Source organism: Halopenitus persicus, assembly GCF_900107205.1.
Classification (GTDB): Archaea; Halobacteriota; Halobacteria; order Halobacteriales; family Haloferacaceae; genus Halopenitus; species Halopenitus persicus.
The window spans coordinates 1-54,548 of record NZ_FNPC01000012.1; the positions used below are offsets into that span (position 1 = coordinate 1).

A 54,548-nucleotide genomic window follows, 5' to 3' on the forward strand; every position below is an offset into this window, starting at 1 on the left:
CCCACCAGCGATTTCGAACGTGACTGAGCCGTATCCGAAGATCGACCCCGTGATATCCTGCCCAAAGGAGCTGTTCTGGACGGTTTCGAGATTTGCCTGTGTGACAGACCGGGTCAAAACGCCGCGTTTCACGTAGAGTGCTTCGTCCGTTACAACGTACTGTACGCCTTGAAGAGCGAAATACTTCCAGAGCGGGATCGCCACTCCGAGTGGAACGACTGCGAGGAAGAGTGGGGTCTCTCCAGTAACACTGGCGACGATCCCAAAGCCGAGGAGGAGAACGCCGATCACAACTGCTGGAAGGATGGTAGTGATCCGCGGGCGGCCGGACCACGCTACCGATTCGGTGGCCCCAAGCGGAATAGCCGGGTCGATCGACTCCGTCATAGCTGGCTACCGTTCAGTATCCGACTCGTGGTCGGCAGTAGCGTTCTCAGCTCCCGAGTTGCCACTCACGAACTCATCATCGTTGGTGTCGTCCTCACCAGTCGATTGTTCCTGCGCCGCAGTGCCGGTTTTGGACGTCGTAGCTGACGTATTTCCTGCAATCTCCTGTTGTGCTTCGAGCGTAGAGCGGATCGCTGTGAGTTCGACGAGGATCTCGTCAAGTACGTCACGCTTGGTTTCACCTGATTCCGTCGTCGGTTCACCACGACTGCCCTTCACACGTTTGTTGATGAGTTCCTGAATCTCGCGCGGGTCGGGGACTGACCGGAACTGCATCTCGATACCGGAGCCTCCAGCGGTCGAGATATCGACGTTTCCGTAGCCGAATCGAGAGCCGAAGAATCCCTGGCTGTAGGAGGTATTCTGAACCTTTCCGAAATCGATGCGCTGGACGTCACGTGAAAGAACCCCCGTCTTTGTGTACAACCCATCGGTCGTCACAACGTACTGCGTATTCTCGCGTTGGAGATAGGACCCGGCGATGATGAATAACCCAATAAGGATGAAGGAAAGTGGCAGTCCGACGACAAGGGACGGGATTAAGCTACTCTTATGGGGTTTCCCAGACCAAACGATCTCTTCGTCCTCGTCGAGAGTTAACCAGTCTGCAGTTTCTGGGTTGATAGTAGATGACTCGGACATATGAGACAATTTGCCAGATAGCTGTATTAAACTCCCGACATAACGGTAGCGATGACACCGTTCAGGCAAGCCAGAAAAGTAGTGGCCGTTACGAGCTTCCTCGCGGTGTTCGCACTAAAACAGCGCGAGAGTCCCGCCGTTCACGCCGGGGAGGATGTCATAATTGAGTGCAACCGCACGGTCGACCCACACTCTGTATCTTATACGCCGCCGTTATCCGTTTCTGAGGATTTCAACAGATCCAGTCCCGGCCATCGCGGAGTGGCTCCAATCGGTCGGACAGGGAGCTGCCGTGAACGGAAGTACCTCACGTGTCCAGCGGGCCCAATAAGAGTTCGCAACGATTAGGCGATGCCCCCTCGAATGTGAGGACATTATGCCCTCCACGACGAACGGTATCGCCATTCAGGCGACCGATATCCGGAAAACCTATGGTTCCGAGGTCGCCCTTGATGGCGTTTCGCTCTCCATTCCGACGGGAACAGTCTATGGATTCCTCGGGCCGAACGGTGCGGGAAAAACCACCACGATGCGGCTGTTAACCGGGTTGTCCCGTCCGACGTCCGGAGAAGTCAGCATCCGTGGTGTCTCCGTTGACGATAGACGTGACATCGCGTCGCTCATCGGGTATCTTCCCGAAACCCCGCCGCTGTACGAGGAGTTCAGCGCCCGCGAACAGCTTGAGTACGTCGCTGACCTGCGGGATATTCCACGATCCACCGCCCGCGACCGCATCGACGAATACCTTGACCAGTTCGAGTTGGTCGACGATGCCGACCGACGCATCAGCGGCTACTCGAAAGGGATGAAGCAGAAAACGGCGTTCATCCAGAGCGTGATTCACGATCCGGACGTTCTGTTTCTGGACGAGCCGACGTCGGGGCTCGATCCGCGTGCAGCTCGCCGGATTCGTGACTCGATCACCGAGTTCGCAGACGCCGGAACGACCGTTTTCCTTTCGACGCACATCCTCCCGGTCGTCGAAGCAGTCGTCGATGAGGTCGGTGTCCTCTTCGATGGACACCTCGTCGCCGAGGGCACACCTGCAGAGTTACACTCTCGCGCAGAGACCGGCGAGAGCGGTACACTGGAAGATGCGTTCCTTGCAGTGACTAGCGAGAGTAACACGGAGACAAAATGAGCGTTCGACGCGATATTCGCCACGGAGTGCGTATCGGACGCGCCGAGTTCGTTCGGAGCGTTCGACGACAGATCAAGAACAAGCGTCGGCTTCTCGGGCTGAGCTTCGCAGTCCTCTTTTTCGGTGGTAATCTCATCTTTGTCCTTCCGACGGCGTACATTCTCGGGCAGACAGCACGATCCATCACTACAATTCCGTATCTCGCCCCCGCTGCAACGGTATTACCCGTTGGTATTCTCGTTCTCGCACTCTTTCGAACGTTGGAACGGATCGGCAGCAGTGACACGGAGGATCTATTGTTGACGACGGTACACCCTCGAGCAGTCGTCGTAGGACTCATCGCGGCAGAGGTCGGTCGCGTTACGGTGTGGTTCGGTCTCCCCCTGGGAGCAGTGTTCCTCACGTTCGCGCTCGGGCTCGGTTCTCCCTCGCTCCTTCTCGCGGTTGGCCTCCTTCTGCTCCCGATCGTTTGTTGGGCAGCCGCCTGGGGCTACGCCTGTGGACTGGCTCTTTTGCGCGTGTTCCGACGTCTCCCCACTATTCACCGTGTTTTGAAAGTGGGGGGTGTAGTCGCGATGCTTGGCCTGGTCATCGCATCCCAGTTCGTCGGACGATACGTCGTTGAGGAAGGCGTCTCGATACGCGCCATTCTCGAGCTACTCACGTTCGCGCCATTGACGGACTACGTTGCGCTGGCGTTCGTGGGGACACGACTCGAACAGCCGACATCGGTGGCAGCACTCGGCGTCCTTGGTATCCTGCTCGCGACGACGCCAATCGGCCTCGCAGTTGCAACGCGACAGGCGTCAACATTGTGGTTCACCGACAGGCCCCATTCCAGCGAGTCACCAGCAGAGACGACATCCACCGGCGGATTCCAGGCACCACGCCTGTTTGCGTGGCGAAAATCCGGGCGTATCGCGTGGGGAATCCTGCTTCGCGGTGTTCGGAATCCTGGAGAACTCGGCCATCTCGTGATGATTCTGTTTTTCATCGGACCGCTGGGCACGACGGTGGTCCAGTCGTCGGGCGACGCGCTCGGACCGCTCGTTGCCGGAACTGGTGTGGGGATCGGGACGTATCTCGCGGGTGCGACCTTCGGACTGAATCCGCTCGGCGACGGCCGTCCGCAGCTACCACTCCTCTTGCTCACTACGACCGAGACCCGGACGGTGGTGCGGGGACGCGTTGTCGCTGGTCTCGCCATCGGAATTCCGATTGCCGTGCTCGGTTCCCTCGCTTCGGGACTGCTCGGCACGTCGCCAATATATGCGATCGTGTTTGCTGTTGTCGGCGTTGGGATGTGTTTTGCAGCAGCTCTGTTTGCCGTCGGAATTGGTGCATTGTATCCGATCTACGAAGAACGCGAATTCTGGGGAACCGAGACAGTCGTCCCCTCGACGCTGGTAATGATGGGATATCTGTTCATCGTTGGTGGCGGAACAATCATCGGACTAATTGTGACGTGGTACACCCTCACCGGTCACATCTCAATAACACCTATACTGAGTGTCAGCGTGGGTGTGTACCTTCTGCTGACGATAGGGGTGTCATATGGCTCATATCGGTATGCTCTGCGTCAATATCGAGGGTACACCATCGATTAAGAGATCATAGGCTCTGCTGAAATCATTCTCAGGTGACATATTCTGATCCGGATGTAATCAATACAGATACCGCACGCCCTCGAATGGAACGAGTACAGTGACTACTCCCACGACTGAAGTCGTGGGCTTTCTCCTCGAATCTGTGTTAGTTCGATAAAGACAGCTCAGATAGTCTCGAGTTCAACTAAGTGTGGTAGGGAGCGTTCCAAGACCTTCGAGCCGACGTTAGTCGGTTCAGGTCGATGCCTACTGATCAAGCGGGTCCTCAAGTTCGCCCATCACCGCTTCGAGGGCATCTGTCGCGGTGAGGAGCCCCACGACGTCTCCATCTTCGAGGACGAGCGCGAGTTCCTGCTCCTCAGCCTGGAACTGATCGAATGCGTCGCTGACGTTCGTCTCCGCCGCGAGTGTCATCGGCGGTGCCGCAATTTCGGTGAAGGAGATGGTGTCCTCCACGAGGTCCTCGTAATGGTCAATAATCGAGGGTGCGTACACAATTCCGTGGAAGTCGGTCAGATCCTCCCCGACCAATGGAAATCGGGTGTGGGGCGTGTTTCGGATACGATCGAAGTTCTCGTCGACCGAACAGGTAGTTGAGAGCGCGATAATGTCGTCCGCCGGGACCATAATCTCACTGATCGAGAGCTCGTCGATGTCGAGTGCGCCGAGGACTTCGTCGCGGCGTTCCTCTGGAACATCGCCCTCCTCCAGAAGCGAGTGCAACCGGTTTCGGAGCTGGGCTCGTGATTCGAGAACCTCCTCTTCGGTTTCCAGCCACGCCCCGGTCATCTCGATGCCGAACAGCTTGAGCGTGCCTTTGGCGACCCAGTCGCCAAGCGTAATGAGCGGGGAGATGAGCCAGTTAAACCAGTACAGCGGCGTCGCCCCGTACCGGCACACCAGTCGAGATCGCTCGACGCCAAGGTAGGTCGGTGTCTGTTCGCCGTGCGTGAGATGAATGAGGTTGATGATCCCGAATGCGATTATTGCACCCGCTCCGATCGACGCGAGCGGTGTAGTAGCGAAATACGGCTCGAACAGCGCGGCTAGTGCCGGTTCAGCAACGATCCCGACAGCAATACTGGATGCGGTAATCCCGACCTGACACGTCGTAAGATAGATCTCTAGGTTGTTCGTCATCTCCCACGCCCGTTCGAGGGCCGGGGTGCCATCAATGAACTCTTGCTCGCTGAACTGTCGCGCCCGGGTCAGTGCGAACTCGATAGCGACGAAGAAGCCATTGGTCAGGATGAGAGTGAGCCCAGCGATCAGACGGAGCGTCAGCTCAAGCGGTGTCATCATACCACGTTATCAAGTCGCACAGTAAATAAGCACAGGAAGACTTACCAGAACGCCAACGCAGATGGCTACGACTGCTCGTGGATGGTGATAACCGGCATAGGAGCGGCTCGGATCGTCTTTTCGGCGACGCTCCCGAGGAGAATTCGATTGACTTCACGGCGGCCACTTGACCCCATCACGACAGCGTGGAACAGTCACAAAGCAGTTCCCACGGCACGCACCTTACCGGTGGCCGACAGACGTCACCTGCGTTCGGCAACAGAGCGGCGAGAATCGTATTACTCTGGTGGTCTCACCGTGGACCCATAACAGACGATTCGGGACCGAACGGACTGTACAACTCGCACTGGCGACGCCGACACCCCTCTAGCAGCTCCCAATAGAGCTGACAGCCTCTTTTGAGGTGTTCGTCGTACTCCCGTCCCGCCGTAGCGCGACAGAGCCAAGATCCTAACGGGCGTTGAAATGGGTTCTGTTATTTCTGCGCCGGCGATGGGTGTCGGCACACACGCGCCGGGGAGTATCGATGTCGCCACGGAGTCAACTCCGATTTATCCAACGAGTCGAACAGACCGGTAAGACAGATGGCAGCGCCGACCGCGTCGTACAGGTGTATCGCCATTCGGATGGGCACCCGGCAAGCGTCCTCCGGGATCTTGCAAATCTGAAGGACCTCCTCGAGGTGACCCGTGCCGAGAGAGGTCCAGCCTACACGGCAGCGGCGTTCGTGTCCCTCGACAAGCTGTCGACGATCGACCTGTATCTGGATGGTGACCTAAACCGAACGATCGACGCAGCGCAGCCAGCGTGATTTATCGAGCCGACCAATTTGGAGCACCTCGACCAGCCACTGTTTCTGCTTGGCCACGGCGCCGAGGATCCAGCTGACGGCAGTCACGGCGACGAGGAATACCTCTACGTCGTGGAACTCCCGATGGAGAGCCCGTTCGACGAGCCGCCAGAGTGGGACAGTCAGAGTGAGCGGTCACTCCGCATTCCCCCGCTGGGATGGTCCGACCGATGAAGCCTTCGAGCGGGCCAGCTGGCCATTCCACGGTCGCTAGAGACCGTACTCGCAGAGCTCGTTACCGAATGAAATTTTGTCAACCTGAATCCAGAAACGTATTTATACGAGTGGTGATTAAAGTATATACAGATGCTTTCAAAGGCCGGACTCGTCGTAATCGACGCGCTGAGTACCGGCCGCGAAGCGACGCCAGTCACCCTCGCAACTGAAACCGGCTATTCACAAGCACACATCTACGAGGTGCTTGATGAGTTACTGGACGCGGGGCTCTTGGTTGAACGCCGTGGGCCCAACAACCAACGGAAAGTCCGTGTCGCAGACCACCCGGTTATTGAAGCGTACCGGACGCTGCAGTCGGATCTCAGTCACGTTGAATGGGCTGACCTCCTCTCACCCGCTACCCTTCGAGTGTGCTGGTTTCTCGACGAGCCCCGTCGAGTCTCCGAGATTGCAGAGCAACTGGAGGTTACTCGACAAGGCGTTCACAAGGCGCTGTCGCCGCTCAAAAATCGGGCGATGCTGTCCCCGTCCGGCCCCGAATACGCGGTGAGTGACGACCTCGCGCCGCTCTTGTCGTTCGCTCGGGCCGTCGTGATCCACGAGCACCGAACGCGAGCCCGGGAGATAGCGCCGAGTGCAACTGTCGAGTGGTGCGACCCGAAACGAACACTCGTCCGCGTGCAGACCACCGAGGATACAGACGCGCTACTAGACGCACCTGATTGGCAGGTAACCGGTCTCGGTCGATTCGAGGAGTACGGGCTGCAGTTCTTTCTTGCAGGTGAGCCTGCGTTCTGGTATGCTCCCGACGAGGAACTCACGCCGTGCGAAGTAGTGTGTCACACGCTCGTCCTCGATAGCGGCTCTCGCCGGGTTAGCTATGCGATGCTGTTGATCGAGGCGTTGGACATCGATCAGGAGACGCTCACAAACACCGCAACGTGGTACGATCTGGAATCCACGGTCGCTGCGATGTACCAGGCACTGCAGGGAGGGGTAGAGGACTCGGACGAGATCCCTGTCGTCCTTCCAAGTGAATCAGAATATATGGCGCTTAAAGAGCAGTACGGTGTAGTATGACGGTATTCAAGGGCGGCGAGGCGATCAAAGAGTTCCTCGAGGAGTTCGATAGCTGGCTGTCGGAGTCCGTGACGGTGTATCTCCTCGGCGGATCTGCGATGACGGCCCGGGGGTTGAAAGACCAAACCGAAGATATCGATCTCGCGGTGGGTGTTGTTTCTGAGTTCGAACACGTCTACCAGACCCTCACATCACAAGGATTCACGGTTGTCGACGAACCAACGGAGTCGTTCGAGGGCGTCGGAAAAACTGTCGAATTGCATCACGACAAGCGCGGGTTTCGGATCGATATCTTCGAACAGCAAATCGTCGGGAAAGTCTGGATCACCGCCCGGATGCGCGATCGGGCCGAAGAATTCTGGACCGGGAGTTACGTAACAGCGTTCATCCTCTCGGATGAGGATATGTTCCTGCTTAAAGCGGTTTCCGGCGGTGACCTAGCGAGTGGCCGTCGACGCGACATCGAAGATATGCGGAAATACGCCCAGCGTGGGCTGGACTACGAGTCGATTCTCATCGAGATCGATGAACAGCGGCCGTTCAATACCGGCACGACTGAAGCACGGCAGATCCGTGATCGCTCGCATCCCCTGTTCACGATCGAGATGGCGGTGAATTCACTGTCGGGGCTTCCAAACAGGTTCACCGCTCGTATCGCAGAGTTCGCGACAGAGTTCGAGGTCGAATATACCGTTCTGGGTGCTGTTGACGATGGGATCGACAACGTCGAAGCACTTCGAGATAGAGTCCTTGCGAATGTGCGAGCGCTTTCGGACGACCAGGAAAACACCGTCGATGAAACGATTGACCGACTGGTTGCAAAGCAGATTCTCGAGCGCGACGGAGATACAGTTCGACACCGCTGAGGAAGTACTACGGATATGAGTGTGGATCGACTCGCTGGCCCATGCAGGACTGGCAGATCGGAGTGCGGCCTTAGATGATGCCGCCAATCACGAGGAGGCCGACAACGATCAGCAGCGTCGCGACCACGCTTCCCACAGCCAGCAGCTTATTCTCCATCGCCTTCTCGTGGAGGGGCATCTCGGCATACTCCTCGCGGAACGCGTCGAGATTCTTCTCGTCGTAGAAGTACTTCGTCTTCAGCGCGAACCGTTCGGTCACTGCACAGCCTGTACAGACCGGTTCCCCTTCGAGCCGTTCGGTCTTGATGTGGCTGTCGCAGGCGATCGCCCCGCAGTTCGGACAGTAGGTGTAGGTCTCGTCGATGCCGCTCGTCTCGCAGTGGACGCACTGATGAATCCCGTCCTCCAGAGTGACCCGTGAGGGGCCAGCAGCATAGTATTCGTACGGATACGAATACTCCTGTATCTCCGTTGTCTGCCGAACCTCAGGTAGATACACCGGCTCAATCGATTGCACTGATATGTCCGAGAGATTCGGTTCACACGTCTTGTTGTAGGTGACGTTATTGTCGCCGGTGTAGGTCACCGTCGTCGTGTGGTAGTCCTGAAGGCGGTCAACAGCCCACTCCTTGTACTCTGTTTGGGTCTGGCCGAACCGCCGTTCGTCGACGTCGTCGAATACTTCGGTAAACTGCCCGGTATCGAGGGGAACCGTCGCGTGGAAGTTCTTGGTGACTAGCGTCGCGACATCGTCGTCGGCCACCTTCGGATGGCCGCGTTCAGCGTGGACAACGAACTGTGTGCGGTCGTTGATCCGGTGGATGACGCCGACCGACGTTTCGAAGACGGCATTGGTATCAGCGGTGATCGCAACTACCGGGCGGAACGTCACCTGCGAGTATGGCGTCGGAACGTCACCTGCGTCGATGTTTTCGATGTCGCGGAACGCCTCCGCGACCGGGGCGTCGACGTCGGCCGCCGGGTCGTAGGGGCGTAGCGTTTCGTCGCAAAGGATCTCAATACGTCCGTTGTAAAGATCGAGACCGATCTCGTCGGCGATCTCCCGGAGGTCCTCGCCGTCGAGCAACTCGATGGGATGCGGGTCGTCGTTTTGCTGGAGCCGCTGGGCGTACTCCTGGGCAGGATTTGTAAATCGGCCAGTAGTAACGACCATACCTCGTTTTGGCCCGTCGAAGTCGAACGTTGCGATGGCCGAATGAAGCTTCTGGACAACCGGCCGACCGACCGTCCCAGTGTGTTTACACTCGACGATGATCGCTCGTCGCGTCCCGTCGACGACTTCCTCCATAATGACGTCGCGTCCTTCGTCAGCCGTGCGCGCGGCCTGTCGGACGTTCTCGTAGCCGAGGTTGCGGAACACGTCCTCCATCAGGTCCTCGAACTCGAACCCGGAGAGATCGTCCAGTACAGCCATCCGAATATCCGGGACATATCTTGCTAGAACCAAATGCGTTGCTGACTTCGGCAACAAAACCGCGATGACTGACCGCAGTTGTCAGTTCTCTACGCACCAATTCCGCGTCATATGGAGACCGTTAACGGACGATTGGCTGGTCGCAGCTGGGTTTGCACACCTCAAATCGATCCACCCGGGGAATCCGTGAGATTAGTGGTCGTTCTGGACTTCTCCCGATGGTCGTTGGCTCCGGGACGTAACGACGTCCAACCCGGGACTGTAGTAGTACACCGGATCCGCGTCTGGGCGAGCGAAGCCATCAGCCCGTGCCAGCGTATCAGTTTCAACGGTCGCATCGGCTGGATACAGGGTCCACGTATCGTGATCGACGTCAGTGAATCGGATGGAACCGTCGGGTGCTTCGGTATAGAAGCGATAACGCTCGACCAAGAACTCCGCCAGCGGGTCCTCAGGCGCTTCGAATGGTTCGCCAGTCGGCCAGTAGGTGGCTTCATATCGACCGGGTCGAGCACCGGGATGGCGTCGCCGGCTCTCAAACCGAACACGCCCGTCAGACATCGCTAGGGAGATCTGAGCGTAATAGTACGGGAGATGGTGGAACAAGCGGGCGCCGGTAACGCTTGCAAGTCCTTGCGCGTCAAGGCTGAAGAAGTAGACGCTCGGGACGCCATCCCGGATGACGTACGTCCGGACGTTTATCTCCGGGAGTCGAACGCCCAGCGATCGGGGGAAACCTTTCGGACGGACGGCAGTGTTCGTGAACGGGATTACCGAGAGCCACGCGTTCCCGTCGTGACGGTCCGAGCTAAGCGACTCGGGGAGATGGGCATCCATCACTTCCGGGTCGACTGGCCAACTCTCGAACAGCAGATGCCGCCAGCCCATCTCCAACGGGACGACCATACAAGATGATTATGTACCTCGACAAAAAATCTCCTCACTTCCAATTTGACGGTGGTAACAAAGTCAGTCGTTGGGATATTGAGACGATATCCGAGGATGAGAATTAGCACCTGTTTAACCAACATTCGGAGGAGTTCACCTTCATCTGTTGGTTAACACCGTGGAAGCACGGTTTTGTAGAGAAGGTATGGGGCAGTCAAGCGGTCTCACGGTGTGAATTTAGTGAGTATAGTCAGTTGTGGTCAATACAGCCAGAACACTTACCGATTCTGCGAAGTGACGATACCTTATGGATTGGCTCGGAAGTCCTGAACTCCAATTCGCTGCTTCCATCTTCGGCCTTGTAGTAGCAGGTATCGGCGGATACGGGTACTTTAGTGGTCGGATTTCGCGTTCGGGCCTCTCGTTCATATTGGTGGGGGTCGCCGCATTGCTCGCTTACGGTATTACGGGTACAGCAACGGTTCTCTCGCTCCCAAAATTCGTGTCAGACCTCTTTGCCGGGCTCGCTGGAATATCGTTCATCGGGTTGTTCCTATACTGGGCATACCGCCAAGAGGCAGAGACGGGCGATTAATTCGTACTCATTAGAACGGGAACCGTATGAGAATATATCCGAAAAATAGGATTTCAAGGCTCTGTCGAAATCCTATTCTTCAGGCAGATCTCAACTGAAACAGTCGGTCGCTGAGGAGTGCAAATCTATCTATCCGCCAGTTGCAAATCAGAGTCGCTGATAAAGTTTCCAGCCAACTGCGATGACGACACAGACGATCCCGATGACAAGCGGGAGAACTCCATTAGTCTCCCCAAATCGCCAGTCAAATACGACGTATCCAACGAGAGCAATGAGAGCAACAAGTGCGCCGATATACTGGAGTGGTTTTGCCTGTGAAGGCCGACCCGGCATATCACGTACTTCTCTCCCTTTTAGTAAGTAGTTTACCTGTACTGACCGGAGCTGGTTCAGAACGTATCTCCTACTGAGGATTTCAACAAAGCCAACTTCAACAGAGTCGGTCAAGAAACTGTTCCCCGATCGGAACATCCAGCACGATCTGATTCGCAACACTCTCACGAGCGAGTGACGGCACCTGTTTTGGCTCCGAAGAAACTGATGACCTCACCGTCCGGTAGGCTATCAAATGGAGATATCACTCGTGGTCGACGCTCCTAACGACGTTGAACGGTTCAACGAGTTCCACAAGCACTTCATCACGGTCAGCTGCCCGACGAAACACGGACACACCTGCGATCGGTGATATTTTTCTGCGCCGCGATGGGCGCGGCGCGTTCTGAACTGAAAGAATCGCCGTGATACGGTTTGGAGAACACGATGTCTACGACTAGTGACTCGTCGGTCTCCTTCAGCCAGACCGACACGCGATCCGACGAGATGCACAGTACTATCGAACAGTGGATCGACGAGCTCGTCGCCGGCGTCGACGACGCGCAGGCCAGCGAAGAGTTCCAGGAATGGCTTGATGTTCAAAGTCGCTTCCACGATTACTCGTATCGGAACACGCTCCTCATCAAGCGCCAATATCCAGAAGCGACGAAGGTAGCAGGCTACCGAACGTGGCAAGAGGAGTTCGATCGACACGTCCAGGAAGGCGAATCCGCCATCTGGATCTGGGCACCCATCATCACGAAACAGTGTCCAGAGTGTGGGAATTCGAGGAGCTACCACGAAAGCAGCGACTGCAATGACCAAACACCGCGTAAACTACCCTACTCTACTCCCTCGGCGCTTCGCGCCTCGGTCCTTGAGGGGAGGGCTTTGATGTGGACTCCCGGCAATCAGTCGTCAGCAATAGGCTGGTGACTCTTGCCGTTCAACGTCACCAGAACGCAAAGCGTTCTGGTTGGCTCACGAGAGCTCTGCTCTTGTGAACGTCCCACCATTCACACGCACGTCTACTAGTGCGTCTCCGCCCCCCGACGTGGGCGAGGAACGGAGTCTGTGTGTCCGTTTCCGGGCGTACCGTATCTCGATGTTCTTTGCGGCGTTGTAATCCGCGTTCACCTCATACCCGCACTTTTGGCACTCGAAGTGTTCCCCGTGGCGGTTGTCCTCGTGCGTGAACCCACAGTCTGTCCGTGAACACCGTTGTGACGTGTGGTTCGGCTCAACTTGCTTCACGGAGACGTCCTGTTCAGGGGCCTTGTAGGAAACGTACTCGTACAGGCGTCGGAACGCCCAAACGTGGTGCCATTTCGCCTGCGGAAGCCGCTCTCGAATGTCGGTCAAGTCCTCGAACGCGATCACATCGCAATCGTGTTCGACGGCTTCCGTGACGAGTTCGTTAGCAACGGTATGGATGTACTGTTTCCGCCATGCTTCTTCCCGTTTCCCGAGTCGAAGCAAGGCGTTGTGCGCGGCTTGTGTCCCTCGTTGTTGCATCTCACCACGCCGTTTCTCGAACTCACGACACCAATGGTCATACTCGTCACCCTGCCAGAACGTGCCGGTCGATGAGACGGCGAGATTGTTGACGCCGAGGTCGATACCGAGGACCGTTTGATCGGGGTGCCCGGTATCTGCAGGAACCTCTGCGTCGTCACCGCCAGTCCGCCGGGTCGAAATATTGAGGTAAAACTCGTCAGTCGCCTCATCGTACCGTAGAGTACTCTCGCGGAACTCGTAGTCCTCGGAGAGAACATACTGCTCATAGGGCGTCGGGCTGTCTCCCGGCAGAACGAACGAGGGTTCAACCCGCCCCTCAACAGTGGCCAGCGATACCCTGTTTCGGTAGATGGTTGCGCTCCGCGCGTCGTAGTCCATTGTTTCGGCGGTGAACGTGGGACATGAGACGCGCTGTCCCTTTTTCCATCGCTCGACAACGCCCTTGATGGCTTCGACGGCTCGACGAATCGCGGCTTGGACGAGTTGTGCCTGTAACTCCGTTTCCTCTCGGAGTTCGGAGTAGAGTGCGTCGCGGACCTGTCGCTTGTTAGTCTTGCACTCGGTGTATGTTGCTTCGGACCAACAGTAGTCAGCAGTTCGGTTCGCGCAGTGCAGGTATTGATCGGCGGTTCGGTGGAGTGCGTCGCGTTGCTCGTCGGAAACGGCGAGTTTCACGACGGCGGTTCGACGCACGTCCATACTTCAGAGAGTATCTTACGGTATTTATACGTTCGGGAGTCGGCTGGTCGCAGTCTGTCGGTTGTGTCGTCCCATATCGGATTCCTCCCCGACCTACTTGCTCACTGCGTTCGCTCCTTGAGGTCGGGGGCTCCACCTCGAATTTGCTGAAGAGTGGTCGACGGGACTTGTTGGATTCAAACCTGTCCCGGTATTCGACGTCTCACAAACTGAAGGGGAACCTCTTCCAGAACTCGATACGGAAGCAACCGGCGACATCGGCGATCTCGTCGTTCAACTATCGGCAGTCGCCGACAAGCTTGGAGTGACGGCTCAGATCGTTCCCGAGGAGGACTGGTCGTATGGCGAAGTCTTGGGCATTTGCGAACATACAGGCTTCGGCGATACCCGGGCCGTTGTCGAAGTTCGTGATCGGGAGAATGACGCCGACCTCGCGCAGACACTAATTCACGAGTATGCGCACGCTCTGCTCCACTCCGACGTCGACGACGAGATCGATCGGCCGAAACGGGAAGTCGAGGCTGAAGCCGTCGCGTACATCGTTGGTCGATACTGCGGGATCGATACGAGCGGCTCGTCGTTATACCTAGCCGCGTGGATATCAGACGATACAGAGGTAATTCGGGATCGGCTCAGTCGGATCAGTGATACGGCAGAAGAGATTATTAGCGTGTTCGAAGAAGATTCCTGAGCCGATAGCCACCGGTAGATTGTGGTCTCCAGACTGGCTGCTCCTATCTGTGATTATTCAGAGATGGGGGGAAAGATACAAAATAATAGCTGGTCAAAAACGACATATGAACAATTCTGCTAGTGTGGTGTCATAATGATGCTTGACCTAGATGACAGTGAGGAACATATGTTTCACCACGGTGCGACGGGGTACGGCGTGGAAGTGTACGGTGGAACTCCGAACCAGCGTGAAGCAGTATTCAGAAAGCAGTTTGATGAGCCGATCGTTGTCGTCGATGGTCGCAATGCAGACAGTTCAGAAGACATCGTGAAGGCCGCCCTGTTGGCGATGGGGACCGACGAAGAAGACATCGAGAAGATGTACAGCGTCGGTGGGAGAGAGTTACGCCGGGCACTTGACGAAACCGAGAGCAACTTTGTGATTCTAGAATTTGACTCATTGGCGAAGGACGTACAGACAAGCGTCGCACAGATGATGAAAGGAGTAGCTGAGCAACTCAGCTCCGATGATGTGATGTTAGGATATGCTTGCAACGAGGGGGGTGCTGTAGTTAACGCTGAATTTGATCTGTCTGCACGGGTGCGTAGTTGGGAGCTAGAGTGAATTATTTCGTCCCCGTGCGTGGAAGATTTAATTTCCGAGATCGGTCCTCATATCGGTCCGAAGGGAAGGAAAAGTCCGAGGACGGCCGTTAACCCAAGCGCCGCGACGAAGAGATCGATCACCCACCGAAGTAGCCAGTCGCGTGCTCGTGTCCCCTCAGGTCGAAGACCGAACCGGACCGAGAAGTGCCGAACGATCACGACCCAGGTGACGAGCACAAACCCAAATAGAAATGGCCACACGTCGATCCCAAGTCGGAACTGCACGACGTAGATCGGGAGCACACCGATCAAAACTGGTGTTACTACGATCCGAACTACTGTACGGAGTGATCGGTGTTGCGGCGTCGGACGGTCACCAGGTGCTAGTTCGGGAACCGACACGCCACAGGACCGAAAGCAGGCAGCGATTTCGCGAAGCTGTCCGCGCGGTATGAGTAGCCCTTCCGGCTTTGTGAGGGTGTATGAGCCGTAGCGGAGTCGAGCGGCAACGATCGGCCCGAGCGAAATCAATCGAAGGGAGTCTATCCCATCAAGGTCGATGGTCCGTTCGTCAGTACCGGTCGCCGCTGCGAACTGTTCAGTCTCGGGATCGTCGAACTCGGTTTCGATCGTCAGGGTGCAATCCGTGGAATCGAGCTGGTAGTGGTTTGTTTTGAACCCCGCGCTCGAAAACCATACCATCAACCATAGACACGCACAGACGATCACATACGCAACGGCTGCCCAAGAGCCAAAGACAGCTATCGAACCGAGGACCGCAAACGGGAACACGACGAATAAGCCGACCCAGGCCACCGGATGCATCGTGACGATGAACGCCATCATCCGGTGAGGAAGCCGACGAATGCCGTGTAGATTCGTCTCCCAGCTACGGCTGGAATCTGTTCGTACAGTGCTTGTGGAGGGCATATTGAATTACTTACGAGACGTAAGTTAGAACTGATGGTGCCCTACCCTGCTGTTCCAGAGTCACTTCGGCTGCGGATGATTCATAGATCCTTCCGAGATGGTCAAGCACTGTATGCGTACCAGAGTAGTATCAGCCCGAAAAGTCCGAACATCGCCCCTGCGTACAACGCGACAACCTGTCCATCCCCCGGCGGAACAATCAGCCAAAGAAGTGGGCCCACAGCGATCAGACCGAGTCCGAACAGTCCGACGATGAGTCGTTCCGTTCGATCAATCGTCGAGTGTTCTCGTTTCGAAGCGTCTGGAGCCGTCTCAATCAGATTCGACACGACATCTAAACAGCTGGATGGGAGGACGATAATACGGGGTGCAGTCGGAACGCCTCGCGTATATGAGAGCCAACAGAGTACAAACGTGTCTATGGAAACCACCCGAAATGCGCTGACTGCTTCAAGCGGTACCTCAGTATCGTCAATGACGAGCGTTCCCTCCGCCCGGTCAGCATACCCACTCGTCGGAAACGCTGCGGTGAGGACGACCGGCACCCAGCTGGCCATGAACACCGCGAACGGTGCCATAGGATGCAACTGCGTGCTTCCAAGAAGGACGAGTGCGCCAACGACGCTCCCGATGGCGAGCCCTCGCCACGAATAGCGGTTCCACAAGGAGTCAGTGACATTCGTATCGAGTAATGCCGGGAGATAGCGACGAGAAAGCAGCGCCAGTGCCGCGAAGGTGACGACCCCGACTGCACGAGCGAGGTCACCATCCAGCAACGCCGATCCGACTAACCAGAGTAACAACCCACCAGCCAGTATAGCGACACCACCGAAGATACTGGGACTCACATACGCGAGAGTCTGTAAGAGAAGAGAATCAGTCACGTCAAATTCCCATTTGATTGTGACGTCATCCGTGTCGGAAGTAGCCTGTACCATCATTTCACCGATGAGAATTCTGTTCGGGAATTATAGACACACTACCGATGAAAGACTTCGGATTAGCGACCAGCTGTTTCAGACGATATATACCTGAATCAGCGAATCCGGGCCGAACGACGTAGTCGAAGGATGGCATTCGTACGACTAAATCCGAAGGACATAGAGCACGATCTCGTGAAGTGCAACGGTCCATGCCATCGCGTGTGTGACCACCGTGACTAGGAGATTCTCCGTGCGTTCGTACGCATATCCCCACACTAATCCAGGGACTACGGTGTCAATTCCCCAGTAGAGACTGCCACCGAAGCTCACACCCTGGGTCATCAGTCCGACGAGGAAATGCATCACGCCGAACAGCAGCCCACCGAGGATCACGACACCGAGCGTATCGAATGCAGCGCGAAGCCGGCCCTGAACGAGTCCGCGGTAGACCAACTCCTCAGCCGGTGCAGCAAACAGATACATCCCGGTGAATGCGATCGGCCAAAGCAAGGGCCGTGTTTCTAACGCGAGTTCCTCCATTCCAGTTCCGGGTTGTGGATGCGGGAGTCCCACCGCAGCCAGTATCGGGGGAAGAACCATCCCCTGTGCTGCAAAGAGAAGCGGCAGCCCCACGATCCAGTCGATGTCTTCAAATGTGGGCCCTCGGATCTTGACATACCTGTTCCAATCACCCTGCCGGACCAAGTACGCGCCAGCGAACCCGACTTGAATGTAGTTCCCTTGGAGAACGCGAACGACTGGAGACTCGGTGAGATCAAACAGTGAGACGAGACCGCCCATCGAAATGACGCCGATCAATCCGGCGAGCAACGCACCAACAGTGATTCCGAGTCCAGCGAACGCCGCACGAACCTGTCGACCTCGTTCGGTCTGCAAAACAGCCGTGATCTCGGACGGAACACTCACACCGAATCACGCGCCGACACGACACTCAAGCAGGCTAGAAGTCGACACGAACGAGTTGATGCCAACGGCTCTCGGCGATCGTCCCTCACACTCGCTGACTCGGAGGGTGTCATAGAAGACTTCTCAACACCTACACAGGAATCGTTCAGTACACACTCTTCAGCGATCATCTATTTCGGACGGATCGTGTCTGAAGAATCGAATTTAGAGCCATATCTGGTGGTAATGTTACTAAGCGCTCATTTGAGACGGTTCAATTGGAGTTTTACTCTTCCTCAGCTTTACGATCCGAAAACGCCTAACAGACACTATGCCCGCGATTGATCGTCTGTCCCAACCCCAAATGACGCGATGGAAGTACGCCTTGATCGGTGGCCTGGCATCTCTCCCATTCACCGCTTTCAGTTACTGGCAAACAGGATCTCAACTATCGTTCGGAGCAGTGTTGTTTGGCGGGATTCTCGCCGGCTATCTGGTCAGGCGAGCAGGCGCTAAGAGTCACGGAGTAGGGATCCGAGTTGGGATGGTCGGCGGACTCCCGATACTCTGGATCCTCTTCGATATTCTCACAGCCACATCTGGATTGGCTGGCCCAGCGTGGTTCCTGACGGGCGCAACGCTGCTTACGATCGGCTTCACTATCGTCGTCGCAGGTCTTGGATTCGGCATTGCTGCGCTTGTCGGAGAAATAGGGGCGCGAGTCGGGAGTTGGCTGGCTGGTAAACAGCCTGAGCAATCACCCCCCATCGTCAATAGCTAAGGTATGACGCAGATTCGATTGCCATCCTTTTGCGCTCGCACGCTCCCGATGGTGAGTTCCACGATCTATGATACCCACCCAACAATCAGTTATTATATAGCGTGGTAGTATGGATGAATCATTTCGTGCTGTTCGCCGGCTTATTCACGGCGGTCACGACGACCGGGTCAGAGCAACGTGGCGACTACTGACTGGGTTACTCCTGACGTTCGGCGGTGGTTTCGGTGGATTGTTTCTTATTCAGCAGCTAGGCGTAGAAATTCCCAATTGGGCAGTGTTGCCGACCGTACAACTATTCGCTGTTTTCGGTGTGCTCCTTGCACTCGCGGTTTTGAGTCGCTACTTGGACCACCGGCAGTCGTCGGACTATGGCTTCGATCTCTCGCTACGATGGGGAACCGACGCAATCAGTGGAGTTATCTTTGGAATCGGACTTCAGGGACTTGGGTTCTTATTTGCGTATCAACAAGGGCTAGTGACGATCGTGGATGTGATGTCAGCAGGCACTGCTGATTCTCTTGGCGTTGTAATCGGAGTCGTCGTAATCGGATGGATACTCCTCGGATTCTGGGAAGAGACATTGTTTCGAGGGATCTTTTTGAAAAACGCTGCCGAGGGATTGGCTCAAAGAACGTCTCCGAAGACCGCAGTCTTGGGGGCGTGGTTTTGTAGTTCACTCGTCTTCGGGATCTTTCACGGACCCTTCGGTTCGAATCCTGGGCCACACTCTCTCATCTACACGCTCGTTATGACCGGTATCTTAGGTGGACTGTTTGGCTGGACGTATCTTCTTACGGAAGAGTTGGCGTTACCGATTGGACTCCATATGGGGTTCAATCTGGCAGGTGCAAACCTCTTTTTCGGTACCCCGAACGCAGCCGTGCCAACGTTTTTTCAGGTCGAACACAGCGTCTCCGGCGGACCAGTCCAGATCCAATCACTTGATCCGTACCTTACTATTCCGCTCTTTCTCGGTGGGTATTTGATCATCACCGGGTACTGCTACCTGCGGCACGGGTCTATCACGATTCGTCTCAGTATCGCATCCTACGAATTCACGTCTTAGCCAGGAGTCACCCCTCACAATGTCGTGTCCACGGAATCGGAACCGCGAGCCCTTTGTCGAGAAGCAGGCGACACAGGTGAGTAGAACGGGAAGGGGCGTGTGCGTACAGAGAGTACACTTAACGTAAACCGTGGACATATTTGCCTATGAGCGTTAGTCAGCCGATCGATAAAATTTGGAGAAATCCTATTGGGCGTCTTTTGTGTGTTCTTGGTGGTATGAGTCTCGCAGCTGGTATGCTGACGCTGTATCCGCAGCTTCTGCCTGTGGCCAAATGGAGTGTTCCGGTATGTCTCGTTCTTTGGGGTATCACTCGGTTCTACCTCTACGGAGTAGAGGATATGCTGACCTCGGCCGCAGGCTGTCTGCTAATACTCGGTGGCTTCAGCTATGCTTCATATCTATTCACTCCGATGAGCGAACTCAACGGAACGGTAGCTCAGCTTATCCCTGTTACCGGGATCTTCGTGGAACTGTTCGCTGCCCATTACCGCAACCAAGAATGACTACCGTAATTCGGTAGATACGCAAGCAGATTCTTATGGCTGACTCGGCTATGAATATCGTGGAATAAACACCGTGACAGCTCTTCTATGACACCCTGTGTAACCGGTTATTCACGATGATCGAAGAAGCTCCGAAGCCCTGATCTGTAGGTGAAACGTTCTGTGTGGATGTGAACGAGAGGTTACAGCAGAGATACCTTGTACATCACAATACTTCGTCCAAACAGTTATTTAATAGCCTGATAACTGCCTTACATCTTGATGGTGGAGCCTCTTCTTCTCGGTCACATCATAATTTTCGCGCCGCGTTTGCCGGCGTGACGACGATCCCACAAACACGGAGGATCTCTTGGGGTGCAGGACACGGCCCTGAAGCATACACCTCGACAGCGTTGAGATCACCGTGTCAAAGCTGTCGTCTGGGAACGCGAGGTTCTGTGGAAACATCTTCCGCAGCGTCCCCTCTCTCTCAAAGTCAAGGAGTTGCGCCTCAGCGGAGTCGATCCAGGTTACCTGCTGGTCGGAGTTTCCTCCCCACAGCGTCGAATCGGGTATCGTCACCGATCCACCTCTCCCATAATTGTGTCGAGGCTCCCGAGAGTGGCGACGAGATCGGCAACGTACTCACCCTCTGCCATCACCGGAAGTGCCGACAAATTCGAGAACGACGGTCCGCGGATCTTAAACCGTGCGGGGGTCTCGGTGCCGTCCGCACGAATGTAAATTCCGAGTTCACCCTTGGCACCCTCAACGGCCCTATAGCACTCGCCGGACGGCTTTAGCGTCCGCGGCACATTAGCCTGACAGGTTCGATCTGCTTCCGGCCAATCTTCAAGGAGATCGGCACACTGTTCGACGATGGCTGCCGATTCATTGATTTCTTGTAGCCGAACGAGCACACGAGCGAAGTTATCACAACCGTCCTCGGTAACGACATCCCATTGGAGGTGGTCATAGTAGCCGTATGGATCGTCCCGCCGGAGATCGTAGTCGATGCCGGAGCCGCGAGCAACTGGTCCCGTGGCCCCGTAGTGCTTTGCCTTCTCCGGCGGCAACTCACCGGTGTCAATACAACGCAGCTGGAGGATCTCGTTGCTTGTCAACAAATCGTGATACTCCTCGAGTTTCTGTGGCAGGTCGCTAGTGAAGGCGCGTACATCCTCGAAGAACTCATCGCGCAGCTCGGGAATATCCCAGACGACGCCGCCAACCCGAAAGTAGTTGAACATCATCCGCTGACCGGTCAGTTCCTCTAAGAGGTCTTGGACGATCTCCCGATCCCGGAATCCGTACATAAAGGTGGCATTGAATTCACCGCTGATATCCAGTGCGTACATCGCAATGAATAGCAAATGCGAGAGGATACGGGACAACTCGGCGCTCATCGTCCGGATGATCTGGGCGTACTCCGGAACCTCGATGTCGGCTAGGTCCTCAATGACGCGAGCATATGCCCATTCGTTGAGTAAGCCCGCTCCGCCCCAGTCCCATCGGTCGGGGTACGGCATAATCTGATGGCGATAGGTGCCCTGCTGGCACATTTTTTCCTCACACCGGTGGATATACCCGATATCCGGCTCAACCGCGGCGACTTGCTCGCCATCCAAGACCACTTCCAGGTGGAGCACGCCGTGGGTTGAGGGATGGTGTGGTCCGATGTTAATGAACATCGTATCACCCTGCCGACTGTCATTCTTGATTGGATTGGCGTGCTCATCTAGCGGCACGATCTGAGGTTGATTCTGATTATAGTTCGTCGACAGCGGATGCCCCTGCCAGGTCTCCGGCAAGAGAATCCGACGCAAGTCCGGGTGACCCTCGTACTTGATGCCAACGAGATCGTACGCCTCCCGTTCGTGCCACTCAGCCGTCCGATAGACCGGCGCGGCTGACTCAGTAACTGGATCATCCTTCGTTGTTGAGACAACAACCGACAGTTCTTGCGTCCGGTCGTCGTAGCTTGTGAGATGATATATCGTCTCGAAACGAGTTTCGTACTCTTGGGCGGTCACACACGAACAGTGGTCAAATCCTAACTCCAAGCGAAGCGTCGAGAGGACGCTCTGAACTCGGTCGGCTCGGATTACGATTGCGGGGGCGTTCTCGTGTGATTCATAGCTGACGACGGCGTCGTCGGGGAGGGCCGTAACCGCCTCATCTACAAACCGGTGGGCGGTCGAGCGTTGTTGCCGTTGCATCTTCCAGCAGGTGTCAGTTCACGTTGCAGTTCGGTAGGCACGCTGCCTCACTAGTGGTGGTGTATAAATAGAGGCATCCGTGGTGATTTAATCCAACACGCTCTACGTCGGTATATGCGCTATCTCACGGTATTGGTCAAACCAAGCGGAGATGGTGCGTTCCATCCGCTTGGAGGTGAGCTGACGGATGCCCCTTCCATCAAGCGGCGAGCCATTCACTACGTCGAGCTTCTCGCTGATGATACCGTGCTGTTGTTTGCCGAGGCAAGCGGCAGTCAGGAACGGTACAGACAGATTATGGAGAATTCTCCCCACGTCATTAGTTATCTAACTGCGGGAGAAGACCGTTGGATGGCTGTGAGCCAATTTGAACCGACGGAAGCGGTTCGTCGGGCGCTGGAACTGCAACGAGAATCACTGCTGGTAATCGACACGCCGATTCGTTTCACCGCTGATGATCATCTCAAAGTGACGTACTTGGGGACCGACGAGATATTCAAAAAACTGTATAAGTACGTCGAGAATGTTGAATATATTACATTCGAAATCCTTGAAACAGGTGATTACGAGGCTAACGGATCATCGTTCAGCAGGATGATTACCTCCCGGCAAGAAGAAATCCTTGAGACGGCAGTTGACTTGGGCTATTATAGCGAACCTCGGCAAGCATCACTTGAGGACATTAGCGAGGTAGTAGGAATCACTCCTGGAACGGTCGGTGAACACCTTCGAAAAGTCGAAGAACGTGTGTTTAACGAAATGGTTCATTGACGGAGCTTGAATACCATCCATTTCTGAGAATAAGCAATGTCGATCGATTCGCCACAAACTCTGTCAGCCGATTCGGGGTCAGATCTGTTTGTGTATTCAAAAGTAGCCCCATAGATGGGGCAATCATCGTATTCAGCTACGTAACGTATTTTCAGCCACACCAGGTTGCGGTTCTATGGTTGTAGCACAGATTCCGAACACGATTATCGCTTCAAGCCGCTACTAATGTCAGCTACAAAAATACTCCCGAATACAGATGCATCGTTGCTAGCCGATTACGATGTAGAATCCATCTATCGTACCGTTAACGACGTCCAGCTACATATCGTTACGGCCGGCGATCCTGATGCTCCACTCGTCATCCTACTGCACGGGCACCCTGACTTCTGGTACGGCTGGCGCGACCAAATCATTTCGCTGGTTGAAGCCGGTTTCCGTGTCATTGTTCCCGATCAGCGAGGCTGTAATCTGAGCGAAGCTCCCGACGGAGTTGAGGCCTACAGATTATCAGAACTATCAGCCGACGTTTGCGAATTGATCCACAGCGAGGGTCGGGAATCGGCACACGTTGTTGGACACGACTTTGGCGGATTCGTCGCTTGGAACGTAGCACTCCGTCAGCCATCCATCGTTGATCGGCTCGGGATTTTAAACGTTCCACATCCGACAGTGTATTGGGATACGTTGAAATCTAGCCCTCAGCAGATTGCCCGGAGCTGGTACGTCTGGTTGTATCAGTTACCGAAGCTACCCGAATGGATGCTGAGTCGGAACAATATGGACAATATGGTTGCATCGCTTGAGGTAACATCAAATCCTGGCACGTTCGACGAGGAAACTATTGAACGCTACCGTGCAGCTTGGCGGCATACTGGGGTTCACCCACGCATAAACTGGTATCGTGGGTTTCGTCGATCGGAAAACCCATCTCACGACACCGTTACCCAGCCGACATTGATTTGTTGGGGGAAAGATGATATAGCACTTCTTCCCTCAATGGCTAGAATGAGCGTCGATTACTGCGAAAACGGGCAGCTACGGATGTTTCCCAACGCATCACACTGGGTACATTTTGAACGTGAGGAAGTAACTGAAGAGCTCCTCCATCACCTTTCGAAAAGTAGTTCACCATATTGATTTGAGCCTCGGTAACAGAAACTACTATGTCAGAATAATAGCATACAGCACGACACACAAGCCGATAACAGTCACGAGACCCCGTACGAGCAAGACAATCCCGTTCCCTGCTCCAGTCATATCAGCGAGCATAACAGCCACATAAACACCCGCCGTTAACAGACCAATACCGACGGCAAGCGCCCGCATCTTCGCGGAGCCATTGCGTCTGTACCCACGATAGGCCAGCGTAGCGACAAACAGTCCAACGAGAGCAGTCACACTACGGGTTATCGAAACAACACTAAGCGGTTCCATTATCAGCAAACTGTCTGCTATCATCGCATCTCACCTCCGTACACGGTCCACAGGATCGTCCCCAGTCCGAATAGCTCACAGCCACTGACGAGTATCGACCGACCGACGGTCCCGATGTCGGTTGCCGTCGGTAACCCCACGCGAAGCAATTCTGGGACCGTTATCAAGAAGATGAGACCGACTGCGAGCCAAAGCATCCCGCGGTGAGCCGGTCCTTGACGGTAGCCACGAATCAGAACCACGGCGATAGTCAGTGAAAGCACTACCGAGACCACCGAGAGGACGAGCACGCCGATCGCTATGAACGGGGCTGTCCCAGTCGCATCCAGCTGTAAGAGAAACATTTCAGGACAACCCCTCGAACAGATCTGTGAACCGATCGGCAGGATCGGTAGCCGAACGTGTCACTGCTACTTCGTAGCCCCCATCAGCGAACGTAACAGTGACGGTCTCGACAATGGCTGCGTACCGCTTGTAGTGGTGACCGTCGGGATCAAGTTCCTGCTGTTCGGTCACGAGGTCTGCTTCCTGCAACCGGTTAAGACGGCGGTATGCCGTTGCATCGGACATCTCGCAGGCCGTACAGAGTTCATCAACTGACATCGGTTCAATTGTGAGGTGAGCGAGGATTTCTCGGGCGTACTCATCGTCGAGTACCGCCAGGACAGCATCCTCGTCCTCGTCCATATGTATGCCAGATTCGGGTACAAGTAAAAAACCCGCCACAGCTTCCGGGTCAGAAGCCGTGCCTGGGTTGCTACTTGTATCCGTCTTCTTGGGTCGTGTATGTCGTTACGATCGACGGTTAACCGCATACTACCGACCACTCTACGTCAAAGGCTCCTCCAACTTCTCTGGCCGATCTGGAACGCTGAACAACGCCGACTGCGTGCACCGTTCCGTGCGCTCCTGCCGACGGTACTGACCTTTATTTTCCTTGCAATTCTCCAGACCGCGATACGGGCCAGATTCGAGCATCCAGTACGAGAACTACTCGAACTGACTGGCATCGCCGTCATCCTCATCGGTGCAGTTCTTCTCAGTGCACGAGTCATCGACCGACGCCCCGTAAACGGATTCGGACTCTCGTTCGACCGAGAGTGGTGGCACTCGTTTGCTGTTGGAGGGCTTGTCGCCACGGCAATCAACGGTGGTGCACTCATTGTGTCCCTCGGTACTGGCTGGGCCACGTTCGTTGGCGTAATGCACGGCTCCGGCGATCTGCCGTTCGTGCCCGCGATGGGTATCGTGTTCGGGTATATCGCTTTCGCAGCCGCGTGGGAGGAGTTTATTCTGCGTGGTGCGATGGTGACGAATCTTGCGGAGGGCTCGAATGGGTTCGTTCCCCGGTGGATGGCTGTGGGACTCGCGGTGACGCTCAGTACGCTGGTGTTTGCGTTTCTACACGGCGGGAAAATAACGCATTTCAGCCAGTATGGGTACTACCTGATCGCTGGGCTGGTACTGAGTGGAGTATACGTTCTGACCGGGGAGCTCGCTCTCAGCATCGGATTTCACGTGTTCTATAATTTCACACAAAGCGCGATATTCGGACTGGGACATTCACAGCAGACGCCCGAGCTCTTCGCCGTTGACATCATTGGCCCATCGCGTTGGGTCGGAGAAGAGGGTCTCGTCTTCGTCGGCTTCGCCATCATCGGCGGGCTGGTACTAGTTGCGTATATTGGCTGGCGTGACGGGACACTCGAACTCGACGACCGCGTAACCAGCTACACTGGACGATAACTCACACCAATCAATACCGATGCCAACTGCATTCCCCTACCACACCCCTGTCGATCACACGCCCCGTCAACGAACGAACGTCGTCGTTGCCAACGAGCGGCAGACTGACGTGCTCCAAGCGGTCTCTTCGGACACTGCTCAGCAGATACTGGCGACGCTTGACGACGATCCAGCAACGGCCTCAGACATCGCAGAGGCTATCGACACGTCCATCCAGAATGCTAAGTATCACCTTGATCACCTCTGCGAAGCCGACCTCGTTGAGGTAGCAGACACGTGGTATTCCAGAAAAGGTGTCGAGATGACCGTCTACGCCCTCTCAGTAGAGGATTTAGTCATCCAATTCGGGGACTTCATCCCGGAAACATCACAGTGAGTCACTGGTACCGTATTTCCTTTTCCCCGAGCTCTATTGAAATCCGTTTTAGATAACTTCGATTGTGAAATAGCTAGTTGATGAAATATACATATCAGCCGGGAGAAAATGTTACAGAGGACGGCTCCGTTTCCGAAACCGTTGTAGGGCATACAGCCCAGCAATATAGTGGGTCATCGGATTCAGGAACAGGACGGAACCGATTACGGAAAAGACGGCCCCGCCACCGACCCAGAGCCACGGAGTCGGGTTCCAAGAGTGATCCAATTCCTGAACCGAGCGTGTTTCTTGATACAACGAGTAATAGAAGATTGGCGTAAGCAAAAGAAACGACCCGCCAAAAAGAACCCACACCGGTGCTGGACCTACCGTGATACGATCACCTGAAAGAACGCCAACGAGCGACCAGACAACGTTGAGTACGGCAACACCTACGAGAGCGTACCACCACCGAGTTCGTTCCATAGTAGTTTTCTTTCATCGCCCGACATAAAGCGTGTTAAAGAAACGTTATCCCGGTGTTCAGCAGATATTATTGACCGGCGACTCAGCAGCTTCGTGCTGTTTTTGAGTAAGATCGAACTCAGCGCCTCATATCCCTCATCCCACAAAATCGCGGCCCATAGCGCTCTACGAAGACCGTTCGAAAGCGTCGTAGATAGACCATCTTTACCTGTCGCCACCCTCATCGGTTAACCTCTCACCAAGCGGGAGCAACCTCTCTTGCGTCGATAACATTCGTCTTGAACGAGTGCGATGATCGTGAGTACAGTGAGCCAGATGACGACGGCTGATGCGGCACCCATAGACCACTCGGAATCGGTCGTTGGTCGGCTAATCTGACCGGGAAGTAGCTTTGAAGAGATGGTGGTCAATGTCCCACGCGAGGAGAAGACTGAGGAGTACAGCCAGGACGCCGAGTAAGGTGAGAAGTGAATGCTGTGTAAGCGAGAGTGGGATACCAACCGCGAATAGTACCCAGCGTATTGACGCTCGGACATCTCCGGATCGGTAGTGAGTCACAATCGATGGCACAAGCAGGATTCCACTGATGAAACCGGCTATGACGGGTGTTGGAACGGCTATTCCTTCTACCGACAGTACAGGGAATTGAGTGATAATCAAAGCTCCAGCTGCGATAAATACGATGAGGACTCCAGAACCGAAGATAGTGGACCGACTTGGGGACACGTACGGGCACCGGTCGAGCTTCCAACGACATAGAGGTTGCCTTGAGTCACCTCTACGTGCTAGAAAAGAATAGTCCTCCTCGTTAGCTCTTGTACAGAGGATCGGGCCTTGTTTAGACGCGGAACCAGCCTATTTATTTCGACAATGACACTGTGAATCACCTGCACAGTTAGTCTGCGAAGTGACCATCAGAAGGTTAATGTCTGGTTCAGGACCAGTTTAATCCGATGAATGTAACGTACCATTTCGGGTTGTTACTCCTCATTTTTGGTGGGTTCCTTGCCCTCAATAGTACAGGACTAATTGCGAGTGTAGGGATTGGAACATTATTTATTGGCACGTTCATCGGTGTACTTGGTCTGATTCAATCCGGTTTGTCCGAATCAGAATGATCTAACGAGATCAGATAAGTACGCCCCCTGTACTGAACAATCTACGGTCGGTGCTTCCGGTTTTGTACGGTTGAATCAACCGTAAAATCGCGCTTGTGTATTGAGCGGTTGCTGATCGAAAAATTGGCCCCAAAGACTATTTCTTGTTCCGGTAAACTACGCTACCCTACTCCCTCGGCGCTCTGCGCCTCGGTCCTTGAGGGTAGGGCTTTGATGTGGACTCCCGGCAATCAGTCCCCAGCAATAGGCTGGTAACCCTCGCCGTTCACTATCCCACCAGTTATACGCACGTCTACTAGTGCGTCTCCGCCCCCCGACTTGGGCGAGGAACGGAGTCTGTGTTTCCGCTGTCGGGCATAGCGGAGCCCGATATTCTTCGCTGCATTGTAGTCCGCGTTCACCTCGTAGCCGCATTTCTGGCACTCGAAGTGTTCTCCGTGACGGTTCGCTTCGTGCGTGAACCCACAATCCGTCCGAGAACAGCGCTGGGACGTGTGGTTCGGCTCAACCTCCTCCACGGAGACACCCTGTTCGGGCGCTTTGTACTCGACGTACTCGATAAGACGTCGGAACGCCCAAATATGGTGCCACTTCGCGTCCGGAAGCCGCTCTCGAATGTCGGTCAACTCCTCGAACACGATCACGTCGCAGTCGTGTTCGACGGCTTCCGTGACGATCTCGTTGGCAACCGTGTGGATGTACTGTTTCCGCCACGCTTCTTCACGCTTTCCGAGACGAAGCAGGGCGTTGTGTGCGGCTTGCGTGCCGCGCTGTTGCATCTCACCACGCCGCTTCTCGAACTCGCGGCACCAGTGGTCGTAGTCGTCTCCCTGCCAGAAGCGACCGGTTGAGGAAACGGCGAGGCTGTTGACGCCGAGGTCGATACCGAGGACTGTTTGGTGCTCGGTATCTGCTGAAACCTCGGACTCGTCGTCATCATACTTCCGGGTTGTAATGTGGAAGTAGAACTCGTCAGTCACCTCGTCGTATTGCAGCGTGCTCGCTCGGAACTCGTACTCCTCCGAAAGAACGTACTGTTCGTAGGGTGTTGGGCTGTCCGCCGGGAGTTCAAAGTCGCACTCAACACGCCCGTTGACGGTTGAGAGCGAGACGTTGTTCCGGTAGAACGTGGCGCTTCGCTTATCGTAGACCATGCTCCACGAGGTGAACTCCGGTTGGCTCACCCGCTTGCCCTGTTTCCACCGTTCGACGCACCCTTTCGTCGCGTGGACGGCGCGTCGGATGGCCTCTTGAACGAGGTTGGCAGTGAGATCAGTTTCGTCCCGCAGCTCCGCGTAGAGTGCGTCTCGCGCAGTCGAGTTCGCAGTGATGCAGTTCGTGTGGGAGTCGGCGTCCCAACAGAACTCGGCAGCACGATTCGCACAGTAGAGGAACTGTCGCGCAGATTCGTGGAGGTCGTCGCGCCGCTCATCGGGAACAACGAGTTTGACCGGCGCAGTTCGACGCACCTCCATATTTCAGATTATTACTCGACGGTTCTTATAGCTTCGGGAGTCGGGCAGCTATTGTCGTGCGGTTACGTCGTCCGTTGTCGGGTTCCTCTCCGACCGACTCGTTCGCGACACTCGCTCCGTGAGGTCGGAGGCTCCACCTCGAATTATGCTGAAGTCCGAATATGTTGCCCTCCCCTCCGATAACGCTTCGAACGGCTTGTAAACAATACGGCCCCGGCCGCCTCCCCAAAGCTGACCGACCCGACATTGGCGCCGGATATGCAGCTGCTTCGGCAGCGGTTTTCGCAACCGTGCTGTTTGGTATCGTGCTGAGCGTTTCCGCCGGACGGGGGACGAGCGGTGAATGGATCTCAAGCTTCTTGTTTCCCGCTCTCGCGCTCCCGATCGTCGTGCCTTCGGCATTTTTCCTCGGCGTCGTCGGCTGGCGGTTATCGCCAGCATCGTCCTCAATTACCGGAATCATCGCCGGTGGGGGAGGAGCAATAGCAACGTATCTCGTATCGCTCGTCCTCATCGGAGGAGTACTTACCGTCGGATCTGTATTTTCGGCGAGCGGTGCCACTCCCATAGAAGCTGTTGAGTTCTCGGTGAGTCTCGTCGCGCTCGCGTTTATTCTCACGTGGTGGATAACCATCCCGGTCGGCTGCCTCTCCGGAGTGGTGTATATGAACGTGACCGAGAAAGCTGTGAACGCCACTTGACCGAACGGTTCGTGTTAGTTCATAATTGCTCAACAATGGATTTGGATCTGAGTACGGGCTCAGCCCTCCGGGCAGTACTCGTCGGTCATCGACGCAGTCGGTTTCTGTGGGCACTCAAGGGTCTCCTTGCTCTCTCGGTCCTCATTGGAACGTTCGGTGCGTACGCGCTCGGGGTCTTCCGGGTGTCTGGTGGTGTGATTGTCTTGCCGGCAGCGGCGACGCTCGTCGGATTCGTCGTCGCCATCGGCGTCGGTGCTCGACGGAGTGGACTGCTCGTCGCGTGGCTCAACCTGTTTGCCGCCTACATTGGCTTTCGGGCCGACTGGGCGATTTTGGGCTTTTCGAGTCACTCGATCAGCGAGAAAATTATGTTCCTCTTCGATCCGGTCGGACTGGGGATACTCGGCGTCGCCACCCTCATCATCGGCACCTTCGGATTCACCGTCGGATATCTCAGTCGGTTGGGCATCAACCGACTCGGTAGGCGGACGGGGTTCAGAACCAATGACTGAACAAGCAGTAACTGCGATCGGAGCCGGTATTTTCATTGGTATTCTCGGTATCCTGATCAAGTACGTCGGCGTGATGGATCTGATCGCTGGATACGATCCTGAGACGGTTACGGACGAAGAGGGGCTGGCTGACTTCGTCGGCACCAACGCGCTCTATGTTGCCGCTTTGACGATCTGTGTCGGTATTCTGGAACTCCGGTCATCGGCAGCTGACAGCGAGTGGTACTGGCTCGTGTTTGTGGTCGCCATCGCAGCTATCGCCATCCGGATGGTACGCGGTGCCCGCCGTTTTGAATCGACTTCCGAACGGGACAAAACCAGCTGAGAACGAGGGTATCAGACGGCGGTTCTCAGATCTGTGTCGACTGCGCGATTCAGACGGAGCCGGATCCCGACGAGCGCGATCACGTCGCCTGTGACGGCTGCGGGCTAGTCGTCGACACGCTCGCGGCACTCACCCGGTTCCGGGTCGAACTGGGGCATTTGGAAGGCCCGTTGCAGTTGTGCGCCCGCTGTAGTCCGGGTGGCCTCGCGACGTACTGGACGCGCGACCTCGAGGAATATCTCGTCGCGACGCCGGCGGAGTGACCCCAACACTCTTTACTGATTCGCTGTAAACTGTAATCAAGACCGAATCGTGTCACGCACCTCAAACCGCGCCGACGGCGACATCGTCCAAGATTTCCTCTCGGTCGCTGACCTCCTCGAGGAGCCACAGCTCGCCCAGCTGTACGCGTATCTCGCTCGGGAGGGCGAGGCGACCGTCCAGGACGTGATGGACGACCTCGAGCTCGCCCAGGGCACTGCCTACAGCTACGTCAACCGGCTCGTCGACGCCGGCGTCGTCGACGTCACCGACGACGACCAGCCCCGCCGGTACGCCGCCCGAGAGATCGATCTGACCGTGACGACCGCCGCAGGCGACCGTGAGTACACGATCACGCCGGCGCTGATCGACGCCGTCGGCCGCCGCGAGACGGACGCCGACATCGACACCTACATCGACCGCCACGGCGTCGCCGGCCTCGCGACCGCGCTCACCTACGCCGTCGCCCGTGAACGCGGCGAGGTGACCCACCGGCTGATGGCGGAGGACCTCGACATCTCGCCGCTGGCTGCGGAGATGATCCTCCAGGCGCTCCGGCCCATCGTCCACGAGCACTACGACATCGAGGAGGCAGGGGCAGGACTCGACGAGTTGGACATCGACGGCGACGCGGCTGACGACGCGTGAGGCGGCTCCACATCGCCGACGCCGGTCTGTTTGTCGCGATGGGACAGCCGTCGAACAGTCGGTACCAGGCCGTTCGGCGGTTCGCTCGCCGGAACGACATCACCTTCGTCCTGCCCGAACGGGTGTACGAGGAGCTGACCGTCGACGATCCCGATGTCGAGGACGTGCCGGTCGACGCCGCGATCGACGAGGGCTGGGCGACGGTCGCGGCGCCGCTCGAGTTCTCCGAGCCTGTCGTCTCCCGGGCGATGGACGGCGTCCAGCGGTACATCGCGAACGCCGATGACCGCCCTGCCGACGAGGTCGAGCGGGCCGACGCCGCCCTCGCCGCCCTCGCTGCCCAGTATCTCAGCGCGGGGACGGCGACCGAGGTGTACATCTACACGACCGATATCGCGGCCGGTGAGGGGGCCGAAACCGTCCTCGCGAGCGAGGGCTACGGGGACTCGGTGACGTTCGTGAACGGCTTCCGGTTCATCGAGGACCTGGTCGCCGGCGACAGCTGACTGAGTGCTAGGCTGATTCGGTGGGAGAGGACACTCGAAAGCCTTCGACCGTTCACGGGCGGCGAAGCCGCCCGTTAGCTCGGGAGAGCGTTGCTCTCCCGTTGCTCGACGTCCCGCGACCGCGCGAGACTACGTCTCGCTGGCCCTCGTTCGCTTTGCTCACGAGAACGCCGCTGCGCGCCTCGTGCCTGCGGTGCTTGAGGGGTCGGGGAACGGCTGAGGCGTCCTCGCCCGTTCTGAGTCCGCCAGGACGGTGACTGGCTGGCCGAGCGACGTAGCCAGCTGGACAGGTGTGTCCGTGACGGCCCGCCCCGCTCGCCGCTGCCGCCCTCCGCGTCGCTCACAATCAATGAGCGCGTTTCCGAATCGTGCAGCTGTGACGCTAATTTCTAATAGATCCTGATGCAGCCGGATCGATTTCCCGGTGTGTGAATCCCGTACGTTCGGGGGTGACTCCTCGGGTTGCGCGCGCTCCGGCCGGCAGACCGTTCCTGCCGAGCCCGGGCTTTCGCGCTTCCGTTGCGTCTGGCGACGGACGGGGCACGGTCGCGGGGCCGGGTCGGGCCGAGTGCAGTCGCCCGATACCGGACTCACCCGCGAGCGGGCCTGCGAGCCCTCGGCCCGCGACCGGGTTTCGACCGGGGCCGGACGACTGCATCTTCACCGGCCGTTGCGTCGGCGCTCCCTCGATGCGGTCGCGCCGACGGACGGCGGTTCAGACGTGGCCGCCTGCGCGGTCCGGGTCGGGCTGCTCGCCGCTCGGGCTATCGCCCTCGTCCCGATTTACCACCGGGCTGCCGCGGCTAACGGGGGTTCGCCGTGCTCACCCCGTTATGCCGCGGGTCCGGGCGTTCCTCGGGACCGGCTGCGCGGCCTGCCGGGTATGCGCTCGAACTCGTTCGCGACGGGCTGCGCTGCCGCGGGCGTGCCGCACGGGGCGGGCGTGCCGCGCGAGGCGTTTCCGTTGCGTCTGACGACGGACGGGACAGGCTCGCGCGGGTCCGGCCCCGCACGGGTCCCGCGGTGCTCGCCCTCTGCGTCCCTCGATGTGGCCGTATGCGAGGCCGTTCACCACCGTATACCCCCCGGCCGTGCCGTCTCGGCGCCGCGCGTTGCGTCTGGCGACGGACGGCGCGGCGCCGACCCGCGGTGACCGGCTGGGTATACGGCGGTGACCGCGCGCTCACCTCGAGGTTCACCCCCGCACTCGTCTGTGTGGGGAGCCGTCGGTGCCGCGCCGCGCCGGACAGAGTCCGGCGTGAAGGCGCGGCGCGGACACCTCGGGGACGGCGTCAGTCGGTGACGAATGGTCGACGCCGTGGCTAGAAAGTGTGGGTTCGTGAGAAATCCCGCGGGTAGGGTCGCGGGAGCCGGCGCGTGAGCGCCTTCAGTGGTACCTTGGAGAAATACCAATGTCTAGTAACAACGCTAGCGGAAAGGTCGTTACGGTCGATGAACAGGCATTCGAGAAAGCGGGCGGTCAGGCGGTCGATGAAGACGGCTTCCCGGTCGTCGATGAGACGCCGGAGTTCGAGGCCACGGTCGAGCAGGAGACGCAGGCCAAGGTCGATGCGAACCACCCGGATGGAATCGCGGACACGAGCGAGGACCGGATTCACGGCGTCACCCTCGAACAGGAAGAGCGCATTCGGGCGCGGGAAGCCGAACTGGAGCGCATCAGTATCCAGGCCGAGCTGGGAACGCAGGAGGGGCGCGAGCAGCGCACGCGGGAGGTCGTCGCGCTAGGGAGCACGCAGCGCCAGCGGGAGTTCCAGAAGCGGGCCGCGAGCGTGGACCCGATGGCCGACCCCGAACGGGATGACCCCCGGGCGGAGCTCTCTCAAGATGAACTGGCGACGGTGAACACGGAGGGGGACCGACTCGCGACGCGGTTGGACGGCTGGTCGCGTGCGGCGGTCAGTCGACGCCTGACCGAAGCGGTCGTCGACGGCACAGACATAACAAGTGCGGTCGTGCGGGTGTTCGAGGAGTTACAGACGGCGCCGGGACAGGTAGTTCCAATCGGGAAGCTCGAGGACGTCGATCGCAAGGAAGTGAGCATCGACGGGCGTGTTGAGACCCTCTGGGATCCATCCCATCCAAGCATCGCTCAGGTCGGACTCATTGCCGACGACAGTGGCCAAACCCGGGTCACCATCTGGAAGGCCTCGGACGCGCCGTGGATCGCCGAGGGTGAACGCGTGCGCATTCACGGGGCCGCCCGGAACTGGTACGAGGGGCGTGTCTCCGTGGCCGTCACCGGCTGGACGACCATCCACTTCCCAGAGCGCGGCCGTTGGTGGGAAGCATAGCGAGCTGACGCAGTCTTCTTTTTTTGCTGGGTGCCGGACCGACCCAAGCCCCACCGCCCCACCCTCCGCTCCGTGCTCGCTCCCTGCGGTCGCTGCGCGCGCAGCCACAACCTCAAATTACCAGAGCGGATTCAGCTACACAAATGCGAATAGAGAATATGGAAAAAGTCAGATCTGGCAAGTCTGTCTATTCCATCCTAGGTCCTAGTCGTTAGACTTCACGGTACTCAGCGTTGATTCTAGCACCTACACGGAGTATGTCGAATATAATAGTGGAGACCTGTGTGAAATTGGCTTCCGAGTATTTGAGCTGTCCGTGCGCGACCTTGTTCCGAAGGTTGTGTCCAGAGGTGTTGGTATATCGATATTGTAGATACTTTCCGAAGTTGAGGTCGATGTCTTCCTCGATTAATCGAAAAGGCCTCCAAGCCCTTTCTGCTCGTAGACTGTACCTTGGTTCTTGGTTACGGCCTTTCCCACTTCTTGGTATAAATTTGCGGTGATGCTTTCTAATCGGGGTATGGCAATGTGAATTGATTCAGCGTATCTTCCCTCGAAAAGGTTGATCAGTGCGTCTGTAAGGAAGGCCTCGTCTTGGATTGATACGCCAGGAATGAGTGAGAGAACATTATAGAAATCTGCTTCGAATAACTTGTTCTCGTCAATCAACTGATGGAGAGCTACAGCTAATACATAGTTGGATACCTCCATACCGGGAATGTAACTTGACGGTGCTTTCTCTCCTTCTTGGCCGAATCCAGGTTCAGACCCAACAGAATCACCTTCTCCAGAAATCACATGCCTCGGAAACATATTGGCAGCAGGATGCTCTTCCGCTATTTCTAAGGCCTTCTCAAAATCTCCTTGCCCGACCGGCGAATAGAGCAGCATAGCGAGTGCCTCCCAAGAACTACTCTCTTTTTTTGCTTGTTTGAACTGATCGACGATCCTGAAGACGTCTTCGCTGATATCGATTTCTTCTTCTCTTCGAGGCATTTGCTTAATACCCTCTTTGTTCAGTTTACGGATCTTGAGCCGCCAACTGTTCTCTTTTTCATCAGGCAGGTAGGATTGGCAGGTTGCAACTGCTCTCTCCAGGATACTTGCTTTTATCGCACTTTTCGCAGATCTCTTCTGCTCGAACTCGTCTTCGTACGACTCAATCATCCGGGACTGTTCGGAGGAAATGTCCTCCTCCAACTGATTTTTAATTGTTATCTGGTATTCGAGAAAGTCCCGTTCTGAGGTGTAGTTCTTGTTTTTCCGTTGCTGGGTCGCCCAATCTTCAACGAGATCCAGAAGAGAACTAATACCATCGTTGTCCATCGCGTCCAAGTTCTCCAGCATTTTCTGTACATAAGTCCGGAATTCCCCGAGGAGAACATCGCTCTCACCGTAGAAACGGGTGTGAAGAAAATCAAGCACTTCGCCGAATTCAGTTGTAGGATCGAATCCGCTAAGATCTTCCCTATACTCTATAGATTTCAACAACGAATAACTGGCCACGCTATACCACTCGTTCTCCAGCGCCAGTTCGTGGAGATCATCAAGAGCAGTTAATGCGATCCGGATCCCATTTTCAAAGTCTTCGTGACCGGAACTCTCCCAGACATCAACCGCCTCTATCAAATCAAAGACCGGGTGATCACTGGGCAAGGCCTCTAACTCTTCCTCAACCATATCCGAACAATCCAAATCCGATTCTAAGCCTTCCAGTACTCGACGAATATCCCCCTTCAAATGATAATCCTTCTCAGGATCCACATCCGCCTGCCCCAACTTATCCGAGATCATTACTAGAAATTCAAAAAATAGATTGATAACATCTTGCCTATCCCAAGACCACTGAGTGAAGATGAGGACTTGGAGGAACACATCGATAGAGGAGATTAGGAAAACCCAGGCAGGTGCTAGGGAACATCGAACAGGTCGATTTAACACCGATTTCGAGGACTCGTTCAAAGCATATTCTCCCAGTATACCCTCCAAGAAAGCCATATATGTGACTTACAGGAGTTCATCTGAGAAGTCATAGAGTATGTTGGGATATGGTAAAACCAAACACAGATAAATGGGTAACAAAGATAACAGTTGATACATCATTACTCGATAGAAAGTTGATTTTGATACAGATTTTTCGGATTTCACCACGCAGGATAGCGATTCATAGATGTGCTGTTAACTGCTTTCTGAAGGCCTCTAACGAACCTTTCTGATTCGCTATCTCAATCTCCAGTCTATGGATTTTGTCGGCCCGTTCTCTGTGGCTCCTTATGTTTCTTCTCTTGTTTTCGGGGGCTCCAAAAATAGAGTGTTTATGCCTGTGAGAAGAGCAGTCCTGCGATGAAAAAGAGCAGGCCGAGAAAGAAGAGGATGATTCTGTCCCCTATCGGCACTGCGGGGATAAATATCGATGTTAGAATTGAGCCTGCTCCGATGGCTACTGAGGCTGCTGTTCCTGATACCAGTGGGTTTCCTGCCATTGTTCCAAGACAGTATTTGTTTGCGTCTGTATTGTATTCAGATTATTATGTATCCCCGAATCTATTCCTAGTTGCTCCGAATATTGGAGTAACAAGATTTGATTATGACAGGGGATAGTGACTCATATTCGCATCCTGCGAGGAAAGTGGATCTTGAAGAGTTGAAACAGGTAGCTGTTGAGAAGCATAGAAAGGTTCCAGCTGTCACTCGGCGGATGGTGGCTCCAGAGTTTCCAGAGGTAGACCCGGCTACTATTGGACAGAATCTAGATGATTTGGTAGATGCGGATGAGATTCGTCGTTTCAATGATGGTGATGTAAAACTGTGGTGGTATCCGAGGGAGAATGAGGAAGGTGGCAGTGTTTCTTATAACGAGTTGTTTGATGATTCGATAGATTTTGATGAGATTGAACCGGAAATGGTTCCGAGGGATTTAGCGAAGGAGATCGCTTACGAGAAGCTGCCTTATTATGACCCAGGAAGTCTGTGGCGTGATATCGCTAGAGCGACACAGTCCGGAATTATGTTTTCACTCGGTCTTATTATTGCGGCATTCGGTGGTGCGATATCCGGTTCATTTGGTTTGACAGAGGAGACCTACTTGCTTGTGCTGCAGTTGGGCGTTGTTGGCGCATTATTCACAACAGGGATCTACGTGGCGGCTGCGGTCCTGGATATCTTAGCCTCCAGAGAGCACATCAGTCGAGATCCCTTCCCACAGGTAAGACAGTTCTTCAGGTAAGTTACGTGTGGAACTCCGTTAGTCCTAGATAGAACTGTTCTAAACATCATCAAGGCCACTCCGCAGAGTTTCTATTCAGTGTGGTACAGCCATTTTGAGTAGTTTCTTTTTGCCCCTCAATGGGTGAGGGGCTCGCAGTACTGGCGAATTCCCTCAGAAACAACGATGGGAACTAGCGACAGCTACGACACGGACATCGACGACGGCCGAGTGGAGTCGATCGCGGACCAGTGTCCCGAGTGCGACGGCTGGGTCACCACGAACGCGGTCGAAACGGTCTGCGAGGACTGTGGCCTGGTCATCGACGAACAGCGTATCGATCACGGGCCGGAGTGGCGGGCGTACGACGACGAGGAGTGCGAACGAACGGGCGCTCCACTCACTGCGGCTCGCCACGACCGCGGCCTGTCGACGGAGATCGGTCGCGGCACCGATGCCAAGGGGAACGAGATCTCTGGGCAGAAGCGACGGCGACTCGCACGGATGCGTCGTGAGCAGACCCGTGGTCGCTGGCGCTCGAAAGCGAAACGGAATATCGCACACGGGTTGGGCGAAGTGCGTCGGTTGGCGAGTGCCCTCGAGCTCTCCGATTCGGTTCGCGACCAGGCGTGTCAGCTCTTCCGGAGCGCCCAGAACGAGGATCTGCTTCGAGGCAGATCCATCGAGGCCATCGCCGCGGCCAGCGTCTACGGTGCCTGCCGGTGTAACGGCCTGTCGTGGTTAGTGGATGACATCAGCGAGATGGCCCGCGTCGCGGAGTCACGGGTCACGAACGCGTACAAAACGCTGAACGAAGAGCTTAGCCTCCCCGCTGAGCCCGTCTCCCACAGTATGTTCGTGCCGCGACTCGCCTCAGACCTCGAGTGTCCGGACGAGATCCGACAGCGGGCCCGAACGCTCGCAGAGCAGGCCGAGAAGTGCGGCGTGACGACGGGCGTCCATCCGGCCGGGTTCGCCGCGGCCTGCCTCTACAAAGCGGGGCAAGAACAGAGACAGTGGGTGACGCAACTGATGTCGCGGAGAGCGGAAACGTCACGCCAACGACTGTCCGGACGCATCACGAGACGCTAGAGGAACAAGTAGTCTGACGATGCCCCTGTACAAATACTGCCGTTAGATATATTTCTCAGGAAATTATTTGTTTCTCGGCTGCGTAGGACCCAGTATGACCGAGACGTGGGACGACGTCAACGAGCAAGTCAAAGTAGACTGGAAAGAGGATACCACGCCATTCGAACGGGTGTACGAAATCGTCGAACAGACTCACGACGGGCAGTCGGCGGCCGAGATCGCTGACCGGGCCCTCGTGAGCGAGCCGACGGCACGTCGCCACTGCAAGACGCTCGTGAACACCGGGTTCGCCGAAACGGAACAGGACGGCCAAACAACGCTGTACAAGCGAAACAGCGACCGGATCTTGATGTCCCGGATCCGTGAGCTCCGTGAGGAGGCCACTCGGCCGGAGTTGCTCGACAGTATCCAAGACATGAAGGCCGAAATTCGGCGCTACGAGGACCGCTACGACGTGGTGTCTCCGGAGGAACTCGCCCAGCAACTTGACGCCGACGAGACGGACGGCTGGGACGACCTGTCGGCGTGGCGAACGACGCGGCAGAATCTCGCCGTCGCACAAGCCGCGCTCGCCTACGACGAGGCCAGCCACCAACTCGCCGTATGAACGGTACCGACCGCGCCGGCGAGTTCGGGCCGATCTATCTTCCGGCGCTCCAGCGGATTCGTGACCTGTGGCTCGAACTCGAACCGCTCGTCGACGCCACGGCGTACGATGACGTCGTCGCCCCCACGGAACTGCAGATCAGTCTCAGCGATGGGCTCGGCGACGCCAAGAGCGCCCGGCTCGATATCCAGTGGAGCGAACTCGGAATGTATTCGTTTCACTACGTCGATAGCGACGACGTCAACTGGCGCTTCGAACGCCACCCGAATACACACTCCCCCGAGATCCATTTCCACCCGCCGCCCGAGGCCGCGACGACGGCCGCCGAGCCGTCCTGTATCGACGTAACCGAGGTCTCACTCGTGACGCGTGCCGTCCACACAATGTGGCGGGCAGCGTACGAAGACGACAACGTCGACCAGCTGAATAGCGCATCAAACCCGCCGTGAGGCGGCATTAGCGCATCGTTCGGTCACCCACATCGATCCGCTGTTCGCGAACGGCTTCGACCCCGACCCTGCAAGTGAACTACCCCTGCCTACTCGTCGCCTTCGGCGGATCCTTGAGGCAGGGGCTTCCTGTTTCTACGACGCGCTTTGGAGACACATCATCGGTTGGTGCCTCAGTATCCCTAGGGAGCGCAGTCTCCGCAGGCGTTGATTCGGCTATGCCCTGACCTACTGTCATCGTATGTACTTCAACTCCAAGTTTCTCCAACCCGAGACGTTTGATTTCTAAGGCTGCGTTGTAGTCTCTGTCAGCTTCGAACCCACATGAGGGACACGAGTGTTCACGCACCCAAAGTGGTTTATCTGTCTCACACCCACATTGAGAGCAGCGTTTCGTCGTGCCTTCTGGTGGTACCTCGATGACGTAACACCCGTTTTTCTTCCCGTGGCGTTTGAATGCCTGAATCGTTTGCCGCCACGACATCGCCGCGACGTTCCGACTGTTCCTAGCATCTTCTGTCATCGCTTTCACGTCCAGGTCTTCAAGGAAGACTGCGTCGTACCTCGTTGTGTATTCGTGGGCGAGTTTCTCTCGGTAGTCTTCACGACGGTTGCGTAACCGTTCATATGCCTGAGCGAGTTTCTGCCGGGCTTGCTCCCAGTTGTTCGAGCCGTATGTTTTCCGGGAGAGATCACGGTGACGGCGTTCAATGCGGTCACGGTCACGCTGCTCGTCAAGTGATTCGAACGAGTGACCGTCTGAGTCGTGAATGAACTTCGTGATGCCGAGATCAATCCCGACTGTATCTGCCGGGTCAATATCCTTGACAGCCGGTTTGTCCGGGTATTCCGGGTCGTGCTCGACGACGATGCTGACAGTCCAGGCACCGGTTTTCTTTTTCTTCAGGATGACTTGTGTAATGTCTCCGTCTTCGGGAAGTGGGCGGTGGTAGTTGAGGTGGAAGTCACCGATTTTGGAGAAGTTCACGACCGCGTGCCCAGCCCGGTCCGTGTTATGATCCACGTCGAAACCGGACTGGTTGTACACGATGCTACGGAACTCTCGCGGGGGCTTCCACTTCAATCGGCCAACATCGTAGCTTCGGGCTTGGAGTGATTCAAGGACGCTTTCGCTTTGTTTGATGCGCCGGATAGCCATTTGTAGGCACTTGGAATACACGTCCTTCCACTCTGGCCACCGTTGTTTCCATCCGTTGGGGCCGGTGAGTTTATTCTGCATTTCTGTATAGGATGGTTTATCGTAGCCGGGTCGGGGACGGTATTCTTGGGTGAGAGCGTGGTTGTACACTTCCCGGCATATCTGAATATCGCTCCACGCAGCGGCGGCTGTCTGCTCGGAGTCCGGCGTTGCAGCGTACTTGAACGTCTCCTCAACCACTACTGGTTTGTGGGTTGTTCATCACTTGAACATTCGGAAAATCAGAGAGCGCACGGCTGTATCCCCGCCCTACTCGCTCCCGTTGGTCGCTCCTTGAGGACGGAGACTTAGCCTGTAAGAGTTAATCCGCCCGTCAAACGAGGACCGACACCAGCCCGACGAGCGCGATGGCGACGAGTATGCTGGTGAGGGTCCCGACGAGGAAGTACTCCGCAAAGGGCTGTTTCTTCAGTTCCTCGAAGCGGGCGATCGACTTCGCGGCCACGACGAGCCCCACCGCGCCCCACAGCCCGGCCACGCCGAGGAAGAGGATAATCCACCGTTCGAGGCTTCCGATGAGCGACCCCACCTCCAGTTCGTCCTCCGAGCCGGGGATCGGATCCGCATCCGGGAGCACGCCACGGACGATGGCGTTCCCGCCCTCGTGGGCGAACACGAACACCGCGAGGTACACCGCTCCCGTGGTCACCGTCGCCCAGGGGAGCTGCGTCACGCCACGAATCCCGGTCAGCAGCGGTGTGAGGCGCCAGACACCGGGAGCAAGCAACGCCCACCCAGCGAGGATGACCAGAAGATGGGCTAGCTGGTCACCGAGAAACAGAAGTGCTGATCCGCCGCTGCGCTCGCGGAGCTGTGCCGAGACGGCGTCGATTGGGAGATGAAGCAACCCGATTACGGCGACGACCACCACTGACTGGACGGTTAACAGCGGTGCGAATACGGCCGCGTGGACGAGACAGACGATACCCCAGTGGGTGAGTAGCGGCCGGAGGCGGTGTTTGGCCATCGCCAGAGCGTCGGTCTGGAACACGAAGTCACCGAGGACGTGGCCCAGCACGAGCAGCGCCAGTGCGGTCCCCGCCGGGCCAAGCCCGGTCAGCCACCCGCTCATACTCGTTCCTCGTCGAGCGCCGTCTGGAGCCGCTCCCCCAGCGAGGTCTCGGCGTTCCGTACCTCCTGGACGTGCCCCGCACTCAGAGATTCACTCACCGTGGATTTCGAGACGCCGAAGCGCTCAACGACGCGTTTCTGGGTGCCTTCCTCCTTGAGGGCTCGCGCGAACTCGGCCTGCCGATCCGTCCAATCTTCACGGACACATTGCACCAGGTCGAACATCGCGTTGACGTGCGTGATCAGCTCGCTCGACCAGCCATCGACGCGGACCCACGCCCCCGCGTCCTCGGCCGCTTCGATCGCCTCTCGTGCCCGGTGGAAACATGGTCCATCCATCCCGATCGCCTGCTTCGGGTTCAGCTGCGTCTCCAGCGCCCCGAGTCCGATGCCGAACCGGAGTCGAGCCGGGTGGAACTGATCGCTCACCGAGACCACCGCTTCGACGGCATCGGTCGCGTCTCTCAGGAGCACCTGGAACTCGTCGCCCGTCGTGACGGTGAACTGGGAGGCGATGGAGCTGTCCGGGAGCTCGTCGTTCAGGGAGTTGACCACCTGCTTGAACTCCCGCTGTGCTTCGTTCCGATTCGTGAGCTCCCGAGACCCCCGGATGTCCCCGATGACGGCCACGAACACGGCGTTGGCTTGATTCTTGGGCATTTATTCGCCTCCAGTACCGAACCAGGCGTTGGTTCGGCTTTCCCACCGAACTCGGATGAGTGTTGTGGTTCGTAATATGTTCGCCTATATGGGCGAACTAATCTCGAGTTCGTCGGGAATGGCGAACAAAAATGGTCCGGGGGGCAGGACAGAAATGCTCGGCTGCGACCGTCCCGATCGGTGTGTCAACGGGTCAACTATGTGTGCCAGGCTGAGTGGACGGATCATCGACGAGCCTGACCGATTCGTCACTACCGTGCCACTCGTCGACGAGATCGACCTGGTCGTGAGCATCCGTCACTGCCGAAGCTAGAAGGGGCTCGTCCTCAAGGTCGTTGGATTCACTCGATGAGTGCCTCGTGGCCGACTTCTTTCAGCGAGAGGCCGTGTTCGCTTGCGAACTTCCAGAAGCGTTCGTATTCGTCTTCGGTCAGTTCCGTTTGAACGTGCTTGATGTCGTTACTGCTCATAGGGACCCCCAGTTGCTACTCCCATCTACTTGCTTATGAAAATAAGATGTTTATATGGCGTAGTTTATCGCCCATACTCAAACGGGAGACGGAGCGAACTACTGGTCCTGACGTTGAAGTACGTATCCGGAACAAACCACGCACCAATCGATGCGTGATCGCTATCGAGATTTCGAGGACCTGCGGCCGACCGGCGAGGCGTCACACATTCCGGACGAGAAGCTCACCACAGGATGTGACAGTGACCTTCGGCGACACCGGGTTGCAACGAACACGGGAGGCTACCCCGACGAGCCAACCGCCGTCGGCGGCGAGTGCCGGTCCTGTGGGGCGTCAGTCCCAGACGTCCAGACTAAATGCCGGTTCTGTCTCAGCAATCATCTCGGAAGTGACGCCGCTAGCACGGACGAGTCAGCGTCGACGACGGTCCTCGGCATCGTCCACCTGGTCGTCGATTCGACCACGTTCTACGGTGCCGTCGCGAAGGGCGGCGCCGCGGCGACCCTCCTCTCTGCCAACCAGGCGGGGCCGGCCGTCAAGGACTCCACGCTCATCTACGATCTTGACGAGACGCCGGCGCGCCAGCTGACCGAGCAATGGCCCTCACTCCCCGACGCGGTACAGGTGGCGTCAGAGGAGGGAGAGCGGCTTCTCAGTGCCGCCCGTGACCGGGCTGGGTGGCACGGGCAGCGAGCGTCGGAGCGACAGGAGCAGGTTCCGACGCGATTTTACGACCAGCGTGGGGACGGCATCCGGGACGCGTCGCGTCTCGACGCGGTCCTCGACGACGCCGACGACGCGGTGTGGCTGCTTCCAGCGATGGCGCTGACCGAATCCGCTGACGAAGCTGCGGCTGATCGCCAGGTGCCGTCGGTACCGACGACGCAGGAACTCGACTGCCAAACCTGTGGACGGGCGACCGACCATCGGTTCAAGACCCAAGAGTCGGTCCCGGATGAGGCGTGGACGGGACAACCGATCTGGGAGTGCCGGGTGTGTGGCTCGGCTCGCTACGGCCCCAGTCTCGAGTAGCGCAGAGCTGGAAGCATCGATTAACCAACACAGCCAAGAAGTGACGAGTACGTTGGTTAATCGAAATCACTACTAGCGTCTCATCAGTCAGCTCTGTAAATGAGATTTGGCTCAGCAAACAGATTGATCTTGATCTTCTGTGGGCCGGAGATACGTCTTCCCCCACTCCTCGAGTGAGTCGATGACTGGCTCTAAGGACTGACCACGTTCAGTGAGCGAATACTCGACGGCGACGGGTTTTTCGCTCACGACCTCCCTGTCGACGAGTTCCTTCTCTTCTAAGTCCTTGAGGCTCTGTGAGAGCATTTTGTTCGTGATGCCACCGACTTCCTCGCTGAGCTCGTTGAACCGTAACGCTCCGTGTTGCAGGAGCCGGTGAACGATGACGGGGTGCCACTTCTTGCCGATGATGTCCATCGCACACGTGACTGCACACCAGTCATCGCCCGCGCACCAGACCGCCAGGCACTCGTCTTCTGGGACTCCGCCCGAATCACTCATAGACGTATCTCGAACGGCTGGATTGAAAGGAGTATCTCTTCGATATGTTGTATACAAACGAAACCACGGTTTCGCGTATGAAACGTCGTTTCGTAACATATACCTGATACTTATCTGCGGGGCGGCCGTTGGTCGAACTGCAATGACGGAAGTCAACATCGAATACTGCGTCCCGTGCGGGCTCCGTGATCACGCGGTGGAAACGCAGGAAACGCTACTTGACGAGTTCGGGCAGGATCTCGATGGCGTTCGACTGCAACCCGGACACGGCGGCGTGTTCAAAATCCAGGTCGACGACGACCTCGTCTGGGACAAAGACGAGCATAGGGGCGACATCGACCTCGAGGCCATCACTGAGACCATCCACGACCGAGTTCACGCCCACGCCTGAGCCCGCTGACTACATAGCCCTCCAGTCACGCAACCATGTTAGAACTCTACCAGGCAGAAGGGTGTGGATACTCAGCGAAGGTCCGCGAGGCGCTGACCGAACTCGGCGTCTCGCACGTCATCCACAACCCCCGCTCTGCCGCCGGCGAAACGCGCAACGAACAGACCCACGACCACCTCCGAGCGCTGGGCGGCGAGGATCAGATCCCGTTCCTCGTCGATCGCGAGCGCGACGTGACGATGTACGAATCCGACGACATCGTCGAATATCTCCAGGAGCACTACGCATGAGTGGTGCCGTCGAGGAAGACTGTCCGGTCTGTAACTCCTCGCAAAGCGCAAAAGAACAGTTTGCGACAGCGAAGGTCGCCGAGCATATCAAGGAGAAAGCGCGCCGGGACGACACCCACCGAGTATGGGTCAAGGAACACACCACGAACGGCACGCTCTCTGAAATCCGCGAGGCACTGACGGAACATAGTCGCCCCCAGAATTGACCGATGAGCCACGAGACTGAGGAAACTGACCTCGCCATCGGACAGCACCTTCGGCCACTCCTCCGGTACGGAATGGCGGGGCTCCTGCTGGCCCCCGGCGCGAGCAAGTTCCTCACCTACGGAACATCGGTCCGGTTTTTCGAGTCACTCGGCCTACCGGCACCATCCATCCTCATCCCGATCGTCGGCGCACTCGAACTCGGCGCGGCGGCGCTGTTCCTCATCGACAGATCCGCGCGAATTGCGGCGCTTGTCACGGTGCCGATCATGGTCGTCGCCGCTGGAACGGCCGGCCCGACGTGGCAGAATGTCGGCGTCCTCTCGGCCGCACTCGTCCTGATCGCCTTCGACACGCCGGAGGTACGCCGGTACACATAACCGCCCGCCGACCCCCTAACACATCTCTCGACGGGCACCGTTTGAGTCCGGTTACGAATCGATCGGGTTTCCTACCCATAGAGTGTTGCGTCACCACGGGATAACGTCGATGGCACCATTCTACGGACGACTTCAATCGCTTTCGGCCCTCGTCGAAGACTACCTCCTCGTGTGGATTCTGCTCTCGGTCGCCCTCGGGCTCACCGTCACGGACCTTGCCGTCGTGACCGGCTTCTCGACGGTCATTCTTGCGGTGATGATCGGGAGCATCTCGTTGACGCTCTCCGTTGAGCAGTTCAGCCAGATCGGCGGCCGGGCGGTCGCGCTCGTCCTGCTGGGTCACGCAGTGATGCCCGTTTTGGCGTTCGGCATCGCACGAGGCCTCGGGCTATCGCCCGAGCTGACTGTGGGGTTCGTCGTTCTCGGAGCCGTGACGCCGGAACTCGTGACGCCGGTGATGACCGAACTTGCAGGCGGCGATACAGCGCTCTCGACGACGGCCCTGGTTGTCATCGGCGTCGGGAGTCTCGGGTTCGTTCCCGCAGTCGTCACCGTGCTCGCTGGGGGCGTGACCGTTCCGACGCTGCCGATCGTCGAACAGCTCGTCGTAGCGGTCGTTGCGCCCATGTTACTTGCCGTCGGTCTGCGAGCACGGTGGCCCGAGCGCGTCGGCGCGTACGACGCTCATTACCCGGGCGTCTCCGCCACGATGGTGGTCCTGATCATCGGCGGTGTAACCGCCGCGAACGCCGCAGTCATCCGCTCGAACCTGGGACTCCTGGGAAGTGTCATTGCAGGCGTAGTGGTCCTGAATGGGCTCGGATACGGCGTGGGCTTTCTCGTGAGTCACCGTGCGGAGCGAGCCACTCGTATCGCGTCAGTTCTCTCCGTCGGGATGCGCGATTTCGCAGTTGCGGCCGCACTTGTGATCGCGGCCGGCCTCCCGACGATCGCGTCGCTTCCCGCGGTCGTCTTCGGCGTGGTCGAGATGACGACGAGTGCCGGGCTCGCCAAGTGGTTCGACCGAAGGGAGTGAGTCAGTCTGATTCGACGTCCAGCCGGTCGGCGAACCCGTCTTGGAACATCTCCGCCATCCCGTCGGGTCCAGTGACGGTCAGAACCGTTTCCTCGTACGGGGGCGAGACGGCGATTTCGTATTCGGCGAACGCACAGCACTGCAACTCGTTCGACGTGAACTTAGCGAGTGCTTCGAGTGACTCGTCCGTTCCGTCGAAGCGAACGACCACGCCGTTCTCGTGTTCCTCGTACCCGAGGTAGTGATCGACGAGGCGAGCCCGAACGTCCTCCCGCCGTTCCGCTTCTTGTTCCTCGGTGAGCGTGCACGCGACCTCGCGCTTGGAGTTGTTCTGACTCATAGTGCGTGCTTACTTTGAATGCGGAACTATTTATACTGTCAACTCCGAAGTATTGGATAAGGTCTGGTGAACGAAAGCTATGGCAGAAACCCCCGACTCAGCGACTGAAACGGCCGACTCGTCGTCTCCCGGACACGACTGCCTCTGTCCACTGGGTGGTGTGATGGACCTCCTCAGCCGCCGGTACGCGATGCAACTCGTCTGCGTGGTCGACGCGATCGGCCCGGCCCGCTACGGCGACATCGAAGCGACGTTCGAGGAGGTGAGCAGCTCCACGCTCTCGACGCGACTCGAGGAACTCGTCGACGCCGGCATCCTCTCCCGTGAGCAATACGACGAAATCCCGCCACGGGTCGAATACGAACTCACAGAGACCGGTGAAGAACTGGGAGAACGTCTGGAACCACTGCTCAGGTGGGCCGAAGAAATCGACGAGACGGAACTCGCTACTGGCCAGAGTAAGGAGAGGTAACGTTACAGCGGGATCGTCACGTCACGGATTATGAGCAGCCCCGCTGTGAAGGCGAAGAGGACCGCTGGCACCGCAGTTTTCGATAGTGGGTCGCCAGTACGGATGTGCGTGGCCACTGCGCCCACCATCACGCTACTCAGGAGAAGCCCACCCGCCACGGTGAACTCGGAGAGCCACACCAGGCCCGCGAGCAACGCGAGACCGGCGCCAATCTCGATAAGACCGGTGAGGATTCGGAACCACTGTGGATATCCGAATCGCTGGAAGTCTTCGATCTGATCCTCCTGATGGGTGACCTTCGCACCGCCGACGGCCACGCCCACGAGTCCGAGCACGGCCTGGGAGCCGACGAGCGCGATACTCTCCAGACTCATTGGGCACCCTCCGACGGAGCGGATGCCGTCAGTGCGGCGGCAATAGGGACGCCGGCGTCGAGGGGAATACCGACCGTGGTGGCCGCCACGTCTTCCGCCCAGCGCTCGTAGTCCTCGCGAGTGTAGAACGCCTTCACGTACGGACAGACAGCGCCGTAGACATCGGGCGCGGAAGGCGTCTCGTCAGCGGGTACGTCGCTCTCAGTGGTCACCCCGAAGGACATGACCGCGTCTGGCGGCGTGACGTCGACACCGTCCGCGGGTGACATCTGGATCTCGATCGGCTCCTCCGTGGGAGTTTCAGTCCGGATTTCGACGGGTTCATCCACGAGATGCGCGAGCGCGATCCCGTCGTAGAAACACCGGAAGTAGTAGGTTTCGTCCGCCGTCTTCGCGTAGTGCGGGGTCTCGCCGTCGACGTGACAGAGTTCGTCGATAGCAATCCCGTCCCCCTCGACCACTGTGCGGATCGCCGCGACCATGTCGTCGAACGTGTCGATCGAGGCGCCGAAGAACCGGCTTATGTTGTCTGCGACGGGGGTCGGGAATTCTGCGGTCTTCACCGGTCGTGCTTCGATCCAACTGTCCGTTGCGGGGGTCTGTGCGTCACTCTCGCCAACCGAAGGGTCGGTGCAATTGCAGTCTTGGTTAGACATACGCCTATACATCTACCCTCGAAGTAATTATACTGTCAAGTCCGAAGTGTTGAATTCGCTTCGACCAGTCGAAGTTAGTGGCCAGACTAGAACCGACAGGAACCTTGGGGCCCTACACGAACTGAGAAAGCGATCTATTATTGCTGTTAATAGACGCAACGTTGAGTCTTTCCGCGCCGGCGAGCGGTGAGGCGCTTCCGATGGAGCAAGAGGTCAAACAAGGGTACCGGATGCATCGTATACTCAGCAATCTCAATCAACTCGACGTCGACCGATTGGACGAGGCGGATCGAGAGCGAGTCGAGACCGCGAGAGACCTCCTGGAGGAGGTGAGCCTTCTCACGCGGCCGGGCGACGGAGCCGGGGCGGACGCCCACCGACGTCTCGAAGACGGCGCTTGAATCCTTAACCAACACACGGTTTCACACCCCCGATTTTGTTGGTTAAGTCTGCTTGTCGCCGCCTTCCGCGGTAGTCGCAAGGCTAAACTAGGCCCGTGTTTATATTCTATGCAAGAAACGCAGGTATGGATACCATAGAACAATCGGAAAGTATACGTCAAGGTCTCTCGACTCGAGAAAGTCGACTCCTTGCACGACTCGCTGGCGCGGGTCACCAAATCATCTCCGCCGACGACATCGAGACGACGCTAGAGGTCCCCCCAAACACCGCCCGCGAGATCGCCTCCCGGCTCACCGAGAAGGGCTGGCTCGACCGGCTCTTCCCGGGCACGTATCTCATCATTCCACTCACAGCCGGAGAAGAGGCCGTGTACACAACCCACGAGTACCTCATCGCTGCCCACGTCGCCGAGCCGATGTACATCGGCTACTACAGCGCCCTCAGCCACCACGGGCTGACTGAACAGGTCCCCCGGACGGTGTACGTCGTCACGCCGACCCGAGCGCAAAGCCGAGAGATCCACGGTGTCCCGTACCGCGTCACGACAGTCACCGAGCGGAAGTTCTTCGGCTTTGAGCCGACATCCATCGAGGGCACGACCGTTCAGGTCAGCGACCTGGAGAAGACGCTGGTCGACTGTGCGGACCACCCCGAGTTCTGTGGAGGCCTTCGGGAACTTGCGACCGCGATGCGTACTGCCGACGAACGGGGTTGCGACTGGCTCACTGTCGGCGAGTACCTCGAACGCCTCGACAACGGCGCTGCGACCAAGCGGATCGTCTACCTCGCCGACCAGCTCGGCATCGACCTCTCCGCCCGCGAAGAACTCGTCGCGTCGTTCACAAGTGGCTATTCCCCACTGGACCCGACGCGGCCCGATACCGGATCGACCGACAGTACGTATCGCCTCCGAATCAACGTCGAACCAGCCACGCTGGAGCCCACGGAGTCCTGATCTAGGTACGAAGTCGGCGTACCTTCTCTGCAGCGTCGAGAACGGTACTGTTCGACGACGAACTATGTGTTTGTGCCACCATCGACGGCGTCGAGATCGGGCTCGTCGAACTCGAGGGCTTCCGCGACGGCATCCGGAAGCTCCGGGCGAGGGGCCGATTCGTGGCGCTCGATTTTCTCGGTCTTGCGCGTGTTTTCGTAGAGGGCACGTGCGACCGGAAGCCCACGAAGATACTTGTAGTCGTGGAGGACCTCGACCCCCCGCTCTGTGAATCCGTAGAACTGGGCGGGGAGATCACGTTTCCCCTCACTTGGGTCGTACGTGTAGCGTGCGAGGAGCCCGGCGTCGATCAACGTCTCCAACTGGTCTTTGATGGCCGCCTGGCTCTTCCCGGTCATATACTCGAGTTCGGCGAGCGACATTAGATGAGCGGGATGGCCCAGCAGCTCCTGGATGATGAGATGGCGCGTATCCTGGGACAGCAGCTTGAACAGCCGCTGCTGTTCCGCGAACGGCCCTGCATCGGCCGCGCCCGTGTCGGTTTCGCTCATACGTGCTGGTACGAGATAGGACGCTATAACAGTTTGGGTCATACAAGTTGGTTAATCCAGAAAAAACCAAAGTGATTCAGAAGGGATAAGGTGGTGTGGTTTGAATCGGCAGCTAATGACCGACCCAAGCCCGCCGCCGGACGCTGGGGAGATTATGACCGTTGTTCACGAGGCCGTCGGGGGCATCGAACTTGAGCCTGCAGAGAAACGGGAAATCTGGCGGTTCACCCAGCGTGAATTGCCGTATCTCTGGAGTCAGCGGACATCGTATTTTATCTTGGGGAGCTATCGCGACCCCTATATCCGCCGGCTTCGCGCCGTCCAGAACGAACTCACGAAGCAGCTCGGTGCCTATCCGTTCATCATGGGTGATCTCCTCGAACTTCCGACTGACCGCCTCAATACGTTCGATATTATGTTTTCGTTGCTCGCGACGTACAGCGACTACATCGTTGGGGTCTTCGAGAAGGAGAGTGGTGGGGAGGCGCCTGAATTAGGCGAGATCGATGACCCGCCGTATTTCGACAAGTCGTACGTGTTCCCACGTGATTGCGCGTGGGTGACTGACGAGAACCTTGACTCGCCACAGCACGTCATTCAGGCCGCCCTTGAGATAGCGTTCACAGACGATTTGTCGGCGGATGACGTCCAAGCAAACGTTGAATCGCTCGTTGATCGCGCCCAAGAGAGCGGTCTCGACATCGACGAACAGGAGGTGTGGGATGTGATCGACGACCGGCCAGATGAGGACGAAGAGCCGGCAACGTACAGTTGGGTTCATCTCAACAAGTTCCGCAAATTCGAACTCCACGAACGGTGCTTCCCGTGGACGACAGAGGACGAACTTCGAACTCTGGTTGACGAACTCCCGTCCCCGACACCACGTCCGGAGTGGGAAGAGCGTGAGGACCAGTGAATTATCCTATCCTACTCACTTGGCGGTACACTCATCAGAGTGAGTCGGCTCGGTAGTTTACTCTCGGGTAAACTACTTTACTACGCCCGGTCGAATACATCGTTATGGAGGCTGGTTCGGGTGTCGGTGACGACACGACACCACGGGAAGTCATCCACTTCATTACACAGCAGACACGGTTTTCGCTTATCAGCGATATTCTCGCTCACCCCCAACAGCTCCCATCGATGTACGAACTCGAGGAGCTCAATCCCAGTGTGAGCGATGCGACCGTCTACAAGCACATCCAGAAGCTGATCGACGCCGGCATCGTCACGGAGGTCGCTTTGGACGACGACCAGCGCCGGCAGGGGTATCCCTGGAAGTTCTACGGCCTCACCGAAGACGGCCGCGAGTTCTTGGAGACGCACAATCTGCTCGCCGCGGAGGAGACACTTCAGCAGATCTACGACACCATCGCCGATAAGCCCGAGAAGATGGTCAAGTACGAGAACGCGCCCCGTCCAGATTAGGAGTGGTTGTCAGAGAATAGAGAGCGATAGTCTGCCGTTAGTCCCGGAGGTTAGCCTGACTGACCGACTTCACGGACGTAGCCGTTCCGCTCAAGATCAAATTCTTCGGCTACGAGTCGAGGCTCATCGAGGGCACCGCCGTGAACGTCGCAGATGTGGAAAAGACGACCGTTGACTGTACCGACCATCCCGAACTCTGTGGTGGCATCCGAGAATTCGTACAGGCGATAGTCGTCGCGGAGGATCGAGACTATTCGTGGGCGACGGTCGTTGAGTGCCTCCAGCGACCCGACAACGGCGCTGCGACCAAACGGATCGTCTACTCGCCGACCAGCTCGGCTTCGACCTCCCGGCCCGTGAGACGTTCCTCAAGTCATTCACGAGCGAGTGTCCGCTCCTCGACCTAATGCGATCCGAACAGGGAAGCTACGACAGTGAGTATCATCTCCGAATCAACGTCGACTGGGAGAGACTCGATTCGATGGAATCCCGATGCCAGGTCGGTCCGAAAGGTAGCGTGAATTAAGATGCTCCCCCAAGTACAGCGAATCAGGTAGATGGGTCACGTCTATTATCACCATCCGGGCGACAATCAGTTCTCTCTTGATTTTGTCCACGAGGCTCCATCAGAGATCGTTGGCAGGATTGTCGAGTACGACGATGACGTGGCGGTGAAGGTTCGCAAGTACGATCTTGACAGCGAGTTCTTCGGTATCTATACCTCCCGTGTCGGTGGTGGGGACGTCGGCGATCTCGAATTCGATCTTGGCGAGGCACTCTCAGAGATGGGTGCTGATAACGGTACCATCGTTGCTCGGCTCCTCGAGATCTATCAAGCGCTCATAGCCCAGAACGAGGAAGAAGAAGGAGTTCCCGTTAAAGCGTACAAGAACATCGACATCGATGCACTCCCAGACGCGCTCAACCGGGTGTCGTGGGAGGGCAACGCGACTGATGTTGCAGGCCGTCTCGCCTCAAATCTCATTCTCAAACACGCGCTTCCGAATGCGAACCATCGGACTGCTGTTGCCCTGATTCAGTTCTACCTTCGTCGGATTGCTCCCGATTTCTCGATGCCAGAGACCTCCGTAGAAATCGACTCAGAGACTTACGACTGGCGGGAGTGGGTGAACGAGTATATTAACGAGTCAAAGCGTCTCTTGACGGTTCGTCGGAAGAATGTGCTCCTCAAACATCTCTCTGACTTCGGAGCGACAACGCTTGAGCGGAAACACGAGGTCCAGATCGACCTGACGGTATACGAGCTGGATATGTATCCTGCAGAAGCGAAAACAGTCTACGCAACAGCGCACGAGGAACTCTGGATCGAATTCGTCGAAGAGGCAGTTGAGCGCACCGACAACCCCGAGCTGATGGAGGCCCCTGGGCTATCGAAGACGGAGTTCGCAGAGAAAATTCGGACCCTCGAGTAAGCGGCGTGCGCTAGTCTTGGAGCGTCGCGACCGTGCGGCCGGTTTCTTCGGCCTCTTCGCTCCGCGACATCCCGTATGTTGCGAGAGCCTCCTCAACCGCGTCGTCCAGACTCATTGGTCAGGCAGACCTTGCCTCTGCCGACGGATAAAGTCTCGCACGATTTGGGTTTAATGTTGCATCGGCTAACTCGCCAACCGTGCAGGACCGATCCCGCAAACAGTCGATAACCCGTAGCTCCGCCCCCTCTCATAGATTCCAATCTCTCCGATGTATTCATAACCATATCGGTGAGAGTGGAATACAGACTCTTGGCGCTCAAATCGAGTCGTCAAATAGTGGGACGGTTGTGCAACCGTATTTTGGAGAGGCAATTCGATCTGCGAGTCCGAACTACTCGGGAGGCGACGTGAACAGGCGCCGATACTCATCAAGCCACTCGATCTCGTGGTACGTCACGTCATTCTGAATGTCGTATTCGAGCGGGAGTGGATCCGAACGGTGGGCTGTAAACGTGAGGTTGATTTCGACACAG

At 57.1% G+C, this 54,548-nt stretch carries 63 protein-coding genes and 6 pseudogenes (1 of these 69 running past the window's edge); 41 read left to right on the forward strand and 28 right to left on the reverse strand.

The window, feature by feature from the left end:
- Both BLV25_RS14670 and BLV25_RS14675 read right to left on the reverse strand, forming a co-directional pair.
- On the reverse strand, positions 1-387 hold a 387-nt coding region (locus BLV25_RS14670), incomplete at its 3' end, for a PH domain-containing protein (protein WP_092734874.1).
- A gap of 6 nt (positions 388-393) precedes the next feature.
- The gene (locus BLV25_RS14675) at positions 394-1,089 is read right to left on the reverse strand and encodes a PH domain-containing protein (protein WP_092734679.1); all 696 of its coding nucleotides are present in this window, start codon (positions 1,087-1,089) and stop codon (positions 394-396) included.
- A 376-nt stretch (positions 1,090-1,465) separates the two neighbouring features.
- On the opposite strand from BLV25_RS14675, the gene BLV25_RS14680 reads away from it, so the two are divergent.
- On the forward strand, positions 1,466-2,230 hold the full coding sequence (locus tag BLV25_RS14680; RefSeq protein ID WP_092734682.1) for an ABC transporter ATP-binding protein: 765 nt from the start codon (positions 1,466-1,468) through the stop codon (positions 2,228-2,230).
- Positions 2,227-3,837 (forward strand): hypothetical protein, encoded by a 1,611-nt coding sequence (locus tag BLV25_RS14685; RefSeq protein WP_092734685.1) that lies wholly within the window; start codon positions 2,227-2,229, stop codon positions 3,835-3,837. The genes BLV25_RS14680 and BLV25_RS14685 overlap by 4 nt, the downstream gene beginning before the upstream one ends.
- A 246-nt stretch (positions 3,838-4,083) precedes the next feature.
- On the opposite strand, the gene BLV25_RS14690 is transcribed toward BLV25_RS14685, so the two are convergent.
- Together BLV25_RS14690 and BLV25_RS14695 are read right to left on the reverse strand one after the other, a co-directional pair.
- Complete coding sequence (locus BLV25_RS14690; RefSeq protein WP_092734877.1) at positions 4,084-5,136, reverse strand: CNNM domain-containing protein; 1,053 nt, start codon at positions 5,134-5,136, stop codon at positions 4,084-4,086.
- A 68-nt stretch (positions 5,137-5,204) separates the two neighbouring features.
- Positions 5,205-5,327 (reverse strand): annotated as a pseudogene (locus BLV25_RS14695) (universal stress protein); the annotation flags it as partial.
- 338 nt (positions 5,328-5,665) lie between these two features.
- On the opposite strand from BLV25_RS14695, the pseudogene BLV25_RS14700 reads away from it, so the two are divergent.
- The 3 genes and pseudogenes from BLV25_RS14700 (at position 5,666) to BLV25_RS14710 (ending at position 8,112) form a co-directional block, all read left to right on the forward strand.
- Positions 5,666-6,235, forward strand: a pseudogene (locus tag BLV25_RS14700) (hypothetical protein).
- Between the two features lie 60 nt (positions 6,236-6,295).
- Positions 6,296-7,246, forward strand: a complete 951-nt coding sequence (locus BLV25_RS14705) for a MarR family winged helix-turn-helix transcriptional regulator (RefSeq protein WP_092734691.1) — start codon at positions 6,296-6,298, stop codon at positions 7,244-7,246.
- Positions 7,243-8,112 carry a hypothetical protein gene (locus tag BLV25_RS14710; RefSeq protein WP_092734694.1) on the forward strand — a complete coding sequence of 290 codons (870 nt, stop codon included), beginning with the start codon at positions 7,243-7,245 and terminating at the stop codon, positions 8,110-8,112. The genes BLV25_RS14705 and BLV25_RS14710 overlap by 4 nt, the downstream gene beginning before the upstream one ends.
- A gap of 70 nt (positions 8,113-8,182) precedes the next feature.
- Here BLV25_RS14710 and BLV25_RS14715 read toward each other — a convergent pair whose 3' ends face one another.
- Both BLV25_RS14715 and BLV25_RS14720 read right to left on the reverse strand, forming a co-directional pair.
- Positions 8,183-9,547: a restriction endonuclease gene (locus tag BLV25_RS14715; RefSeq protein ID WP_092734697.1), complete on the reverse strand. Its 1,365-nt coding sequence runs from the start codon at positions 9,545-9,547 to the stop codon at positions 8,183-8,185.
- A 192-nt stretch (positions 9,548-9,739) separates the two neighbouring features.
- Entirely contained in the window at positions 9,740-10,453 is a 714-nt protein-coding gene (locus tag BLV25_RS14720; protein ID WP_092734700.1) for a YqjF family protein, read from the reverse strand.
- Between the two features lie 289 nt (positions 10,454-10,742).
- On the opposite strand from BLV25_RS14720, the gene BLV25_RS14725 reads away from it, so the two are divergent.
- Positions 10,743-11,030, forward strand: coding sequence for a hypothetical protein (locus BLV25_RS14725; RefSeq protein WP_092734703.1), 288 nt, complete (start codon positions 10,743-10,745; stop codon positions 11,028-11,030).
- Positions 11,031-11,177: 147 nt separating this feature from the next.
- On the opposite strand, the gene BLV25_RS16985 is transcribed toward BLV25_RS14725, so the two are convergent.
- Positions 11,178-11,477, reverse strand: coding sequence for a hypothetical protein (locus tag BLV25_RS16985; RefSeq protein ID WP_143114470.1), 300 nt, complete (start codon positions 11,475-11,477; stop codon positions 11,178-11,180).
- Positions 11,478-11,789: 312 nt separating this feature from the next.
- On the opposite strand from BLV25_RS16985, the pseudogene BLV25_RS14730 reads away from it, so the two are divergent.
- A pseudogene (locus tag BLV25_RS14730) lies at positions 11,790-12,173 on the forward strand (ArdC-like ssDNA-binding domain-containing protein); the annotation flags it as partial.
- Between the two features lie 150 nt (positions 12,174-12,323).
- On the opposite strand, the gene BLV25_RS14735 reads toward BLV25_RS14730, so the two are convergent.
- Positions 12,324-13,559, reverse strand: coding sequence for an RNA-guided endonuclease InsQ/TnpB family protein (locus BLV25_RS14735; protein ID WP_092734706.1), 1,236 nt, complete (start codon positions 13,557-13,559; stop codon positions 12,324-12,326).
- Between the two features lie 148 nt (positions 13,560-13,707).
- Between BLV25_RS14735 and BLV25_RS14740 the strand changes: the two are divergent.
- Positions 13,708-14,250 (forward strand): annotated as a pseudogene (locus tag BLV25_RS14740) (DUF955 domain-containing protein); the annotation flags it as partial.
- Between the two features lie 138 nt (positions 14,251-14,388).
- Positions 14,389-14,856, forward strand: coding sequence for a hypothetical protein (locus tag BLV25_RS14745; RefSeq protein WP_143114471.1), 468 nt, complete (start codon positions 14,389-14,391; stop codon positions 14,854-14,856).
- Between the two features lie 47 nt (positions 14,857-14,903).
- Here BLV25_RS14745 and BLV25_RS14750 read toward each other — a convergent pair whose 3' ends face one another.
- From BLV25_RS14750 to BLV25_RS14760, 3 genes are all read right to left on the reverse strand, one after another.
- Entirely contained in the window at positions 14,904-15,680 is a 777-nt protein-coding gene (locus tag BLV25_RS14750; RefSeq protein WP_256335748.1) for a hypothetical protein, read from the reverse strand.
- A 188-nt stretch (positions 15,681-15,868) separates the two neighbouring features.
- Positions 15,869-16,705, reverse strand: coding sequence for a hypothetical protein (locus BLV25_RS14755; RefSeq protein ID WP_143114472.1), 837 nt, complete (start codon positions 16,703-16,705; stop codon positions 15,869-15,871).
- Positions 16,706-16,852: 147 nt separating this feature from the next.
- Positions 16,853-17,617 carry a CPBP family intramembrane glutamic endopeptidase gene (locus tag BLV25_RS14760; RefSeq protein WP_143114473.1) on the reverse strand — a complete coding sequence of 255 codons (765 nt, stop codon included), beginning with the start codon at positions 17,615-17,617 and terminating at the stop codon, positions 16,853-16,855.
- 343 nt (positions 17,618-17,960) lie between these two features.
- Between BLV25_RS14760 and BLV25_RS14765 the strand changes: the two genes are divergently transcribed.
- From BLV25_RS14765 to BLV25_RS14775, 3 genes are all read left to right on the forward strand, one after another.
- A complete protein-coding gene (locus BLV25_RS14765) occupies positions 17,961-18,377 on the forward strand; it encodes a DUF5518 domain-containing protein (protein WP_256335754.1) in 417 nt (138 codons plus the stop codon).
- Positions 18,378-18,486: 109 nt separating this feature from the next.
- Positions 18,487-19,443, forward strand: a complete 957-nt coding sequence (locus BLV25_RS14770) for a CPBP family intramembrane glutamic endopeptidase (protein ID WP_092734725.1) — start codon at positions 18,487-18,489, stop codon at positions 19,441-19,443.
- 146 nt (positions 19,444-19,589) lie between these two features.
- Positions 19,590-19,949, forward strand: coding sequence for a hypothetical protein (locus BLV25_RS14775; RefSeq protein WP_092734728.1), 360 nt, complete (start codon positions 19,590-19,592; stop codon positions 19,947-19,949).
- A gap of 231 nt (positions 19,950-20,180) precedes the next feature.
- Here BLV25_RS14775 and BLV25_RS17690 read toward each other — a convergent pair whose 3' ends face one another.
- Together BLV25_RS17690 and BLV25_RS14785 are read right to left on the reverse strand one after the other, a co-directional pair.
- Complete coding sequence (locus BLV25_RS17690; RefSeq protein WP_092734731.1) at positions 20,181-20,510, reverse strand: hypothetical protein; 330 nt, start codon at positions 20,508-20,510, stop codon at positions 20,181-20,183.
- Positions 20,507-22,147 carry an NADH-quinone oxidoreductase subunit D gene (locus BLV25_RS14785; protein ID WP_092734733.1) on the reverse strand — a complete coding sequence of 547 codons (1,641 nt, stop codon included), beginning with the start codon at positions 22,145-22,147 and terminating at the stop codon, positions 20,507-20,509. Before BLV25_RS14785 ends, BLV25_RS17690 begins: the two co-directional genes overlap by 4 nt.
- Before the next feature lie 114 nt (positions 22,148-22,261).
- Here BLV25_RS14785 and BLV25_RS14790 point away from each other — a divergent pair, with 114 nt between their 5' ends.
- Entirely contained in the window at positions 22,262-22,918 is a 657-nt protein-coding gene (locus BLV25_RS14790; RefSeq protein ID WP_092734736.1) for a helix-turn-helix domain-containing protein, read from the forward strand.
- Between the two features lie 225 nt (positions 22,919-23,143).
- Positions 23,144-24,055 (forward strand): alpha/beta fold hydrolase, encoded by a 912-nt coding sequence (locus tag BLV25_RS14795; RefSeq protein ID WP_092734740.1) that lies wholly within the window; start codon positions 23,144-23,146, stop codon positions 24,053-24,055.
- 24 nt (positions 24,056-24,079) lie between these two features.
- Here BLV25_RS14795 and BLV25_RS18260 read toward each other — a convergent pair whose 3' ends face one another.
- The 3 genes from BLV25_RS18260 to BLV25_RS14810 are packed head-to-tail and all read right to left on the reverse strand — an operon-like array spanning position 24,080 to position 25,039.
- Positions 24,080-24,376 carry a DUF7521 family protein gene (locus tag BLV25_RS18260; protein WP_092734743.1) on the reverse strand — a complete coding sequence of 99 codons (297 nt, stop codon included), beginning with the start codon at positions 24,374-24,376 and terminating at the stop codon, positions 24,080-24,082.
- Positions 24,373-24,696, reverse strand: coding sequence for a hypothetical protein (locus BLV25_RS14805; protein WP_092734746.1), 324 nt, complete (start codon positions 24,694-24,696; stop codon positions 24,373-24,375). The genes BLV25_RS18260 and BLV25_RS14805 overlap by 4 nt, the downstream gene beginning before the upstream one ends.
- A 1-nt stretch (position 24,697) precedes the next feature.
- Complete coding sequence (locus tag BLV25_RS14810; protein WP_092734749.1) at positions 24,698-25,039, reverse strand: winged helix-turn-helix domain-containing protein; 342 nt, start codon at positions 25,037-25,039, stop codon at positions 24,698-24,700.
- A 99-nt stretch (positions 25,040-25,138) separates the two neighbouring features.
- Between BLV25_RS14810 and BLV25_RS14815 the strand changes: the two genes are divergently transcribed.
- Together BLV25_RS14815 and BLV25_RS14820 are read left to right on the forward strand one after the other, a co-directional pair.
- Complete coding sequence (locus BLV25_RS14815; protein WP_092734752.1) at positions 25,139-26,098, forward strand: CPBP family intramembrane glutamic endopeptidase; 960 nt, start codon at positions 25,139-25,141, stop codon at positions 26,096-26,098.
- A 19-nt stretch (positions 26,099-26,117) separates the two neighbouring features.
- The gene (locus BLV25_RS14820; RefSeq protein ID WP_092734755.1) at positions 26,118-26,474 is read left to right on the forward strand and encodes an ArsR/SmtB family transcription factor; all 357 of its coding nucleotides are present in this window, start codon (positions 26,118-26,120) and stop codon (positions 26,472-26,474) included.
- Between the two features lie 1,813 nt (positions 26,475-28,287).
- Here BLV25_RS14820 and BLV25_RS14825 read toward each other — a convergent pair.
- Positions 28,288-29,532 (reverse strand): RNA-guided endonuclease InsQ/TnpB family protein, encoded by a 1,245-nt coding sequence (locus BLV25_RS14825; protein WP_092734758.1) that lies wholly within the window; start codon positions 29,530-29,532, stop codon positions 28,288-28,290.
- Between the two features lie 161 nt (positions 29,533-29,693).
- Between BLV25_RS14825 and BLV25_RS14830 the strand changes: the two genes are divergently transcribed.
- The 7 genes and pseudogenes from BLV25_RS14830 (at position 29,694) to BLV25_RS14865 (ending at position 34,797) form a co-directional block, all read left to right on the forward strand.
- A complete protein-coding gene (locus BLV25_RS14830; RefSeq protein ID WP_092734761.1) occupies positions 29,694-30,233 on the forward strand; it encodes a hypothetical protein in 540 nt (179 codons plus the stop codon).
- Between the two features lie 41 nt (positions 30,234-30,274).
- Positions 30,275-30,745, forward strand: coding sequence for a hypothetical protein (locus tag BLV25_RS14835; RefSeq protein ID WP_143114474.1), 471 nt, complete (start codon positions 30,275-30,277; stop codon positions 30,743-30,745).
- Positions 30,738-31,070 (forward strand): DUF3784 domain-containing protein, encoded by a 333-nt coding sequence (locus BLV25_RS14840; RefSeq protein WP_092734767.1) that lies wholly within the window; start codon positions 30,738-30,740, stop codon positions 31,068-31,070. The genes BLV25_RS14835 and BLV25_RS14840 overlap by 8 nt, the downstream gene beginning before the upstream one ends.
- Before the next feature lie 29 nt (positions 31,071-31,099).
- Positions 31,100-31,333: pseudogene (locus BLV25_RS14845) on the forward strand (DUF7558 family protein); the annotation flags it as partial.
- A gap of 49 nt (positions 31,334-31,382) precedes the next feature.
- Positions 31,383-31,979, forward strand: a complete 597-nt coding sequence (locus tag BLV25_RS14850; protein ID WP_092734770.1) for a DUF7437 domain-containing protein — start codon at positions 31,383-31,385, stop codon at positions 31,977-31,979.
- On the forward strand, positions 31,976-32,485 hold the full coding sequence (locus tag BLV25_RS14855; protein ID WP_092734773.1) for a hypothetical protein: 510 nt from the start codon (positions 31,976-31,978) through the stop codon (positions 32,483-32,485). Before BLV25_RS14850 ends, BLV25_RS14855 begins: the two co-directional genes overlap by 4 nt.
- A 1,412-nt stretch (positions 32,486-33,897) precedes the next feature.
- Complete coding sequence (locus tag BLV25_RS14865) at positions 33,898-34,797, forward strand: DNA-binding protein (RefSeq protein WP_092734776.1); 900 nt, start codon at positions 33,898-33,900, stop codon at positions 34,795-34,797.
- 211 nt (positions 34,798-35,008) lie between these two features.
- On the opposite strand, the gene BLV25_RS18185 is transcribed toward BLV25_RS14865, so the two are convergent.
- Together BLV25_RS18185 and BLV25_RS18015 are read right to left on the reverse strand one after the other, a co-directional pair.
- Positions 35,009-35,311 (reverse strand): DUF4209 domain-containing protein, encoded by a 303-nt coding sequence (locus BLV25_RS18185; RefSeq protein ID WP_394327132.1) that lies wholly within the window; start codon positions 35,309-35,311, stop codon positions 35,009-35,011.
- On the reverse strand, positions 35,206-36,591 hold the full coding sequence (locus tag BLV25_RS18015; protein ID WP_256335749.1) for a hypothetical protein: 1,386 nt from the start codon (positions 36,589-36,591) through the stop codon (positions 35,206-35,208). Before BLV25_RS18015 ends, BLV25_RS18185 begins: the two co-directional genes overlap by 106 nt.
- Positions 36,592-37,140: 549 nt before the next feature.
- Between BLV25_RS18015 and BLV25_RS17000 the strand changes: the two genes are divergently transcribed.
- The 5 genes and pseudogenes from BLV25_RS17000 to BLV25_RS14890 all read left to right on the forward strand — a co-directional run bounded on the left by BLV25_RS17000 (position 37,141) and on the right by BLV25_RS14890 (position 40,150).
- A complete protein-coding gene (locus BLV25_RS17000) occupies positions 37,141-37,398 on the forward strand; it encodes a hypothetical protein (RefSeq protein WP_143114475.1) in 258 nt (85 codons plus the stop codon).
- Positions 37,385-38,023: a hypothetical protein gene (locus BLV25_RS14875; RefSeq protein WP_143114476.1), complete on the forward strand. Its 639-nt coding sequence runs from the start codon at positions 37,385-37,387 to the stop codon at positions 38,021-38,023. The genes BLV25_RS17000 and BLV25_RS14875 overlap by 14 nt, the downstream gene beginning before the upstream one ends.
- A gap of 165 nt (positions 38,024-38,188) precedes the next feature.
- Positions 38,189-39,111: pseudogene (locus BLV25_RS14880) on the forward strand (transcription initiation factor IIB).
- 77 nt (positions 39,112-39,188) lie between these two features.
- Positions 39,189-39,701, forward strand: coding sequence for a winged helix-turn-helix domain-containing protein (locus tag BLV25_RS14885; protein ID WP_092734786.1), 513 nt, complete (start codon positions 39,189-39,191; stop codon positions 39,699-39,701).
- Positions 39,698-40,150 (forward strand): hypothetical protein, encoded by a 453-nt coding sequence (locus BLV25_RS14890; RefSeq protein WP_092734789.1) that lies wholly within the window; start codon positions 39,698-39,700, stop codon positions 40,148-40,150. The genes BLV25_RS14885 and BLV25_RS14890 overlap by 4 nt, the downstream gene beginning before the upstream one ends.
- A 79-nt stretch (positions 40,151-40,229) precedes the next feature.
- On the opposite strand, the gene BLV25_RS14895 is transcribed toward BLV25_RS14890, so the two are convergent.
- The 4 genes from BLV25_RS14895 to BLV25_RS18020 form a co-directional block, all read right to left on the reverse strand.
- Positions 40,230-41,549 carry an RNA-guided endonuclease InsQ/TnpB family protein gene (locus tag BLV25_RS14895; RefSeq protein ID WP_092734792.1) on the reverse strand — a complete coding sequence of 440 codons (1,320 nt, stop codon included), beginning with the start codon at positions 41,547-41,549 and terminating at the stop codon, positions 40,230-40,232.
- Positions 41,550-41,682: 133 nt separating this feature from the next.
- On the reverse strand, positions 41,683-42,441 hold the full coding sequence (locus BLV25_RS14900) for a DUF3307 domain-containing protein (RefSeq protein ID WP_092734795.1): 759 nt from the start codon (positions 42,439-42,441) through the stop codon (positions 41,683-41,685).
- A complete protein-coding gene (locus tag BLV25_RS14905; protein ID WP_092734798.1) occupies positions 42,438-43,100 on the reverse strand; it encodes a SatD family protein in 663 nt (220 codons plus the stop codon). Before BLV25_RS14905 ends, BLV25_RS14900 begins: the two co-directional genes overlap by 4 nt.
- Before the next feature lie 341 nt (positions 43,101-43,441).
- Positions 43,442-43,570 carry a hypothetical protein gene (locus BLV25_RS18020; protein WP_256335750.1) on the reverse strand — a complete coding sequence of 43 codons (129 nt, stop codon included), beginning with the start codon at positions 43,568-43,570 and terminating at the stop codon, positions 43,442-43,444.
- Positions 43,571-43,720: 150 nt separating this feature from the next.
- Here BLV25_RS18020 and BLV25_RS14915 point away from each other — a divergent pair, with 150 nt between their 5' ends.
- Positions 43,721-44,602, forward strand: coding sequence for a biosurfactant protein 1 (locus BLV25_RS14915; RefSeq protein ID WP_092734801.1), 882 nt, complete (start codon positions 43,721-43,723; stop codon positions 44,600-44,602).
- 111 nt (positions 44,603-44,713) lie between these two features.
- On the opposite strand, the gene BLV25_RS14920 is transcribed toward BLV25_RS14915, so the two are convergent.
- Entirely contained in the window at positions 44,714-45,103 is a 390-nt protein-coding gene (locus BLV25_RS14920; protein WP_092734806.1) for a winged helix-turn-helix transcriptional regulator, read from the reverse strand.
- A gap of 142 nt (positions 45,104-45,245) precedes the next feature.
- Between BLV25_RS14920 and BLV25_RS14925 the strand changes: the two genes are divergently transcribed.
- The 5 genes from BLV25_RS14925 (at position 45,246) to BLV25_RS14940 (ending at position 47,404) form a co-directional block, all read left to right on the forward strand.
- Positions 45,246-45,494 (forward strand): SelT/SelW/SelH family protein, encoded by a 249-nt coding sequence (locus BLV25_RS14925; RefSeq protein WP_092734809.1) that lies wholly within the window; start codon positions 45,246-45,248, stop codon positions 45,492-45,494.
- A 35-nt stretch (positions 45,495-45,529) separates the two neighbouring features.
- Positions 45,530-45,784, forward strand: a complete 255-nt coding sequence (locus tag BLV25_RS14930) for a glutathione S-transferase N-terminal domain-containing protein (RefSeq protein ID WP_092734812.1) — start codon at positions 45,530-45,532, stop codon at positions 45,782-45,784.
- Positions 45,781-45,990, forward strand: coding sequence for a hypothetical protein (locus tag BLV25_RS17005; protein WP_143114477.1), 210 nt, complete (start codon positions 45,781-45,783; stop codon positions 45,988-45,990). The genes BLV25_RS14930 and BLV25_RS17005 overlap by 4 nt, the downstream gene beginning before the upstream one ends.
- A gap of 3 nt (positions 45,991-45,993) precedes the next feature.
- The gene (locus tag BLV25_RS14935; RefSeq protein ID WP_092734816.1) at positions 45,994-46,368 is read left to right on the forward strand and encodes a DoxX family protein; all 375 of its coding nucleotides are present in this window, start codon (positions 45,994-45,996) and stop codon (positions 46,366-46,368) included.
- Between the two features lie 109 nt (positions 46,369-46,477).
- A complete protein-coding gene (locus BLV25_RS14940; protein WP_092734819.1) occupies positions 46,478-47,404 on the forward strand; it encodes a bile acid:sodium symporter family protein in 927 nt (308 codons plus the stop codon).
- A gap of 1 nt (position 47,405) precedes the next feature.
- On the opposite strand, the gene BLV25_RS14945 is transcribed toward BLV25_RS14940, so the two are convergent.
- Positions 47,406-47,744: a Zn-dependent oxidoreductase gene (locus tag BLV25_RS14945; RefSeq protein ID WP_092734822.1), complete on the reverse strand. Its 339-nt coding sequence runs from the start codon at positions 47,742-47,744 to the stop codon at positions 47,406-47,408.
- 163 nt (positions 47,745-47,907) lie between these two features.
- On the opposite strand from BLV25_RS14945, the gene BLV25_RS14950 reads away from it, so the two are divergent.
- On the forward strand, positions 47,908-48,216 hold the full coding sequence (locus tag BLV25_RS14950; RefSeq protein ID WP_092734880.1) for a winged helix-turn-helix transcriptional regulator: 309 nt from the start codon (positions 47,908-47,910) through the stop codon (positions 48,214-48,216).
- A 2-nt stretch (positions 48,217-48,218) separates the two neighbouring features.
- On the opposite strand, the gene BLV25_RS14955 is transcribed toward BLV25_RS14950, so the two are convergent.
- Together BLV25_RS14955 and merB are read right to left on the reverse strand one after the other, a co-directional pair.
- Entirely contained in the window at positions 48,219-48,590 is a 372-nt protein-coding gene (locus BLV25_RS14955; RefSeq protein ID WP_092734825.1) for a DoxX family protein, read from the reverse strand.
- Positions 48,587-49,153 (reverse strand): organomercurial lyase, encoded by a 567-nt coding sequence (gene merB / locus BLV25_RS14960; RefSeq protein ID WP_176819509.1) that lies wholly within the window; start codon positions 49,151-49,153, stop codon positions 48,587-48,589. The genes BLV25_RS14955 and merB overlap by 4 nt, the downstream gene beginning before the upstream one ends.
- A gap of 293 nt (positions 49,154-49,446) precedes the next feature.
- Between merB and BLV25_RS14965 the strand changes: the two genes are divergently transcribed.
- Both BLV25_RS14965 and BLV25_RS14970 read left to right on the forward strand, forming a co-directional pair.
- A complete protein-coding gene (locus BLV25_RS14965; RefSeq protein WP_092734831.1) occupies positions 49,447-49,647 on the forward strand; it encodes a hypothetical protein in 201 nt (66 codons plus the stop codon).
- Between the two features lie 125 nt (positions 49,648-49,772).
- Positions 49,773-50,603 carry a type IV toxin-antitoxin system AbiEi family antitoxin domain-containing protein gene (locus BLV25_RS14970; RefSeq protein ID WP_092734834.1) on the forward strand — a complete coding sequence of 277 codons (831 nt, stop codon included), beginning with the start codon at positions 49,773-49,775 and terminating at the stop codon, positions 50,601-50,603.
- A 62-nt stretch (positions 50,604-50,665) separates the two neighbouring features.
- Here the strand turns inward: BLV25_RS14970 and BLV25_RS14975 are convergent, their stop codons facing one another.
- Positions 50,666-51,154, reverse strand: a complete 489-nt coding sequence (locus BLV25_RS14975) for a helix-turn-helix domain-containing protein (RefSeq protein ID WP_092734837.1) — start codon at positions 51,152-51,154, stop codon at positions 50,666-50,668.
- 115 nt (positions 51,155-51,269) lie between these two features.
- Between BLV25_RS14975 and BLV25_RS14980 the strand changes: the two genes are divergently transcribed.
- The 4 genes from BLV25_RS14980 to BLV25_RS17010 form a co-directional block, all read left to right on the forward strand.
- Positions 51,270-52,070, forward strand: a complete 801-nt coding sequence (locus BLV25_RS14980) for a hypothetical protein (protein WP_092734841.1) — start codon at positions 51,270-51,272, stop codon at positions 52,068-52,070.
- Positions 52,071-52,174: 104 nt separating this feature from the next.
- Positions 52,175-52,582 (forward strand): MarR family transcriptional regulator, encoded by a 408-nt coding sequence (locus tag BLV25_RS14985; RefSeq protein ID WP_089767424.1) that lies wholly within the window; start codon positions 52,175-52,177, stop codon positions 52,580-52,582.
- Positions 52,583-53,139: 557 nt separating this feature from the next.
- Complete coding sequence (locus BLV25_RS14995; protein WP_092734844.1) at positions 53,140-54,015, forward strand: hypothetical protein; 876 nt, start codon at positions 53,140-53,142, stop codon at positions 54,013-54,015.
- A 499-nt stretch (positions 54,016-54,514) separates the two neighbouring features.
- On the forward strand, positions 54,515-54,548 hold the beginning of the coding sequence (locus BLV25_RS17010) for a hypothetical protein (RefSeq protein ID WP_143114478.1). 398 nt of this gene lie beyond the right edge of the window; 34 of the gene's 432 nt are visible here — the first part of the coding sequence; its start codon is at positions 54,515-54,517; the stop codon falls past the right edge of the window.

Coding starts and splice junctions, on each gene's coding strand:
- BLV25_RS14770 (WP_092734725.1), top strand. CDS start 18,487: ATGGATGAATCATTTCGTGCTGTTCGCCGGCTTATTCACGGCGGTCAC.
- BLV25_RS14900 (WP_092734795.1), bottom strand. CDS start 42,441: ATGAGCGGGTGGCTGACCGGGCTTGGCCCGGCGGGGACCGCACTGGCG.
- BLV25_RS14680 (WP_092734682.1), top strand. CDS start 1,466: ATGCCCTCCACGACGAACGGTATCGCCATTCAGGCGACCGATATCCGG.
- BLV25_RS14805 (WP_092734746.1), bottom strand. CDS start 24,696: ATGTTTCTCTTACAGCTGGATGCGACTGGGACAGCCCCGTTCATAGCG.
- BLV25_RS14930 (WP_092734812.1), top strand. CDS start 45,530: ATGTTAGAACTCTACCAGGCAGAAGGGTGTGGATACTCAGCGAAGGTC.
- BLV25_RS14705 (WP_092734691.1), top strand. CDS start 6,296: ATGCTTTCAAAGGCCGGACTCGTCGTAATCGACGCGCTGAGTACCGGC.
- BLV25_RS14875 (WP_143114476.1), top strand. CDS start 37,385: ATGACAGGGGATAGTGACTCATATTCGCATCCTGCGAGGAAAGTGGAT.
- BLV25_RS14975 (WP_092734837.1), bottom strand. CDS start 51,154: ATGAGCGAAACCGACACGGGCGCGGCCGATGCAGGGCCGTTCGCGGAA.
- BLV25_RS14750 (WP_256335748.1), bottom strand. CDS start 15,680: ATGGCGTTCATCGTCACGATGCATCCGGTGGCCTGGGTCGGCTTATTC.
- BLV25_RS14710 (WP_092734694.1), top strand. CDS start 7,243: ATGACGGTATTCAAGGGCGGCGAGGCGATCAAAGAGTTCCTCGAGGAG.
- BLV25_RS18020 (WP_256335750.1), bottom strand. CDS start 43,570: ATGAGCAGTAACGACATCAAGCACGTTCAAACGGAACTGACCGAAGAC.
- BLV25_RS14905 (WP_092734798.1), bottom strand. CDS start 43,100: ATGCCCAAGAATCAAGCCAACGCCGTGTTCGTGGCCGTCATCGGGGAC.
- BLV25_RS14715 (WP_092734697.1), bottom strand. CDS start 9,547: ATGGCTGTACTGGACGATCTCTCCGGGTTCGAGTTCGAGGACCTGATG.
- BLV25_RS14725 (WP_092734703.1), top strand. CDS start 10,743: ATGGATTGGCTCGGAAGTCCTGAACTCCAATTCGCTGCTTCCATCTTC.
- BLV25_RS14675 (WP_092734679.1), bottom strand. CDS start 1,089: ATGTCCGAGTCATCTACTATCAACCCAGAAACTGCAGACTGGTTAACT.
- BLV25_RS14745 (WP_143114471.1), top strand. CDS start 14,389: ATGCTTGACCTAGATGACAGTGAGGAACATATGTTTCACCACGGTGCG.
- BLV25_RS14940 (WP_092734819.1), top strand. CDS start 46,478: ATGGCACCATTCTACGGACGACTTCAATCGCTTTCGGCCCTCGTCGAA.
- BLV25_RS14965 (WP_092734831.1), top strand. CDS start 49,447: ATGGAGCAAGAGGTCAAACAAGGGTACCGGATGCATCGTATACTCAGC.
- BLV25_RS14980 (WP_092734841.1), top strand. CDS start 51,270: ATGACCGACCCAAGCCCGCCGCCGGACGCTGGGGAGATTATGACCGTT.
- BLV25_RS14685 (WP_092734685.1), top strand. CDS start 2,227: ATGAGCGTTCGACGCGATATTCGCCACGGAGTGCGTATCGGACGCGCC.
- BLV25_RS14885 (WP_092734786.1), top strand. CDS start 39,189: ATGACCGAGACGTGGGACGACGTCAACGAGCAAGTCAAAGTAGACTGG.
- BLV25_RS14955 (WP_092734825.1), bottom strand. CDS start 48,590: ATGAGTCTGGAGAGTATCGCGCTCGTCGGCTCCCAGGCCGTGCTCGGA.
- BLV25_RS14890 (WP_092734789.1), top strand. CDS start 39,698: ATGAACGGTACCGACCGCGCCGGCGAGTTCGGGCCGATCTATCTTCCG.
- BLV25_RS14920 (WP_092734806.1), bottom strand. CDS start 45,103: ATGAGTGATTCGGGCGGAGTCCCAGAAGACGAGTGCCTGGCGGTCTGG.
- BLV25_RS14925 (WP_092734809.1), top strand. CDS start 45,246: ATGACGGAAGTCAACATCGAATACTGCGTCCCGTGCGGGCTCCGTGAT.
- BLV25_RS14825 (WP_092734758.1), bottom strand. CDS start 29,532: ATGGAGGTGCGTCGAACTGCGCCGGTCAAACTCGTTGTTCCCGATGAG.
- BLV25_RS17005 (WP_143114477.1), top strand. CDS start 45,781: ATGAGTGGTGCCGTCGAGGAAGACTGTCCGGTCTGTAACTCCTCGCAA.
- BLV25_RS14755 (WP_143114472.1), bottom strand. CDS start 16,705: ATGGTACAGGCTACTTCCGACACGGATGACGTCACAATCAAATGGGAA.
- BLV25_RS14815 (WP_092734752.1), top strand. CDS start 25,139: ATGTCGTTACGATCGACGGTTAACCGCATACTACCGACCACTCTACGT.
- BLV25_RS14995 (WP_092734844.1), top strand. CDS start 53,140: ATGGGTCACGTCTATTATCACCATCCGGGCGACAATCAGTTCTCTCTT.
- BLV25_RS14970 (WP_092734834.1), top strand. CDS start 49,773: ATGGATACCATAGAACAATCGGAAAGTATACGTCAAGGTCTCTCGACT.
- BLV25_RS14935 (WP_092734816.1), top strand. CDS start 45,994: ATGAGCCACGAGACTGAGGAAACTGACCTCGCCATCGGACAGCACCTT.
- BLV25_RS14720 (WP_092734700.1), bottom strand. CDS start 10,453: ATGGTCGTCCCGTTGGAGATGGGCTGGCGGCATCTGCTGTTCGAGAGT.
- BLV25_RS14735 (WP_092734706.1), bottom strand. CDS start 13,559: ATGGACGTGCGTCGAACCGCCGTCGTGAAACTCGCCGTTTCCGACGAG.
- BLV25_RS14775 (WP_092734728.1), top strand. CDS start 19,590: ATGAGCGTTAGTCAGCCGATCGATAAAATTTGGAGAAATCCTATTGGG.
- BLV25_RS14840 (WP_092734767.1), top strand. CDS start 30,738: ATGACTGAACAAGCAGTAACTGCGATCGGAGCCGGTATTTTCATTGGT.
- BLV25_RS14830 (WP_092734761.1), top strand. CDS start 29,694: ATGTTGCCCTCCCCTCCGATAACGCTTCGAACGGCTTGTAAACAATAC.
- BLV25_RS14765 (WP_256335754.1), top strand. CDS start 17,961: ATGACGCGATGGAAGTACGCCTTGATCGGTGGCCTGGCATCTCTCCCA.
- BLV25_RS14690 (WP_092734877.1), bottom strand. CDS start 5,136: ATGACACCGCTTGAGCTGACGCTCCGTCTGATCGCTGGGCTCACTCTC.
- BLV25_RS14785 (WP_092734733.1), bottom strand. CDS start 22,147: ATGCAACGGCAACAACGCTCGACCGCCCACCGGTTTGTAGATGAGGCG.
- BLV25_RS14915 (WP_092734801.1), top strand. CDS start 43,721: ATGCGTGATCGCTATCGAGATTTCGAGGACCTGCGGCCGACCGGCGAG.
- BLV25_RS18015 (WP_256335749.1), bottom strand. CDS start 36,591: ATGATCTCGGATAAGTTGGGGCAGGCGGATGTGGATCCTGAGAAGGAT.
- BLV25_RS14820 (WP_092734755.1), top strand. CDS start 26,118: ATGCCAACTGCATTCCCCTACCACACCCCTGTCGATCACACGCCCCGT.
- BLV25_RS14945 (WP_092734822.1), bottom strand. CDS start 47,744: ATGAGTCAGAACAACTCCAAGCGCGAGGTCGCGTGCACGCTCACCGAG.
- BLV25_RS18260 (WP_092734743.1), bottom strand. CDS start 24,376: ATGATAGCAGACAGTTTGCTGATAATGGAACCGCTTAGTGTTGTTTCG.
- BLV25_RS14985 (WP_089767424.1), top strand. CDS start 52,175: ATGGAGGCTGGTTCGGGTGTCGGTGACGACACGACACCACGGGAAGTC.
- BLV25_RS14790 (WP_092734736.1), top strand. CDS start 22,262: ATGCGCTATCTCACGGTATTGGTCAAACCAAGCGGAGATGGTGCGTTC.
- BLV25_RS14810 (WP_092734749.1), bottom strand. CDS start 25,039: ATGGACGAGGACGAGGATGCTGTCCTGGCGGTACTCGACGATGAGTAC.
- BLV25_RS14950 (WP_092734880.1), top strand. CDS start 47,908: ATGGACCTCCTCAGCCGCCGGTACGCGATGCAACTCGTCTGCGTGGTC.
- BLV25_RS17000 (WP_143114475.1), top strand. CDS start 37,141: ATGAAAAAGAGCAGGCCGAGAAAGAAGAGGATGATTCTGTCCCCTATC.
- BLV25_RS14865 (WP_092734776.1), top strand. CDS start 33,898: ATGTCTAGTAACAACGCTAGCGGAAAGGTCGTTACGGTCGATGAACAG.
- BLV25_RS14795 (WP_092734740.1), top strand. CDS start 23,144: ATGTCAGCTACAAAAATACTCCCGAATACAGATGCATCGTTGCTAGCC.